42 protein-coding genes, 1 pseudogene and 1 riboswitch are annotated in these 47,350 nt (G+C 66.5%); of the genes and pseudogenes, 16 read left to right on the top strand and 27 right to left on the bottom strand.

Going from position 1 to position 47,350, the window contains the following annotated elements; all coding sequences use genetic code 11:
- Positions 1–118: 118 nt before the first annotated feature.
- Both CSC64_RS08690 and CSC64_RS08695 read left to right on the top strand, forming a co-directional pair.
- Positions 119–1,705: an electron transfer flavoprotein-ubiquinone oxidoreductase gene (locus tag CSC64_RS08690; RefSeq protein WP_162434965.1), complete on the top strand. Its 1,587-nt coding sequence runs from the start codon at positions 119–121 to the stop codon at positions 1,703–1,705.
- Positions 1,706–1,761: 56 nt separating this feature from the next.
- The gene (locus CSC64_RS08695) at positions 1,762–3,831 is read left to right on the top strand and encodes a glycoside hydrolase family 99-like domain-containing protein (protein WP_162434928.1); all 2,070 of its coding nucleotides are present in this window, start codon (positions 1,762–1,764) and stop codon (positions 3,829–3,831) included.
- A 24-nt stretch (positions 3,832–3,855) separates the two neighbouring features.
- Here the strand turns inward: CSC64_RS08695 and CSC64_RS08700 are convergent, their stop codons facing one another.
- The 6 genes from CSC64_RS08700 to rfbB all read right to left on the bottom strand — a co-directional run bounded on the left by CSC64_RS08700 (position 3,856) and on the right by rfbB (position 8,786).
- Positions 3,856–4,485: a CoA transferase subunit B gene (locus CSC64_RS08700; RefSeq protein ID WP_162434929.1), complete on the bottom strand. Its 630-nt coding sequence runs from the start codon at positions 4,483–4,485 to the stop codon at positions 3,856–3,858.
- Positions 4,485–5,195: a CoA transferase subunit A gene (locus CSC64_RS08705; protein WP_162434930.1), complete on the bottom strand. Its 711-nt coding sequence runs from the start codon at positions 5,193–5,195 to the stop codon at positions 4,485–4,487. Before CSC64_RS08705 ends, CSC64_RS08700 begins: the two co-directional genes overlap by 1 nt.
- 129 nt (positions 5,196–5,324) lie before the next feature.
- The gene (rfbD, locus tag CSC64_RS08710; RefSeq protein WP_162434931.1) at positions 5,325–6,248 is read right to left on the bottom strand and encodes a dTDP-4-dehydrorhamnose reductase; all 924 of its coding nucleotides are present in this window, start codon (positions 6,246–6,248) and stop codon (positions 5,325–5,327) included.
- Positions 6,245–6,802: a dTDP-4-dehydrorhamnose 3,5-epimerase gene (gene rfbC, locus CSC64_RS08715; RefSeq protein WP_162434932.1), complete on the bottom strand. Its 558-nt coding sequence runs from the start codon at positions 6,800–6,802 to the stop codon at positions 6,245–6,247. The genes rfbD and rfbC overlap by 4 nt, the downstream gene beginning before the upstream one ends.
- A complete protein-coding gene (rfbA, locus tag CSC64_RS08720; protein ID WP_162434933.1) occupies positions 6,799–7,707 on the bottom strand; it encodes a glucose-1-phosphate thymidylyltransferase RfbA in 909 nt (302 codons plus the stop codon). The genes rfbC and rfbA overlap by 4 nt, the downstream gene beginning before the upstream one ends.
- Positions 7,708–7,730: 23 nt before the next feature.
- Positions 7,731–8,786, bottom strand: a complete 1,056-nt coding sequence (rfbB, locus tag CSC64_RS08725; protein ID WP_162434934.1) for a dTDP-glucose 4,6-dehydratase — start codon at positions 8,784–8,786, stop codon at positions 7,731–7,733.
- Between the two features lie 212 nt (positions 8,787–8,998).
- Between rfbB and CSC64_RS08730 the strand changes: the two genes are divergently transcribed.
- Both CSC64_RS08730 and CSC64_RS08735 read left to right on the top strand, forming a co-directional pair.
- Positions 8,999–9,745: an electron transfer flavoprotein subunit beta/FixA family protein gene (locus tag CSC64_RS08730; RefSeq protein WP_162434935.1), complete on the top strand. Its 747-nt coding sequence runs from the start codon at positions 8,999–9,001 to the stop codon at positions 9,743–9,745.
- 106 nt (positions 9,746–9,851) lie between these two features.
- Entirely contained in the window at positions 9,852–10,793 is a 942-nt protein-coding gene (locus tag CSC64_RS08735; protein ID WP_162434936.1) for an electron transfer flavoprotein subunit alpha/FixB family protein, read from the top strand.
- Positions 10,794–10,972: 179 nt separating this feature from the next.
- On the opposite strand, the gene CSC64_RS08740 is transcribed toward CSC64_RS08735, so the two are convergent.
- The 9 genes from CSC64_RS08740 to CSC64_RS08780 form a co-directional block, all read right to left on the bottom strand.
- Positions 10,973–13,333, bottom strand: coding sequence for an LTA synthase family protein (locus CSC64_RS08740; protein WP_162434937.1), 2,361 nt, complete (start codon positions 13,331–13,333; stop codon positions 10,973–10,975).
- Between the two features lie 146 nt (positions 13,334–13,479).
- On the bottom strand, positions 13,480–14,004 hold the full coding sequence (locus CSC64_RS08745) for a hypothetical protein (protein ID WP_162434938.1): 525 nt from the start codon (positions 14,002–14,004) through the stop codon (positions 13,480–13,482).
- Positions 14,005–14,047: 43 nt separating this feature from the next.
- The gene (locus CSC64_RS08750) at positions 14,048–15,958 is read right to left on the bottom strand and encodes a methyltransferase domain-containing protein (protein WP_238389864.1); all 1,911 of its coding nucleotides are present in this window, start codon (positions 15,956–15,958) and stop codon (positions 14,048–14,050) included.
- Between the two features lie 5 nt (positions 15,959–15,963).
- Entirely contained in the window at positions 15,964–16,884 is a 921-nt protein-coding gene (locus CSC64_RS08755) for a glycosyltransferase family 2 protein (protein WP_202922342.1), read from the bottom strand.
- Positions 16,881–17,942 (bottom strand): NAD-dependent epimerase/dehydratase family protein, encoded by a 1,062-nt coding sequence (locus tag CSC64_RS08760; protein ID WP_162434940.1) that lies wholly within the window; start codon positions 17,940–17,942, stop codon positions 16,881–16,883. Before CSC64_RS08760 ends, CSC64_RS08755 begins: the two co-directional genes overlap by 4 nt.
- A gap of 30 nt (positions 17,943–17,972) precedes the next feature.
- Positions 17,973–19,016, bottom strand: coding sequence for an acyltransferase family protein (locus CSC64_RS08765; RefSeq protein ID WP_162434941.1), 1,044 nt, complete (start codon positions 19,014–19,016; stop codon positions 17,973–17,975).
- Positions 19,013–20,377 carry an ABC transporter ATP-binding protein gene (locus CSC64_RS08770; protein ID WP_162434942.1) on the bottom strand — a complete coding sequence of 455 codons (1,365 nt, stop codon included), beginning with the start codon at positions 20,375–20,377 and terminating at the stop codon, positions 19,013–19,015. The genes CSC64_RS08765 and CSC64_RS08770 overlap by 4 nt, the downstream gene beginning before the upstream one ends.
- On the bottom strand, positions 20,367–21,149 hold the full coding sequence (locus CSC64_RS08775) for an ABC transporter permease (protein ID WP_162434943.1): 783 nt from the start codon (positions 21,147–21,149) through the stop codon (positions 20,367–20,369). Before CSC64_RS08775 ends, CSC64_RS08770 begins: the two co-directional genes overlap by 11 nt.
- Entirely contained in the window at positions 21,146–22,357 is a 1,212-nt protein-coding gene (locus tag CSC64_RS08780) for a cystathionine gamma-synthase (RefSeq protein WP_162434944.1), read from the bottom strand. Before CSC64_RS08780 ends, CSC64_RS08775 begins: the two co-directional genes overlap by 4 nt.
- Positions 22,358–22,573: 216 nt before the next feature.
- Here CSC64_RS08780 and CSC64_RS08785 point away from each other — a divergent pair, with 216 nt between their 5' ends.
- A complete protein-coding gene (locus CSC64_RS08785; RefSeq protein ID WP_162434945.1) occupies positions 22,574–22,801 on the top strand; it encodes a CopG family antitoxin in 228 nt (75 codons plus the stop codon).
- A gap of 4 nt (positions 22,802–22,805) precedes the next feature.
- On the opposite strand, the gene CSC64_RS08790 is transcribed toward CSC64_RS08785, so the two are convergent.
- From CSC64_RS08790 to CSC64_RS08815, 6 genes are all read right to left on the bottom strand, one after another.
- Positions 22,806–23,165, bottom strand: a complete 360-nt coding sequence (locus tag CSC64_RS08790) for an HVO_A0114 family putative DNA-binding protein (protein ID WP_162434946.1) — start codon at positions 23,163–23,165, stop codon at positions 22,806–22,808.
- A 3-nt stretch (positions 23,166–23,168) separates the two neighbouring features.
- The gene (locus CSC64_RS08795; RefSeq protein ID WP_202922343.1) at positions 23,169–23,462 is read right to left on the bottom strand and encodes a toxin-antitoxin system TumE family protein; all 294 of its coding nucleotides are present in this window, start codon (positions 23,460–23,462) and stop codon (positions 23,169–23,171) included.
- A gap of 35 nt (positions 23,463–23,497) precedes the next feature.
- Positions 23,498–24,874 carry a pyridoxal-phosphate dependent enzyme gene (locus CSC64_RS08800; RefSeq protein WP_162434947.1) on the bottom strand — a complete coding sequence of 459 codons (1,377 nt, stop codon included), beginning with the start codon at positions 24,872–24,874 and terminating at the stop codon, positions 23,498–23,500.
- Between the two features lie 257 nt (positions 24,875–25,131).
- Complete coding sequence (locus tag CSC64_RS08805) at positions 25,132–25,347, bottom strand: HP1242/YdcH family protein (protein WP_162434948.1); 216 nt, start codon at positions 25,345–25,347, stop codon at positions 25,132–25,134.
- Positions 25,348–25,814: 467 nt separating this feature from the next.
- On the bottom strand, positions 25,815–26,702 hold the full coding sequence (locus tag CSC64_RS08810) for a hypothetical protein (RefSeq protein ID WP_162434949.1): 888 nt from the start codon (positions 26,700–26,702) through the stop codon (positions 25,815–25,817).
- On the bottom strand, positions 26,699–27,097 hold the full coding sequence (locus CSC64_RS08815; protein WP_162434950.1) for a DUF4398 domain-containing protein: 399 nt from the start codon (positions 27,095–27,097) through the stop codon (positions 26,699–26,701). Before CSC64_RS08815 ends, CSC64_RS08810 begins: the two co-directional genes overlap by 4 nt.
- A gap of 114 nt (positions 27,098–27,211) precedes the next feature.
- Here CSC64_RS08815 and CSC64_RS08820 point away from each other — a divergent pair, with 114 nt between their 5' ends.
- A complete protein-coding gene (locus CSC64_RS08820) occupies positions 27,212–28,348 on the top strand; it encodes a PilT/PilU family type 4a pilus ATPase (protein WP_162434951.1) in 1,137 nt (378 codons plus the stop codon).
- An 81-nt stretch (positions 28,349–28,429) separates the two neighbouring features.
- On the opposite strand, the gene maiA is transcribed toward CSC64_RS08820, so the two are convergent.
- Both maiA and CSC64_RS08830 read right to left on the bottom strand, forming a co-directional pair.
- Positions 28,430–29,095 (bottom strand): maleylacetoacetate isomerase, encoded by a 666-nt coding sequence (maiA, locus tag CSC64_RS08825; protein WP_162434952.1) that lies wholly within the window; start codon positions 29,093–29,095, stop codon positions 28,430–28,432.
- Between the two features lie 101 nt (positions 29,096–29,196).
- Positions 29,197–30,194: pseudogene (locus tag CSC64_RS08830) on the bottom strand (fumarylacetoacetate hydrolase family protein).
- A 768-nt stretch (positions 30,195–30,962) separates the two neighbouring features.
- Between CSC64_RS08830 and CSC64_RS08835 the strand changes: the two are divergent.
- The 3 genes from CSC64_RS08835 to CSC64_RS08845 all read left to right on the top strand — a co-directional run bounded on the left by CSC64_RS08835 (position 30,963) and on the right by CSC64_RS08845 (position 33,321).
- On the top strand, positions 30,963–32,339 hold the full coding sequence (locus CSC64_RS08835; RefSeq protein WP_162434953.1) for a DEAD/DEAH box helicase: 1,377 nt from the start codon (positions 30,963–30,965) through the stop codon (positions 32,337–32,339).
- Positions 32,340–32,396: 57 nt separating this feature from the next.
- Positions 32,397–32,750 (top strand): 6-carboxytetrahydropterin synthase QueD, encoded by a 354-nt coding sequence (gene queD / locus CSC64_RS08840; protein WP_162434954.1) that lies wholly within the window; start codon positions 32,397–32,399, stop codon positions 32,748–32,750.
- A 178-nt stretch (positions 32,751–32,928) separates the two neighbouring features.
- Complete coding sequence (locus CSC64_RS08845) at positions 32,929–33,321, top strand: phasin family protein (RefSeq protein WP_162434955.1); 393 nt, start codon at positions 32,929–32,931, stop codon at positions 33,319–33,321.
- A gap of 254 nt (positions 33,322–33,575) precedes the next feature.
- Here CSC64_RS08845 and bioD read toward each other — a convergent pair whose 3' ends face one another.
- Positions 33,576–34,280, bottom strand: coding sequence for a dethiobiotin synthase (bioD, locus tag CSC64_RS08850; RefSeq protein ID WP_162434956.1), 705 nt, complete (start codon positions 34,278–34,280; stop codon positions 33,576–33,578).
- A gap of 103 nt (positions 34,281–34,383) precedes the next feature.
- Between bioD and CSC64_RS08855 the strand changes: the two genes are divergently transcribed.
- From CSC64_RS08855 to CSC64_RS08870, 4 genes are all read left to right on the top strand, one after another.
- Positions 34,384–34,869 carry a GAF domain-containing protein gene (locus tag CSC64_RS08855; protein WP_162434957.1) on the top strand — a complete coding sequence of 162 codons (486 nt, stop codon included), beginning with the start codon at positions 34,384–34,386 and terminating at the stop codon, positions 34,867–34,869.
- A complete protein-coding gene (locus tag CSC64_RS08860) occupies positions 34,866–35,297 on the top strand; it encodes a TfoX/Sxy family protein (RefSeq protein WP_162434958.1) in 432 nt (143 codons plus the stop codon). Before CSC64_RS08855 ends, CSC64_RS08860 begins: the two co-directional genes overlap by 4 nt.
- Before the next feature lie 82 nt (positions 35,298–35,379).
- Positions 35,380–35,614: riboswitch (cobalamin riboswitch) on the top strand.
- Between the two features lie 119 nt (positions 35,615–35,733).
- The gene (gene btuB, locus CSC64_RS08865) at positions 35,734–37,587 is read left to right on the top strand and encodes a TonB-dependent vitamin B12 receptor (protein ID WP_162434959.1); all 1,854 of its coding nucleotides are present in this window, start codon (positions 35,734–35,736) and stop codon (positions 37,585–37,587) included.
- Positions 37,588–37,757: 170 nt separating this feature from the next.
- Complete coding sequence (locus tag CSC64_RS08870; RefSeq protein ID WP_162434968.1) at positions 37,758–38,465, top strand: AraC family transcriptional regulator; 708 nt, start codon at positions 37,758–37,760, stop codon at positions 38,463–38,465.
- Between the two features lie 28 nt (positions 38,466–38,493).
- On the opposite strand, the gene dinB is transcribed toward CSC64_RS08870, so the two are convergent.
- Entirely contained in the window at positions 38,494–39,606 is a 1,113-nt protein-coding gene (dinB, locus tag CSC64_RS08875) for a DNA polymerase IV (protein ID WP_238389887.1), read from the bottom strand.
- A 180-nt stretch (positions 39,607–39,786) separates the two neighbouring features.
- Here dinB and fabA point away from each other — a divergent pair, with 180 nt between their 5' ends.
- The gene (gene fabA / locus CSC64_RS08880; RefSeq protein ID WP_162434960.1) at positions 39,787–40,302 is read left to right on the top strand and encodes a 3-hydroxyacyl-[acyl-carrier-protein] dehydratase FabA; all 516 of its coding nucleotides are present in this window, start codon (positions 39,787–39,789) and stop codon (positions 40,300–40,302) included.
- 1 nt (position 40,303) lies between these two features.
- A complete protein-coding gene (fabB, locus tag CSC64_RS08885; RefSeq protein WP_162434961.1) occupies positions 40,304–41,518 on the top strand; it encodes a beta-ketoacyl-ACP synthase I in 1,215 nt (404 codons plus the stop codon).
- A 54-nt stretch (positions 41,519–41,572) separates the two neighbouring features.
- Here fabB and CSC64_RS08890 read toward each other — a convergent pair whose 3' ends face one another.
- Together CSC64_RS08890 and CSC64_RS08895 are read right to left on the bottom strand one after the other, a co-directional pair.
- On the bottom strand, positions 41,573–43,615 hold the full coding sequence (locus CSC64_RS08890; protein ID WP_162434962.1) for a M3 family metallopeptidase: 2,043 nt from the start codon (positions 43,613–43,615) through the stop codon (positions 41,573–41,575).
- A gap of 513 nt (positions 43,616–44,128) precedes the next feature.
- The gene (locus tag CSC64_RS08895) at positions 44,129–45,229 is read right to left on the bottom strand and encodes a PLP-dependent cysteine synthase family protein (protein WP_162434963.1); all 1,101 of its coding nucleotides are present in this window, start codon (positions 45,227–45,229) and stop codon (positions 44,129–44,131) included.
- A 135-nt stretch (positions 45,230–45,364) separates the two neighbouring features.
- On the opposite strand from CSC64_RS08895, the gene CSC64_RS08900 reads away from it, so the two are divergent.
- Entirely contained in the window at positions 45,365–47,107 is a 1,743-nt protein-coding gene (locus tag CSC64_RS08900) for an alpha/beta hydrolase (RefSeq protein ID WP_162434964.1), read from the top strand.
- Positions 47,108–47,350: the final 243 nt, after the last annotated feature.

A 47,350-nucleotide genomic window follows, 5' to 3' on the forward strand; every position in this document is an offset into this window, starting at 1 on the left:
CGCGCAGCCCCATTTCCTGGTGTTTGTATGTCTTCAAGCAGTAGACGGCATACGCTCTGCCCAAGGGTCTCCTGGGCTCGGAGATGTGGAGAAGAGACAGTCCGGCGAGCGCGACGTGATGGAGTACGACGTGGTCGTCGTCGGTGCCGGCCCGGCCGGCCTGGCCTTCGCCATCCGCCTCAAGCAGCTCGATCCGGCCGTCTCGGTCTGCGTGATCGAAAAGGCCAGCGCCATCGGCGCGCACATCCTCTCCGGTGCGGTGATCGAGCCCGGCCCGCTGGACGCGCTGCTCCCCGGCTGGCGCGACAACCCGCCTCCGGTGTGCGTGCCCGCCGGCGAGGACGAGTTCTGGATGCTGTCGAAGGATGGCGGCTGGAAGTTCCCGGTGGTGCCGCCAGGCATGCGCAACCACGGCAACTTCATCGTCTCCCTCGGCGCGATGTGCGCTTGGCTGGCACCGCAGGCCGAAGCGCTGGGCGTGGAGATCTACCCCGGCTTCGCCGCCGCCGAGACCCTGCATGCCGACGACGGCACCGTGCTGGGCGTACGCATCGGCGACATGGGCGTGGCCCGCGACGGCACGCACAAGCCCGGTTACACCGCTGGCATCGACATCAAGGCGAAAACCACCGTGCTGGCCGAAGGCGCGCGCGGCCACCTGACCAAGCGCCTGGTCAAGCGCTTCGCCCTGGACGCCGACAGCGACCCGCAGGCCTACTCGATCGGGATCAAGGAGCTGTGGCAGTTGCCGCCGGGGCGGACCACGCCCGGCAAGATCGTGCACAGCCTCGGCTGGCCAGCCGACAGCCACACCTACGGCGGCAGCTTCCTCTACCACCTGGACGACGACCAGGTCGCGCTGGGCTATGTCAGCGGCCTGGACTACCGCGATCCGGAGTACAAGCCGTGGGAGGCCTTCCAGCAATGGAAGAACCATCCGACGGTAAAGCCGCTGCTGGAAGGCGGCAGCATCCTCTCGGCCGGCGCGCGCGCCATTGTCACTGGCGGTTTCCAGTCGCTGCCCAAGGTCGAGATGCCCGGCGCGCTGCTGATCGGCGACACCGCCGGCCTGCTCAACGTGCCCAAGATCAAGGGCACCCACCAGGCGATCCGCAGCGGCATGCTCGCCGCCGAGCACCTGGCCGGCAACGCGCTGGACCCGGCCGGCTTCGACGCCAAGCTGCGCGACTCGGCCGCGGTGGCCGAGCTGAAGCAGGTGCGCAACGTCAAACCCGGCTTCAAGAAGGGCCTGTGGTTCGGCCTGGCCAACGCCGCCTGGGAAACCCTGCTCAAGGGCGCCTCGCCGTGGACCCTGAAAATGCGCGCGGACTGGTCCTCGCTGGACAAGGTCGGCGCGCACGAGCAACCCAAGCGCGACTACGTCGAGCGCAGCCTGGCCCCGCGCGACCGCCTGCAGGGCGTGTACTTCGCCGCCACCGAGCACGACGAGGACCAGCCGGTGCACCTGAAGGTGGCCGACACCTCGATCTGCGTGGACCGCTGCACCGCCGAGTACGCCAACCCCTGCACCCGCTTCTGCCCGGCCGGCGTGTACGAGATGGTCGAGGACGACGCGGGCCGCCGCCTGCAGATCAACGCCGCCAACTGCGTGCACTGCAAGACCTGCGACATCAAGGACCCGTACGAGATCATCACCTGGGTGACGCCGGAGGGTGGTTCGGGGCCGAATTACCAGAACCTGTGAGGCATGACCTGTGAGGCGAGCCTTGTGAGACCTGCCCCCGTGAAAGCCGCGACCGGATGAGCGTGCCGATGGGCGAGCGGTTCCGCAACGCGCTGTTCGACGGCCTGCGCTTCGGCTTCCGCCTGTTGCCGCTGAGCGAGGGCACGCGCGACCGCTGGCGGCAGCGGTTCCTGGGCCGTTTCCCCGACCTGCAGCCGGCGCCCGTGCGCGGCCAGGTCGGCACACACGCATCGACCCGGCGCGCGCGCATGCGCGCGGACCAGCCCGCGATCGGCCACGTCCCCTGGCGCCGTGAAGCGCTGCCCTCGCCGCTGCCCGCCACCCTGGTGGCGTTCTATCTGCCGCAGTTCCACCCCATCCCCGAGAACGACGCCTGGTGGGGCAAGGGCTTCACCGAATGGCGCAACGTCGCCCGCGCCCTGCCCCAGTTCGAGGGCCATGCCCAGCCGCGACTGCCCGCCGATCTGGGCTGGTACGACCTGCGCAATCCGGACACGATGCGCGAGCAGGCACGACTGGCGCGCGAATACGGCATCGGCGCGTTCTGCTTCTACTTCTATTGGTTCGGCGGCAAGACCCTGCTGGAATCGCCGCTGGAACAGTGGCTCGCCGATCCCACGATCGACATGCCGTTGTGCCTGTGCTGGGCCAACGAGAACTGGTCGCGGCGCTGGGACGGGCGCGAGCAGGACATCCTGATCGGCCAGCGGCACGATGCCGGCGACGATCTGGCCTTCATCGCCCACGTCGCCCGCTACCTGCGCGACCCGCGCTACCTGCGCGTGGACGGCAAGCCGTTGCTGCTGGTCTATCGCCCTGGCCTGCTGCCGGATGCCAAAGCCACCGCCTTGCGATGGCGCCACTGGTGCCACGAGAACGGGGTCGGCGAGATCGTCCTGGCCTATGTGCAGGGCTTCGAACGGCCCGATCCACGCGGCATCGGCTTCGATGCGGCAGTGGAGTTTCCACCGAACATGGGCGCTCCGGCCGACATCACCGGCGAACAACAACTGCTCAACAAGGACTTTCGCGGCAGCGTGCTCGACTGGCGGATGCTGGCCGACGACTACAGACAACGGCCGCTGCCGGACTACCGCCTGTTCCCCGGCGTCGACTGCGGCTGGGACAACGAGCCGCGCCGCCCCGGCCTGGGTCGCGTTTACCTGCATGCATCGCCGCGCCGCTACCGCGATTGGCTGCGCGACACCGTTCACCAGCGGCTGGCGCAGGCGCCGGCCAGCGACCGTCTGGTGTTCGTCAACGCCTGGAACGAATGGGCCGAAGGCGCGGTGCTGGAGCCCGATGCGCGGCTGGGACATGCCTGGCTGCAGGCCACCCGCGACGCGCTGCGGGATCCGGACGCGTCGCCCGTACCCGTCGCCCGGCCATGCCTGGTGGTGCATGCGTGGTATCCGGAGGTGCTCGGGGAAATCCTGGCGGCCATGCGCGACAGCGGGCAGGAATTCAGGTTGCTGGCGACGACCTCGCCGGACAAGGTGGCCGCAGTGCGCGCGGTGTTGCAGCAGCATGGCGTCCACGGCGAAGTGGTCGAGTGCGAGAACCGCGGCCGCGACATCCTGCCGTTCCTGCATCTGGCCTCGCACCTGCTGGATGAAGGCGAAAGCATCGTGCTGAAGCTGCACACCAAGCAGTCGCTGCATCGCCGCGACGGCGAGACCTGGCGGCGCGAACTGCTCGATCTGCTGCTTCCGCAGGGACGTGCCGCAGACCTGGCCGCCGCCTTCGCCAACGATCCGACCCTGGGCCTGCTCGCACCCGAGGGCCACGTGCAGCCGATGCACTATTACTGGGGCGCCAACGAAGACAACGTGCGCTACCTGGCCACCCGGACCGGGATCGGGCAGCCGCAAACCGACCGCGACCGCTTCATCGCCGGCAGCATGTTCTGGGCGCGGCTGGAGGCGCTGCGCCCGTTGCTGGACGCGCACCTGGACGACTGGGAGTTCGAGCCGGAGCAGGGCCAGGTGGACGGCACCTTCGCCCACGCGCTGGAGCGCATGTTCGTGCTCGCCGCCGACAATGCCGGCTACCGCACCATCACCACCGCCGAACTCGACGGCCGACCCGGCGCCGACCGTCGCTATCCCTACGCCGACCGCGGTTGAACCGCACGGCCGGGCCGGACCCGGTCAGGCCGCGAACGGCACTCCGGTCTTTTCCTTCAGCTCGTCGATGCCCACGCCCGGCGCGGCTTCGACCAAGGTCAGGCCGCCGTCGGTCACGTCGAACACCGCCAGCTCGGTGATGATCCGGTCGACCACGCCTACGCCGGTCAGCGGCAGAGTGCATTCGGGCAGGATCTTGTGCTCGCCGCTCTTGGCGGTGTGCTCCATCAGCACGACCACGCGCTTGACTCCTGCGACCAGGTCCATCGCCCCGCCCATGCCCTTGACCATCTTGCCGGGCACCATCCAGTTGGCCAGGTCGCCCTTGTCGGTGACCTGCATCGCACCCAGGATCGCCAGGTCGATGTGGCCGCCGCGGATCATGGCGAACGAGTCGTGGCTGCCGAAGTAGCTGGCGCCTTCGCGCGCGGTCACGGTCTGCTTGCCGGCGTTGATCAGGTCGGCGTCGACCTCGTCCTCGGCCGGGAACGGGCCGATGCCGAGCAGGCCGTTCTCCGACTGCAGCCACACGTCCACGCCTTCGGGAATGTGGTTGGCCACCAGGGTCGGCAGGCCGATGCCCAGGTTCACGTAGGCGCCATCGGTCAGCTCGCGGGCGGCGCGTTGCGCCATCTCGTCGCGGGTCCAGGCCATCACTTGTTCTCCTGACGGACGGTGCGCTGTTCGATGCGCTTCTCGGGAGTCGGGTTGAGCACGATGCGGTCGACGTAGATGCCGGGCAGGTGCACCTGGTCCGGGTCGAAGGTACCGACCTCGACCACTTCCTCGACCTCGGCCACGCACACCTTGCCGGCCATCGCGCAGGCCGGGTTGAAGTTGCGCGCGGTCTTGCGGAACACCAGGTTGCCGGCCTTGTCGGCCTTCCATGCCTTGACCAGCGACACATCGGCCACCAGCGCGGTCTCCAGCACGTAGTGCTTGCCGTCGAACTCGCGGGTCTCCTTGCCCTCGGCCACCACCGTGCCGTAGCCGGTGGCGGTGAAGAACGCGGGGATGCCTGCGCCGCCGGCACGCAGGCGCTCGGCCAGGGTGCCCTGCGGGTTGAACTCCAGCTCCAGTTCGCCGCCCAGGTACTGGCGCTCGAACTCCTTGTTCTCGCCCACGTAGGAAGAAATCATCTTGCGGATCTGGCGGGTGGTCAGCAGCTGGCCCAGGCCGAAGCCGTCGACGCCGGCGTTGTTGGAGATCGCGGTCAGGGCCTTGACGCCGGAGTCGCGCAGCGCGGCGATCAGCGCCTCGGGGATGCCGCACAGGCCGAAGCCGCCCACCGCCAGGGTCTGGCCGTCGGCGACCAGGTCGGCGAGTGCGGACCTGGCGTCCGGATACAGTTTGGAAGCAGTCATGCCTGCCCTCTCAGATGGCCCAAGTCGCTGATTCTACCGGCCCAGGGCACGGGCAGGTACGTACCTTCGGGCAATGGGCCACGTGCCGCCAGAATCCGCCTGGTTTCCCCAAGGGCGGAAGGGAGTGGGTCATGTTGCCTGCTGCGCGGCCAGGTCAGCGATAACCCCGGCCAGCCCCTGTTCCCAGGCAGGGAGACCGATTCCGAAGTCGTGACGCAGGCGCGAAGTATCCAGGCACGAGTAAGCCGGCCGTTTCGCCGGAGTAGCATAGTCGGCCGTGCCGATCGGCAACACCCGTGGCACGCGCGGCAATAGGCCAGTGGCCGCAGCCTCGGCGAAAATCGCCTCGGCGAAACCGTGCCAAGTGGTCTGACCATCGGCTACCAGGTGCCAGGTGCCGGCCGCAGGGGTATTACCGGCCAACGCCTTCGACAGCACCGTGGCGGTGACATCGGCGATGAGTGCGGCTGATGTGGGCGTGCCGGTCTGGTCGGCGACCACGCGCAGTTCGTCCCGCTCGGCACCCAGGCGCAACATCGTGCGCAGGAAGTTGTGGCCATGAGCGGCATAGACCCAGGCGGTGCGAAAGATGAAATGTCGTCCACCGGCGGCACGCACCGCCTGCTCGCCGGCCAGCTTGCTGGCCCCGTACACGCCCAGCGGCGCGACCGCATCGTCTTCCCGGTACGGGCGCGTGCCCTGCCCGTCGAACACGTAGTCGGTCGAATAATGGACGAAGGGAATGCCCAGTTCGGCACAGGCGCGCGCCATCGCACCCGGCGCCTCGGCATTGACCTGGAGGGCGACTTCGCGCTCGCTCTCGGCCTTGTCCACTGCGGTGTAGGCGGCCGCGTTGATCACCGCTGACGGTGCGATGTCGTGGACCAGATGGACCAGTGCCTGGGGATCGGTCAGATCGGCCACCGTACAGGTGTCGCCGTCACCGGACTTGCCGTCGCGGGTGGCGGCAATCGCTTCTCCCAACGGGGCCAGACTGCGCCGCAACTCACGGCCGACCTGTCCGTTGGCGCCAACCACCAGCAACCGGGTCATGGCGTGTAGACCGGCAACCTGTCTGGAGCGACATCGGCCAGGAACGGCGCCTTCCCGTCCTTGCCCGAGAGCACCGGATCGGAAATCGGCCAGTCCACGCCGATGTCTCCGTCGTTCCAGCGCACGCCGGCATCGGCTTCCCTCACATAGACGTCGGTGCACAGATAGCTGAAGACCACGTGCTCGGACAACGTCAGAAACCCGTGGGCGAAACCTTCCGGGATCCAGAATTGGCGCCGGTTCTCCGCACTGAGTACGACCGCCTCCCAGCGACCGAAAGTCGGTGAGCCGCGACGGATGTCCACCGCCACATCGTAGACCTCACCCTCCAGTACGCCGACCAGCTTGCCTTGCGGGCGAGGCCACTGGTAGTGCAGGCCACGCAGCACGCCCTTGACCGAAGTGGAAACATTGCTCTGCACGAACTTCGTCGGCAGGCCATGCTCGCCGAAGCGCTCCGCGTTCCAGGTCTCGAAGAACACGCCGCGCTCATCGCCGAATACGGCCGGCTCCAACACCACGCAGCCCGGCAGGGACGTTTCGATGATCTTCAACGCACGATCCCTCGCTTCAACAGTGTCAGCAGATACTGGCCATACCCATTCTTCGCCAGCGGCGTGGCCAGCTTCTCCAACTGTCCCGCATCGATCCAACCGTTACCGTAGGCGATTTCCTCGGGGCAACTGACCTGCAAGCCCTGCCGGTCCTGGATGGTCTGGATGAAATTGGCCGCCTCGTGCAGCGACTGGTGGGTACCGGTATCCAGCCAGGCGAAACCGCGGCCGAGTTGCTCAAGGTACAGCGCATCATCATCGAGGTAGCACTTGTTGAGATCGGTGATCTCCAGCTCGCCACGCGGTGAAGGCTTGAGCTCGGCCGCGTAATCGCTGGCTTTACCATCGTAAAAGTACAGGCCGGTAACCGCGTAGTTCGAGCGCGGCTGCGCCGGCTTTTCCTCGAGCCCCACCACGCGGCCGGCAACGTCGAACTCGGCCACACCGTAGCGCTCCGGATCGTTGACCCAATAACCGAACACGGTGGCGCCCGCATCACGCGCGTCGGCGCGCTTGAGCGTGTCGGTCAGGCCATGACCATGGAAGATGTTGTCGCCCAGCACCAGGCAACTAGGCTGGCCGGCGACGAAATCGCGACCGATCAGGTAGGCCTGGGCCAGGCCGTCCGGGCTGGGTTGCACCGCGTAACGGATGTCCATGCCCCATTGCGAGCCATCGCCCAGCAGGTTCTGGAACATCGCCTGCTCGTGTGGGGTATTGATGATCAGCACCTCGCGGATCCCCGCCAGCATCAGCACGCTGAGCGGGTAATAGATCATCGGCTTGTCATAGACCGGCAGCAGCTGCTTGCTGACGCCCTTGGTGATCGGATACAGCCGGGTGCCGGAACCTCCAGCCAAAATGATGCCTTTGCGCGAGTCCCTCGCAACAGCCCGCACATCCATGTGCGGATTCTCCAATGGCCGGCTCATGCCACGCCCCCGATCCGCTCCAATCGGTAGCTGCCGTCGAGCACCCGCTTCACCCAGTCCTGGTTGTCCAGGTACCAGTCGATGGTGAAGGCGATGCCCTGCTCGAAGGTGTACTTCGGCTCCCAGCCCAGCTCGTCCTTCAGCTTGGAGGCATCGATCGCATAACGGCGGTCGTGGCCGGGACGATCGGCGACATACGTGATCTGGCTTTCGCGCGGCTGGCCGTCTTCCCGCGGGCGACGCTGGTCCAACAGCGCGCAGATCGCCCGCACCACCTCGATGTTCTGCTTCTCCGAGTTGCCGCCCACGTTGTAGGTCTCGCCCACCCTGCCCTTGGCCAGCACGGTGCGGATCGCCTCGCAGTGGTCGGCCACGAACAGCCAGTCGCGCACCTGCCTGCCATCGCCATAGACCGGCAACGGCTCGCCGGCCAGCGCCTTGGCGATCACCAGCGGGATCAGCTTCTCGGGAAAGTGGTATGGCCCGTAGTTGTTGGAACAGTTGGTGGTCAGCACCGGCAGCCCGTAGGTGTGGTGGAAGGCACGGACCAGGTGATCGGAGGCGGCCTTCGATGCCGAATACGGGGAATTGGGCGCATAGGGCGTGGTCTCGGTGAACTGGCCGGTCTCGCCCAAGGTGCCGTAGACCTCGTCGGTGGACACGTGCAGCAAGCGGAAAGCGTCCTTGGCCTCGACCTCCAGGCCCTTCCAGTAATCGCGCACCGCTTCCAGCAGGCTCAGGGTGCCGACCACGTTGGTCTGGACGAAGGCGGCCGGACCGTCGATCGAGCGGTCCACGTGGCTCTCGGCGGCGAAATTGAGCACCGCGTCGGGACGGTGTTCGGCCAGCAATCGCGCTACCAACGCGCGGTCGCCGATGTCGCCGTGCACGAACACGTGGTCCGGGTTGCCCTTCAGCGAGGCCAGGGTGTCCAGATTGCCCGCATAGGTCAGGGCGTCCAGATTGACCACCCGGACGCCACGGGCGACGGCCTCCAGCACGAAATTGCCGCCAATGAAGCCGGCGCCGCCGGTCACAAGCCAGGTTGCCAAGCAAAAACTCCAGTCCGTACGCAGCACGACACATCACAGGCCGCCAAGGATACCGGTTCCCGCCCGGCCAAGTCCGGCACGGGCCTGAAGACAGGGCTGCGGCAACCCATACCGGATCGCATGGAAGCCCCTGGCCCGTTAGAATCGGGATCCGCCCCGGCGCCCTGCAGCGACCGGGCCGCCCCCGCACCCACGAAGGACTCCGTACAACGATGAAGATCCTCGTCGCCTACAAGCGCGTGGTGGACTTCAATGTCCGCATCCAGGTCAAGCCGGACGGTTCCGGCGTGGTCACCGAGGGCGTGAAGCTCTCGCCCAACCCGTTCGACGAGATCGCCCTGGAACAGGCCCTGCGCCTGCGCGATGCGGGCATCGCCACCGAAGTGGTGGTCGCCACGATCGCCCCGGCCGACGCCCAGGCGCACCTGCGCAACGGCCTGGCCATGGGCGCCAACCGCGCCCTCCACGTGGTCACCGACCAGCCGGTGCAGCCGCTGGCCGCCGCCCGCACCCTGCTCAAGCTGGTCGAGAAGGAGCAGCCGGACCTGGTGATCCTGGGCAAGCAGGCCATCGACGACGACGCCAACCAGACCGGGCAGATGCTGGCCACCCTGTGGGGCCGACCGCAGGCGACCTTCGCTTCAAAACTCGAAATTGCCGACGGCAAGGCCACCGTGACCCGCGAGATCGATGCCGGCCTGGAGACCCTGGAAGTCGACCTGCCCGCCGTGGTCACCACCGACCTGCGCCTGAACGAGCCGCGCTTCATCAAGCTGCCCGACATCATGAAGGCCAAGAGCAAGCCGCTGGAGACGATCCCGCTGGTCGAGCTGGGGGTGGAGGCCGGTCCGGAACTGAAGACCACCGGCTACGCCCCACCGGCCAAGCGCAGCAAGGGGGTGATGGTCAAGGATGCGGCCGAACTGGTGGCCGCGTTGAAGGCCAAGGGCCTGCTCTGACCGCTCGTCGCTCCCGTGCAGACGGGAGCCCAGCGACTTTCGTCGCACCCAACCAAAGACACTGGGTTCCCGCCTACGCGGGAACGACGGAACAAGGAACCCCGACATGTCCAAAGTCCTCGTCATCGCCGAACACCTGGACGGCAAGCTCAACGCCGCCACCGCCCGCACCGTCAGCGCCGCGCAGGCGCTGTCGCCGGCCTCCATCGACATCGTGGTGCTGGCCGCCGATCCGGCCGCCGTGGCTGCCGAAGCCGCGCAGATCGCCGGCGTGGCCCGCGTGCTCACCGTGGCCAATCCGGCCAATGCCCATGCCATCGCCCAGGTGCTCGGCCCGCAGGTCGCGCAACTGGCCGACGGCTACAGCCACGTGTTCGGCCCCTCGACCACCTTCGGCAAGGACCTGATGCCGGTGGTGGCCGCGCTGCTGGGCGTGAACCAGGTCTCGGACCTGATGGCGGTCGAGGGCAGCCACACCTTCAAGCGGCCGATCTACGCCGGCAACGCCATCGTCACGGTCGAGACCCCGGCCGGAAGCCCGGTGGTCGCCACCGTGCGCACCGCCTCGTGGCCGGAAGCGGCCAGCGGCGGCAGCGCCGCCGTGGAGGCCGTATCGGTCGACGCCGCGCTGCCCGCGCACACCCGCCATCTGGGCCTGGCCGCAGGCAAGTCCGACCGTCCCGACCTGCAGAGCGCACGCCGGGTGGTGTCCGGTGGCCGCGGGGTCGGTTCGGAGGAGAACTTCCGCATCGTCTACTCGCTGGCCGACAAGCTCGGCGCGGCGGTGGGCGCCTCGCGCGCGGCGGTCGATGCCGGCTACTGCCCCAACGAGATGCAGGTCGGCCAGACTGGCAAGATCATCGCTCCGGAGCTGTACGTGGCCATCGGCATCTCCGGTGCGATCCAGCACCTGACCGGGATCAAGGATGCCGGCACGATTGTGGCGATCAACAAGGATGCCGAAGCGCCGATCTTCGAGGTGGCCGACATCGGACTGGTCGGCGACCTGTTCGCACTATTGCCGGAGCTGGAGGCACAGCTCGGCTAAGTGAGCCAGCCGTCGTCGTTCTTCGCTGTCTTCGGTCTTCGGTCTTACTCAGGTAACGATATCCATCTGCTCCAGCTGCTCGTGCAACACATCACCTGTACGTGTTGCCCGGGAAGCTCACGCGGCTACTAGCAAAAGAGCCATCCAATATTGCCTGGGTATCGTCCCGGCGCCCGCTCTCATTGTGGCATGACGTTAATCGATTCCAGTGAAAACATGATCGGCCAGGCATCTGCCGGCGCTTCCTCCTTGGAATCATCCACGTCTCTCTCCGATTGGAAAACGAATTTCATCAAGCAGTTCCCCGCTTCATCAAGCTCGCCATCCACGTCTACGGCAACGGTGGCTGCTGCAGGCTTCGCGTACTCGAACCTGGCAGAGGCCGCCTTCTCCGGCTGTCCGAGCGGATAGACCAAAACGCGAAGCCCCGGCCGCGCCGCCGATACATAAGGAGTCATCTTGAACTTCGCCACATTGCGCCCGCATGCTTCGCTTGGCGCTGCGAATGTCAATCTGGATTCCTGCCCGACAGCCCATACCCCACCTGCAGTTGGCTCACTCCAGCCGGCAATGAACCAGTCCTTTGGTGCGCTCTCCGATATCCGGAAAGGCCCGGCGGCCGAGAGGGGAAGCATCGAGACGTCGGCGACCACGGAAATATCGCCACTCTTGTCCAGATCGCCCCTGGTCGTGCGCATGGCCCTCTCGATCGCCTCGCATTGCTTGCTGAGCAAAGACAGGGACTTGAGCGAATCGATGCCGTCTGCCAGTTTCACGGTCCCACCATGCCGGTTATGCGCAACCACAGTGTATCGACCAGCCCCTTCATCACCTTGGCTCCTGATCACAAAGGCGATCTCGCCATCGTTGAGTTGGGGAACTACAGGATTGGGGTCGGCAACGGTATACGTCACCATCTTGCGGAACAGGATCGCAATCGCCGACGCACCTTCAGGCATGGATGCGATGGGGTATCCATTCTCTCGAAGCGAGACACGCTGCCCCCCGATCTCTATCCGTCCATCCGACGCCCATGACAACATCTCGTCGCCGCCGCACAGCTGAACGTCTGGCTGCTCTCCATACAGCATGTCTGCAAGCACGATGCGTTCGCTGGTGCTTCCACCAAGTGCCGGGCCGTTGCGTTGACTCGGGTCAGCCTGAACCCATCCGGCCACGAATTGCGCATTCGACTCCACCCCCATCAGTGAAAGCAAAGTCGGGGCTATATCCATGTGATAGAACTCTGCCGCATGTTCCCCCGCCTGACCGGAATTGACGATCATGAAGACCGGCGTCCGAACGTAGTCATCTGGATGGAGATCATGGGCCTCGTTCCGCATGGAGGCATGATCTCCCATCACCACAAGAACCGTATCCTTGAACTTCGGGTTCTTGCTGATCCGGTCGATAAATGCCCCAACCAGTGCATCCGTACAATGCACCGCCTGTAAAATGCTGTTTTCGCTCCCGGGATAAGAAGGACATGACGGCGAGGCGATACCTCCCGGACCATGCGTGTCCAGCGTAAGGACTGTCAGATTGAATGGATCTGATCCCGATGCAAGCTCCTCGTATTTTGAAGCTGCGAGGTCGAAAAGCTTGTCGTCGAACAGGCCCCACTGATTCGTGTTTCCAGAGTCTTCTCCGCTCTTCTGCCAATCCGACAAACCATATATTTCGTCATAGCCGTGCAACGAGAAGAAATTCGATTTTCCGGCAAATTTAGCGTCCGCTCCACCAAGGAACGCCTGCTTGTATCCAGATGAACGAAGTACATCGCCCAAGCACACGTGCGACGGAGCGTACTGGGAACGAGTGATGTTGTTGCTGATGTCGTCAACGCGCTTGCCGCGACCGATGGAGAACGGAATGCCGCATTGGCTCGAGAAGATCCCAGCCATCGTGAATCCGATCCCGGGATAATCCCGCATGCCCGTGAAAAGCATGTTTTCGCGCGCATATCTGGACAGGTTCGGCGTCAAATCCGAAAAGACATCGTTGTCGAGATAAATGCTGTCGAATGACTCGAGGTACAGGATTACCACGTTCTTTCCTGCCGCAGAGATCAATTGCTCCTTGGCAACCTCGGGCCGGACGAACGCGCTCGATGAAGTACTTCCTGTGCCCACGACCAATTCCCTGAATTTCAGATACCCCTGGACGAACCTGGGCAAGGGCGACAGGGAAAGACCGATGCACAAAAGAACAAATGCGGAAAATGCCACGCGACGGCGGGACCATCCTGTGACGGGGCGCAGGCGTAATGCCAGGAGATGCAGCAGCAGCACCAGACACAGTGTAAACAGCGCCAGAGCCAACTCACCCGGGTATGCGATAGCGCCTCGATGGCCTCCGGGAAGCAGGATGTGATTGAAGAACCCTTCGCTAAAGCTCTCCCCCTGTATGTAATAGCCACCAGCCTCGGCCGCTATCACCAAAAGGACGACAACGAGGACGGGCGTCGTCGCAAGCGCGACCCATCTCCCACCGCTCTCTCCCGCGAGCAGTAGCGCCCAGGAGGTGAAATAGATCGACAAGACGCTACCCAGCACGAATAGCGCTGGATACCCACCCCAAAGAAGCGCAAGGAATATGGAAACCAACGCGGGCAACGCTACGACGCACGCCCTCAACGCAAGAGTCATTGAGCTGAACCGTCCTGCCATATCCATCAAATCAATATTCAGCGGACAACGCTGAACCTGACCTCCCAGCTGGGGACACCATTCAGCACGACTTTTGCGGTGTAATCTCCCGGAGGGAAGCTGCCATCGATCGGCTCAAGTTTGACGACGAGCCGGTCCATGGACGAGGCCGTTGCTGACCCGGCCGCAACCTCGTTTCCCGTCTCATTCAATACTTCATACCGCACCTGAATCGGCGTCGAAACCACCGAATCCAATAGCGCTCCAAGATAGATCTGATCGGATACCTCGAACTCAGTCGCCGCCACATTGAGCTCGCCGCTTGGGGTCAATTCAGGCCCGACATACGCGCGACGCAACGAAACCGCTTCACTGGCGAACCCGCCTGCAGGAGCAGGATGCGCACTCGTCCCCTCCCCCGAAGGAATATTCCCGGCACCTGGAACCTTCGCTTCTTCGTCCCCGCACGAAGCAAGGAGGCCAAGCATTCCGACTGCCACCGTCAATTTGGCAATCAGCCTCCAGGCAGAATGAGTAGCCACAGAATCCTCCATATCAGGCATTGTCAACCCAGTCTCAAAGTAACATTTCAACGATGGCTCGGGGCTACCTGCCTCGCGTGCGCATGGCCCCACGCAGAGACCGAAGCGGCGCCGTCATTCTCCAAGAAGCAGAGCCCTCGATGTTCGCAATCAGATGCTCCAGGTCTTTTGCGCTCAACCTCCAGAGCATATGCGCCCCGCCATGGCTCTTGTTCCCTCGGAACAGCGCCTTCGCATAGCGCAACGGGCTGGTAACCTTCCAGCTCAACGAGTTCGTCAGTTCGTGATAACGCCAACGAAGCGCCTCCAGGTATCGCTCCTGCTCTATCCCTTCGGAGAACTCATCGGGATTGTTGTACGGCATGCTCGCCGTAGCCGGGGCGCTTCGTAGGCGCTCCAGCTCATAATACATGTCCCTGAGCTTGCGGGTGGCCCCTGCAGGAAGCAGCAAAGGCAAAGCATCCAGCTTGCGCAACGTGTAATAGTAGTTCCCACGCCATTCGTCCTGGTCATGGACCGAGAACGAATTCTCCGAATTCACCCAACGCCTGTAGATACAGGTGACGTTCTGGCTGCATGCAACACCGGCAACGGGTGCAACCCGGATAATGAAGTCCCAGTCTTCCGCGGTAGACAAGTGCGAATCGAACCGGAAGCCGAGATCGGAATACAGGCTGCGCGGGAATGCCAGGCTATGCAAAGGCGACCTGTTCTCGACCAGATGGTCAAACAGGTCGAATTCATCGGGGTAAATCGACTGGAAGCCACCCACGGACCGGGCTACGGACATCCCATCAAACGAAATCTTGTCCCAGGATTGAGCCACCGCGACGGATCGCAAGAGCCTGCCCCCATTCTGTTCCGCCAGCACCTTGAAGGTCTCGACCCAGTTGCCGAAAACCAGGTCATCGTCGTCCAGCATCGCTACATAGCGTCCTCTGGCGACCTCGAATCCGTCATTGAGCGGCTTCGCACGGCTTCCTCCATCGATACGGAGCAAGCGGACACGCTCGCGCATACCGTCCTTCAGGTCCGCGATTACTCGCTCCACTGCAAGTTGGGACTCGACATCAAGGTCGTGTCCGACAACGACAACCTCGAAATCCTGGCAAGTCTGTGCCGATAGACACAACAGCGTTTCACGAAGTGTGTCTATCCTCCGTCCCTGCGTTCTTGTCAGAACCGTGAGGAAACAGTCTTCGCTTCCTTCGCATTCCTTGACGCTGTCCAAAGTCCCCCTGGGCTTGATCGCATGGCCGGGGAGACACATGCGGACGAACTGGTTGACGACCCCGCTTTCATTGACCTGACTGCGCAAGCCTGCCAGCAGGCGATGCAATGGAGTCGTCGGTGCAAGGGCTGCGTGATCCCGGGGGAAAGCCTGGTCGCTGCGGCGGATCTTTACATCATTCTTTGATATCTCGTGCCAGCCGGACTCACCAAGAAGTCTGGAAAGGCTTTCTTCCGTGAAGTACTGCAAATGGGTGTGATCAAGCAACCCGGCCTTGGTGTAGTCGAAACGCCCGAATGCAGCCTTGAATCCGATATCCCTATGGGTGAAGTTCGGCACCGAAATGATGGCTGGGCAGGCAAACTCGAGTGCCAGCTCACGCATCAACCCCAGGGCCTTCCTCGGCTCCTCCATATGCTCAAGGGTATCGATGATGGACATCGAGAAGATCGGCTCATCCTTTGGCAGGAAATTCCGGATCTGCGCCAGCGCAGCAGCCGGATCGCGCAAATCGATGAACATGGCCTCAAAGCCACGCGACTTCAGGGAAAGAAGGCCGCCTTCGTCAACGTCCACACCTATGTAACGCAGGCCAAGGCCGCGAACCGCCTCTGCCATGCGGCCGTAGCCACAGCCGAAGTCCAGGTGGATGCCGCGCCTGTCAACCTGTATCGAATCGATCAGCTTTACCGCATGTCCATAGACGTTATCTTCTGCGAATGCGTTGTCGTAAGTTTCATTCATGTCGATCACATCGAGAACCTGTGCTTGGCATACGCATCATTCACGAAAACACCCACCTTGTGGTCCAGGTCGATGGGCTGGGGAAGCGTCCCACTATTCTCTCGACTCTCGTAGCTCTCCACCGCCTTCTGAAAGTGCGGTTCCGGGCTGTTTCTGAAGAAGCCAATTATCCTCCGCACGATATCTTCCCTGGAGTACTTGTGGGCCAGCAGCAATGCCGCTTCCGCAGAGTAGTATTTCTCCGCTTCACCAGGCACCCAGGCCCCCTTGGCGCCAAGCCGTTTGTCGTGATAAACCACCGCCGAAGCCCGATAGATCACCTTTTTCCCAGAGAGGCGTACGCGCCAGGAGAAATCAACGTCGTCGCAATACAGGAAGAATGTATCGCTGTCGAAACCGTTTAGCTCCTTGATCACCTCACCAGGGATCAGGGCGCAGGCTGTGGCTGCCCATGATGTTTCGCCGGTCTTCGGATCGTACTCTTTGGGGTGCTCAATCGGCAGCTGTCGCGCTTCCACCATCCCGACGCCCTTGGATCCATAGGCCTTCGCCAATTCCACGAGGGTATTCGGGGCAAGCATGATGTCCGGATTCATGATGAGGACATAGTCCTCCTCGAAATCCTTCAGCAATCGATTATGGCCCTGTGCGGAGCCGAGGTTTTCATTGAAGTAGACATGCCTGAAGCCATCTATGGCCTGGCAGGATTCCTCAATGGATCGCACGAACTCGGGATCCAGTACCGGGCTCGGAGAACAATCGCCATATACAAGCGAGATCTTCGAAAATACTCTCTGGGCTATGCAGAAGTCGGCAGCGCGATTCAGGTGTTCAATCGCCTGCTTGATACGCTCGATCTCATTTCCATAGAGGATGGAGTGGACTCGCAAGGTGGGCAATTCCGATGTATCTCCTGTCTGCTTCATCCCTCCATCTCCTTGTCGATCCACGTGCACAACTGCCCGACCCCATTGCTCATGGATATGCGCGACTCCCAATCCAGCGCCACTCTCGCGCTCTCTGTGTTGCAGGAAGCGTGCCGCACGTCGCCATTCCGGTACTTGCCACAGACATGCGGCGATGGCGCACCGTAGTGATCGGCGATCGTTGCCGCCAAATCGCCGATGGTCGTACCCAAGCCCGTTCCGATGTCGAAGGTACCGCCGGAAGCGCCTGGAACGCTCAATGCCTGCAGCACGGCAGAAGCCACGTCATCGATGAAGATGAAATCCCTGCGCATAAGGCCGTCTTCATACAACGGGATGCTCTGACCAGCCTTTGCCATCCGGGTGAACAGTGACGCAATGCCTGTATATGGGTTGTTGAGCGACTGGCCTGGTCCATAGACGTTCTGCAAGCGGACGACGACCACTTCGGACCCAAAACTCAACGCCCATGCGCTGAGCAGGTGTTCCTGCGCAAGCTTGGTAGCCCCATATACGCTCGTTGGACGCGGCTGGGTTCGCCGCGCGTCGAAAGGCAGCGCATGGGCGCCCTCGAAATCCCACTGACCCGCATCGAGCATCGTCATCGAACGTTGACCCGGGTAGTAACGGCCACCATCTCCACGCTCCCACTCGCCTTCGCCATAAACCGCACGGCTGCTTGTGAGGACGAATCGCTCAGGCGCGATCTGTCTTGCGGCGAAGGCGTCCAGCATGCGCGTAGTGCCGATTACATTGACCAGGCCGTGCCTGCTGGCCTCGGTCAACGATTGGCCGGTACCCGTTTCAGCGGCCAAGTGGACGACCTTGCGCGGCGACCACTCATCAAGAACGCATCCCCAGACAGACTCATCGCAGACATCGCCTTCGATGAAGTGGACATGCCTGGACAATGCCTCCGGTCTCTGCCTGGTTGCATGGACCTGTGGGTGCAGATTATCGACAACAACCACCGGCAACTCGCCCGCAGTCAAGTCATGCGATATCGCACAGCCTATGAATCCAGCGCCCCCAGTCACCAATATGCAATCTCTGGCCATCTCAGATCTTCCTTGCAAAATAGATATTCTTCACCTGCTTCCGCCCCTGGGCTTCAGTCTCAGGGCCCGCTTCTCCACAAAGTGCCAAGACGCATAGGCCAGCACCACTGCTATGGGGATCGATATGAATGTGTTCGTGAATGGAGACATGCCCGGCGCCCCGAAATGATAGACCGTCTGCTGCACCACAAAACCGTATAGGTAGATGCCATATGAAGGGTCGCCCCAACGGCCGGCCCTGTAGATGACCGGAGAGGCGATTGTGGCCAGCGAAAGAACGCAGTACGGAACGATCACGTAGAGCAGGAGCTCGGTCGAAACCGCCCCGATTGGCTGCAAGAGCGCAGCCACCACAGCCAGGAAGAGTGCAATTCCGGGGTCAAGAATCGATCCCACGCGCGTAACCCCGACAATGCTCCCGAGGAAGAAGTACGGCGCGACATCGAGCACCGGGGAGAGCGCCGTCCCGTGGAAAACCATGTGGCGCAGCTCGCCACCGCCTCTCAGTAGATAAAGGCTCGAAACGCACAAGCAGATCGTGAAGGCAACCAGCAGTCGATTCGTTCGGTCCAGTCGGGAACAGACGTAGACCAATGGGAAAACAAGATACATCAGGAACTCTACAGGCAGGCTCCACAGGGAGCCGTTCACCGCGTTCGGATATACATTGTTTTCAAAAACTCCAGGAAGAGAGTAGATCGGGTACAGGATCAGGTTGTAGAACAGATATCGCCAGGTATTCGAATTTGAGAAGTACTTGTCCAGGGGCAAAGTCGTAAGCAACGGCCCAAGTATCAATACCGTCAGCAACAGCAGCAGGAGCAGGCCAGGGAAAATACGCAATCCGCGCTTTGCCAGATAGCGAAATGGACTGGGATCGGCAACCCAGCTCTTCGCTACAAGGTAGCCGCTTATCACGAAGAATATCTTCACCGCCAGCGCCTGAATGGAATTCCCGAAGAATCCGATATCAGGAACTCCTCCAAGAGGACGGGCATGCCCGTAGATGACCGCCATGGCGGCAACGATACGCAGGGCGTCGAAATTGTTTTCCCGGTGGTTCGGCGTATTCATGGCTTTTCCAAGGTCCCGGCCTTGTCCGACATCTTGACTACACCGATCCTGCGCATTGGAATCCCGACCAACCCTGTGGCAATGCTGCTTGCCGTGCTGGTCAGCAGGATAGCCTCATGGACCCACTGATGGACTGTATGGCTCTTCTGCGTGCCTTCCGAAACAGCCAGGCTGATGGCATAGACACCGGATGGAAGGATAGGCATCTGGAATTCGAACTCGACCCTGGCCCTGTCGCCTGCAGCCACTCGCATGGGAGAGTCCAGCATGGACAGATACGTATTGTCGCCGAACAGCGGTTGGCCGTTCTTGTCCTTGACCACAAATCCGACGATCAGCTCTAGAATCTCCTGGCTTGCGACGACGTCAACCGAGAGAACCACCAACTCTCCTCCAACCACCCATGACAGGATCGCACCCGATTGATCTCTAAGGGCGGAATCAACGATCTGGGCTCCACCCGCCCCAAAATCATGCAATGCCGCGAACTCGCGGATCTCCAGGTCGTTGCGCAAGTTCGAATTGACAACAAGTTCGCGCCTGGGATCCAGCCTGATCTCTTCGGAAGAAGCGCCCCTGGCCTCGCTTGCACTCCCGATAATGGCCTCGACCACTTGTTGCTGCCTGTAAAGATCCGCCAGATAGGCCTCCGCAATCCTCTTGGGGTCCGAGTCCAGATTGACGCGACCATCGACGAGCCAAATGGCCCGGTCGCAAAGCGCGGTAATGGCACCCATGTCGTGGCTTACGAAGAGCAGCGTGCCTCCACCATCACGGAACGCGCGCAGGTATCGCATGCATTTCTGGACGAAATAGGCATCGCCGACCGCCAGGGCTTCGTCGATTACCAGTATGTCCGCGTCGACATGGGCGATCACGGCAAACGCCAAACGGGTGAACATGCCACTCGAGTACGTCTTGACTGGCTGATCGATATGATCGCCGATGTCTGCGAAAGCGATGATGGAATCCCTCCTGTTATCCAGATCATCGGCATCCAGCCCATATATCTGCGCGCAGAGATCTATGTTCTCCCTTCCATTCAGCTCCGGATTGAATCCGGCGCCCAGTTCCAGCAGGGCAGCAACCCGGCCACTGACCGCAACGGTACCGGAACTCGGCAACAGCGTTCCGCATATCACGCTCAATAGAGTCGATTTTCCGGAGCCATTTCGCCCCACTACGCCAACCGTCTCCCCGCGCGAAACCTTGAAACTCACGTCGTCCAGCGCGACATGTTCCCGATAGAACCGCTGATGCCCCCGGAAGAGCATGTGCCACAACCGGCTCGAAGGCTTGTCGAATATCCGGTACGCCTTCCGAAGATTCGATATTTCAATCGTGGAGTCCTCACAAGACATCGGCAAATCCCTGTTTTGTCCGCATGAACCACCACCTTCCCGCCAGCATGCAGGCGATGGATACAACCGAATAAGCCAGCACCATGCCCCAATCCGGTCCAATTCCTGAAACCACGATCGCCCTGGCCTGCTCGATTGGGACCGTCAGTGGATTCAAATAGAGAAAGGGGCGGTAACGCTCCGGGACCATCGTCAACGGATAGAAAACAGGACTGAGAAACATCATCAACGTCAGAACAAGCGGAACGACTTGCTGCACATCTCGCAGATAAACGGCAATCGATGAAACGAACCAGGAAATCCCCAGCATGCACGGGATCATTGCCCCAAGAACCAACGGCATATATATCCAGGTACCTGGTACTCCGCCCGTCATGATCAGCTGGCCAAAGAAAAGCACCGCCAACGCGATTGCCAGATGAAACAGCGCTGTGGCAACTGTGACCGCAGACAGCACTTCCAGCGGAAATACCACCTTCTTCACGTAAGTTCCGTTCGCGAGCACAAGCCCGGGAGCCCGTCCCATTACTTCGGAAAAAAAGAGATACACCACCAGGCCGATGAACAGGACTACCGGCAACTGTCCCACGGAGACCCCCTCCCAGCGCGCACCCAGGACCTTGCCCAGCACGAACCAGTAGGCGCCCAGCAACGAAAGGGGGGTGGCGATAGCCCAGACGATGCCGAACACCGATCCCTCATAACGTGCCCGAATATCGCGCTGAACCAGTTTCCCAAGGAGTACCTTGTTTCTCCAAAGCCCCGAGTTCATTCGCCGCGGTCCCTCGATCCAGCACGTGCGAACGCAGCCTGGAGATCTCTCCTCAGATCCCCCACATCCTCCACCCCCACACTCAACCGTACCAACGCATCGGACAACCCCAACCGCTCCCGCCTCTCCACCGGCACCGACGCATGCGTCATCACCGCCGGATGGTTGACCAGGCTCTCCACCCCGCCCAGCGACTCGGCCAGGGTGAACAGTTCGGTCCTCTCGCAGAACCGCTTCGCCGCCTCGAACCCGCCCTTGAGCACGACCGAGACGATGCCGCCGAAGCCGTGCATCTGCCGCGCCGCCAATGCATGCTGCGGGTGCGAGGCCAGGCCGGGGTAGATCGCCTTCTCCACCGCCGGCTGGGTTTCCAGCCACTGCGCCAGCGCCAGCGCGTTCTCGTTGTGCGCGCGCATCCGCAGCGGCAGGGTCTTGGCCCCGCGCAACGCCAGGAAACTGTCGAACGGCCCCTGCACCGCGCCGACCGAGTTCTGCAGGAACGCCATCTTCTCGGCCAGTTCCGCGTCCTCGCCAACCACCACGATCCCGCCGACCATGTCCGAATGGCCGTTGAGGTACTTGGTCGCCGAATGCATCACCAGGTGCGCGCCCAGCTCCAGCGGGCGCTGCACGACCGGCGAGGCGAAGGTGTTGTCGACCACCACCCGCAGGCCGCGCTTGCGCGCGATCTCCGCCACCGCGGCGATGTCGACGATCTTGAGCATCGGGTTGGTCGGGGTCTCGATCCAGACCATCTTCGTCTTCGGCCCGATCGCGGCCTCGAACGCGGCCAGGTCGCTCAGGTCGACGAAACTGAAACCCAGCCCGGCGCTGCGCCGGCGCACGCGCTCGAACAGGCGGTAGCTGCCGCCGTACAGGTCGTCCATGGCGATCACGTGATCGCCGCTGTCCAGCAGTTCCAGCACGGTGGAGGTGGCGGCCAGGCCTGAGGCGAAGGCGAAGCCGCGGCTGCCGCCCTCGAGCGTGGCCACGCAGCGCTCCCAGGCGAAGCGGGTCGGGTTGTGGGTGCGCGAGTACTCGAAGCCCTGGTGCACGCCGGGGCTGGACTGGGCGTAGGTCGAGGTGGCGTAGATCGGCTGCATCACCGCCCCGGTGCTCGGGTCGGGCGCCTGGCCGCCATGGATCGCCAGGGTGGCCAGCGCCAGGCGGCGGCCGGGCTGGCCGGCTGGGGGGGTGTGATCCGACATCTCGGCGCTCTCCGGGGGACCGCGAATTCTACCAATCCGGGCCGGGGAGCGCCCTGAACAGCCCGGTCACTACCAGGGAGCCGAACCCTGGAAGGGGCGATGCCGGGCTTTGGCGGATCGCACGAATCGTCCATACAATGTATGGACAGTTGGGACAATGTATGGACAGTTGGGCCAAAAAAGGGGGAACTCTCCTTACTACGGGCACTGACCGACATGAAAGCCGAGTACGACCTCTCCAGCATGAAGTCCCGCAGGAACCCCTATGCGGCCAAGCTCAAGAAACCCGTCTCCATGCGTCTTTCCGAAGACGTGGTGGAGTACTTCAAGGGCATGGCCAGCGAGGCGGGCGTTCCGTATCAGAACCTGATCAACCTGTATCTGCGCGACTGCGTCATGAAGCACCGCAAGGTGCGGATCGACTGGCCGAGCGGAAAGACCTGACGATTTACGCCGCCCGCGCACCCAGCGGCACGTGGATTTCCAGTTCGTCGAACGGTGCGAACACCTTTTCGCCGTCACGCTCCACCAGTCCCAGCGCCATCAGCCGCTGCACGTCGCCATGCACGTTGCTGTAGTTCCTTCCCAGTGCCTTGGCGAGCGCATAGATGCTCTGCGCTCCCTCGCGCCGCAGCGTTTCCAACGTACGCAGGCGTTCGGCTGTGAGTTCGGCGAACACCTGTGCGGCGCTCTCGAAGCCGATACGGAAATCCGCCGTCTCGACCTTTCCGGTCGCCAGCGAGCGGGCGGCCGCCACGGCGCGGCGGTGCATGTCGGCATTGCTTGCGATTTCGATGATGGCTTTCATGGCTCACTCCTGCGTCAATCGGACGATGTCGGCCTGGAAATCCTCGAGCAGCGCTTCCAGCGTGGTGAAGACGTACGGTTCTTCACGTTCGCCATAGTGGCGGTGGTCGCCCTTGCCGGCCTCGTTGTCGTAGCGCACCAGGCATTGCGCCGCATCGCCGCAGAACAGGCTGTATTTCAGTCCATGTGGACGCTCCGCGCTGGCTTCTGGCAAAACCCAGACCTTGCGCTGGACTATCCAGCGACCCGTCAGCACCTTGGAATGGATGATGAGCGTTGCGCCTCCCATATATTGCATTGTATGCAATATATGGTTCTACACGCAACACCCCCTCACGCCACCCGCCGCCGCAGGTAATTCAACAGGTCGATCCGGGTAATCAGCCCCAGGAACTTCTCCCCGTCCATCACGATCGCCACCTGGCCGCGGTCGAACACCGGCAGCAGCGCCTCGATCGGTGACTTCACGTCCAGCTTCTCCAGCTTGCTGACCATCGCCACCGAGACCGGGTCGCGGAAGCGGGCCTCGTCGCCGTAGACGTGCAGCAGCACGTCGCTCTCGTCGATGATGCCGGCCAGGTGTTCGCCGTCCATCACCGGCAGCTGGGAGACGTCGTACAGCTTCATCCGCTGGTAGGCGGTGGTCAGCAGGTCGTTCGGCCCGACCACCACGGTGTCGCGCTGGCTGTAGGGGCGCAGGATCAGGTCGCGCAGGTCGCCGTGCTGCGGGCGCTCGAGGAAGCCGTTGTCGAGCATCCAGTAGTCGTTGTACATCTTCGACAGGTACTTGTTGCCGGTGTCCGGCACCAGCACCACGACCTTCTTCGGCTCGGTCTGCTCGCGGCAGTACTTCAGCGCCGCGGCCAGCAGGGTGCCGGTCGAGGAGCCGCCGAGGACGCCCTCCCTGGCCAGCAGCTCGCGCGCGGTGTGGAAGCTCTCCGCATCGCTGATCGCGTAGGCCTTCTTGACCCGGCTGAAATCCGAGATCGACGGCAGGAAGTCCTCGCCGATGCCCTCCACCAGCCAGCTGCCCGACTTGTCGTCGAGCACGCCCTCGTTGATGTAGCGGGCCAGGATCGAGCCGACCGGATCGGCGAGCACCAGTTCCACCTGCGGTGCGCGTTCGGCGAAGCAGCGCGACAGGCCGGTCATGGTCCCCGAGCTGCCGCAGCCGAACACGATCGCGTCGAATCCGCCGGCTCCGGCCATCTGTTCGATGATCTCCGGGCCGGTGCCGGTCTCGTGCGCGACCGGGTTGTCGGGGTTGCCGAACTGGTTGATGAAGTACGCGCCGGGGGTATCGGCGGCGATCTTCGCGGCCAGGTCCTGGTAGTACTCCGGATGGCCCTTGGCCACGTCCGAGCGGGTCAGCACCACCTCGGCGCCCATCGCCTTGAGGTTGAAGATCTTCTCCCGGCTCATCTTGTCCGGGACCACCAGGACCAGCTTGTAGCCCTTCTGCTGGGCGACCAGGGCCAGGCCGATGCCGGTGTTGCCGGCGGTGCCCTCGACCAGGGTGGCGCCGGGCTTCAGTTCGCCGCGACGCTCGGCCGCCTCGATCATCGACAGGCCGATGCGGTCCTTGATCGAACCACCGGGGTTGGCGCTCTCCAGCTTCAGGTACAGCTCGCACACGCCGGTATCCAGGCGGCGCGCCTTGATCATGGGGGTGCGCCCGATCAGTTCGAGCACGGAATCGTGCAGGGCCATCGTCGATCCGGTGACAGGCCGCGTTGCGCGGCGGAACCGGGATTATCGGCCGGAAACGTCCCGTTCGAAACCGCCCGGGGCATCGCCGGGGAGGTGGCCAGGCACGTGCCCTGGCCCGGGTACCGGAAACCATCCGGTTGCCGCGATGCGCGGCCAGGCGGCGTGGACGGCCAGGCGGCGTGGACGGCGAAGTGACGTGGGCGGTGGCGACCGACGAGGATGGCCGCCACCGCCCACGGCATGAACCGTGGACCGGGTCAGTGCGCCCGGTCGTACATGCGCAGCAGCTTCTCCTTGGCGTGCAGTTTCTCGCGCTTCATCTGGCCGAGGGTGACGTCATCGATCGGCAGCACCCCGAGTTCGGCATCCATCACTTTCTTGTCCAGCGTACGGTGTCGCTGGTAGAGCTGCCTGAATTCGGGGTCGCGCTTCATCAGCGCATCGATCTCGGCCTGCGGTTGCCCTTCGAACATGTCTGCACCTCTCTGGGGTCTGCGCGCGTCCCTGCGGGGGATGCCGGCCGCCCGGCCGGCCCTGGAATGCAAACGCCCCGGGCCTTGCGGTCCGGGGCGTCGCTTGTTCGGAGCATCGTGGTGCGCGGGGGCCGTCGTGCCACCGGAGTCCTCCGCGCGGGCCGGCCGTGGCCCGTCGGCGATCTCCTGTGGAACGGAAAACGGCTGCATCGGCAGGGTGCTCCGGTCAGCCAGATGGAACAAGCACCACCTGGGTATCCGACCCTACTCCCCTCCCCAGGGGCCGGCAAGCGACCGGGCAAGCCCTTGATCCACAAGGGATGCTGCAGCGCGGCAAGTGGCCGGCAGGGACCGGTGGAGACCCTTGGAATGTCGTGTAACTTATTGATGTAACTCGATTTTTGGCGGCGCAAAACCGCTGCATGGAGCGGGACTCTCGCCGCAGGGGCGCCGCAGGGGCGCCGCGGCTACGGCGCCACCACCACTTCGGCGGCCTTCTTCGCGCTCCCGGCAGCGGCCTTGCCGTTCGCCTGCACCTGCGCGGCCGGCACGCCACCGGCCACCAACGCCGCCTTCAGCGCGTTGGCGCGAGCCTGGGCGAGCTTGACGTCCTTCGCGAACGCTTCCACCCGGATCCTGCCGCGCTTGCCGATCTGCAGGTAGGCGGCCAGTGCGCTGGCGGCGGCCTTGCCGTCGCCGCTGAGCGCGCCCTGCACGAACGCGGTGGCCGGCAGGGCGAAGGCTTCGCCGCGCGCGTCGAAGGTCGATGCCGGCAGCTTCGCGCCCGACACCAGTTCGGCCTCCTGCCGTGCCAGCGCGGCCTCCTTGCGCCGCGCCGCGCTCAGTTGCGTGGCCTGCCTGCCGGTGGCCGACGTCAGCGCCTGCTCGACGTCGCTGCGCGCGGCGGCCTCGGCCTCGGCGGCCAGGCGCAGGCGCTCGGTTTCCTCGGCCTGGATCTGCGACTGGATGCGCAGCAGTTCGGCTTCCTGCCGCGCACGCTCGGCCTCGCGGCGGCTGGCCTGCAGCAGCAGGTCGCTGCGCTGCAGGTCCAGGCCCGCCAGCTCGCGCTTCGCCGATTCGGCAGCCGCCGCGGTCTCGGCGATCTCCACCCGGCGCTCGGCCACGTACAGTGCGCCGGGCCTTTCGCTGCGCCGGGCATCGTCCAGGCTGGTGATGGCCTGGCGCGCCTCGAGCTGCTCGTAAGCGGCGAGGCGGCCGAGGGTCGGGTCGGCCTGCAGCGCATCCAGCCGCGCCTGCAGGCGCAGCACGTCGGGATCGTCGGCGGCCAGGACCAGAGCCGGCGCGATGGCCAGCAGCAATGCGGCAAGGGCGAAGCCACGTGGGCGCAGGCTCATGGCGTGCCCTCCTGCGGCAGGCCCAGGGTCTGGCGCAGGCCGGCGATCTCGTCGCGGCGCTGCTGCAGGGCCGCGTCGGCCTGCGCGCGGTCGCTGCGGACCCGGGCCAGGTCGGCGTCGGCGGCGGCCTGGCGGGCCAGCACGTCGGCTTCGCGGCGCTCGGACCGGCTGCGCGACAGCGCCCCGGCCTGGGCCTGGATCAATGCCCGCTGGGCCGAATCGAGCAGGTCCGGGGCGTAGTGGTCGGCGTCGGCCTCCTGCGCCTTCTGCACCGCCGCCTGCGCACGAAGCAGGTCCGGCGAGGCGACCTGCGCCTGGGCTGTGACGGCCAGCCCGGATGCGATGGCCAGCGCATACAGGCGTCGGCGGAAGTGTGCGAAGCTAGGCTCGTTCATCGGGGGAACGCCGTGTCGAAAGGCCCGGCCATTGTCTGAAGCCTGCGGCGCGCGCGCAACGGCGCCGGACCGCGGGCCGGATTTCGTAAAGCTCGCAGTGGGGATCTTCGCGCAATGGATATCGGCTACTTCCTCAAGCTCATGACCGAGAAGAACGCCTCGGACATGTTCCTGACCACCGGCGCGCCGGTCTACATCAAGATCGAAGGCAAGCTCTACCCGCTGGGCAACACCGGGTTGCCGCCCGGCATGGTCAAGAAGATCGCCTACTCGCTGATGGACGAGGGCCAGGTGCCGCAGTTCGAGCGGGAACTCGAGCTCAACATGGCCATCGCCCTGGCCGACGCCGGCCGCTTCCGCGTCAACGTGTTCAAGCAGCGCGGCGAGGTGGGCATGGTGATCCGCGCGATCCGCAGCGTGATCCCGGGCATCGAGGAACTGAACCTGCCCGACGTGCTCAAGGACATCATCATGACCCCGCGCGGGCTGGTGCTGCTGGTCGGCTCCACCGGCTCGGGCAAGTCGACTTCGCTGGCGTCGATGATCGACTACCGCAACAGCAACATGACCGGGCATATCCTCACCATCGAGGACCCGATCGAGTACCTGCACAAGCACAAGAAGTCGATCGTCAACCAGCGCGAGGTCGGCCTGGACACGCACGCCTTCCACAACGCGCTGAAGAACGCCATGCGCGAGGCGCCGGACGTGATCCTGATCGGCGAGATCCTGGACGCGACCACGATGGAAGCAGCGATCGCCTTCGCCGAGACCGGCCACCTGTGCCTGGCCACGCTGCACTCCAACAACGCCGACCAGACCATCGAGCGCATCCTCAACTTCTTCCCCGAGAGCGCGCACAAGAACGTGCTGATGAACCTGGCGCTGAACCTGCGCGCGGTGGTTTCGCTGCGCCTGGTCAAGGGCGTGGACGAGCGCCGCCTGCCGGCCACCGAGGTGCTGATCAACACGCCGATGATCCGCGACCTGCTGCGCCGCGGCCAGGTGCACGAGATCAAGGCGGCGATGGAAGGCTCGCTGGAGGAAGGCATGCAGAGCTTCGACCAGTGCCTGTTCCGGATGGTCAAGCAGGGCCGGATCGAGCAGGAGGAAGCGCTGCGCGCGGCCGACTCGCGCGACGGCCTGGCGCTGAAGTTCCGCCTGTCCGAGGGCGCCAGCGAAGAGCACGACCCCTACGCCGACGTGAACGCGGTGCCGGCCTCGCCGACGATCAGCCACGGCTTCATCTGACCAGCAAAAAAGGAGCAAAAAGGGGACGGAGGCAATTAAGCGCAGAGCGCTTAATTGCCTCCGTCCCCTTTTTTTACTTCTTTAGCGCGGCGCGTCCGGCTGGGCTTCGGGGGCGGCGATGCGGAAAGCCGGCAGAGCCAGGCAGGCCTGTTCGATCCGGGCCAGGGTCGGCCACTGCGCCACGTCCAGGCCGAAGCGGCGCGCGTTGAACAGCTGCGGCACCAGGCAGCAGTCGGCCAGCCCGGGCACGTTGCCGTGGCAGAACGTGCCGGTGGCCGGGTCCTCGGCCACCAGCGCCTCGAATGCGGCCAGGCCGTCGACGATCCAGTGCCGCACCCATTCGTCGCGCTCGGCCTGCGGCACATTCCACTGGCCTTCGAAGAACTGCAGCACGCGCAGGTTGTTGAGCGGGTGGATGTCGCAGGCCACCAGCAGCGCCAGCGAGCGCACCCGGCCGCGTTCGCGGGCGGTGTCCGGCAGCAGCGGCGTGCCCGCTTCCGGCCACACCTCCTCCAGGTACTCCATGATCGCCAGCGACTGGCGCACCGCGCGGCGCCCGTGCAGCAGCAGCGGCACCAGCTGCTGCGGGTTGAGCGCGATGTAGTCGGCGGCATGCTGCCGGCCGCCGTCCTTGAGCAGGTGCACCGGCACGGTCTCGTAGGCGAGCCCCTTCAGCGCCAGGGCAATACGCACGCGGTAGGCGGCGCTCGAGCGCCAGTAGGAATACAGGTGCAGACCTTCGTCCATGCCACGCCTCCGCCCGGCGTCCGGTTCCCCAGCGCGCACGATAGCGCGCCGCGCCGGTATCGCCACTCCCGCCGGTCGCGCGGCGGGCGCCGCCCGCCGGCTCAGTCCTGCCCGGGCAGGGGCTGGCGCTCGATCCGCTGCTCGATCGCCCCGAACAGGCTGCGTCCGTCGCGGTCCAGCATCTCGATCCGGACCCGGTCGCCGAACTTCATGAACGGGGTGCTCGGCCGGCCGTCACGCAGCGCCTCGACGGTGCGCTTCTCGGCGAAACACGAGGCGCCGCGGGACACGTCCTGGTTGGCGATGGTGCCCGAGCCGACGATGGTTCCGGCCGCCAGCGGCCGGGTCTTCGCCGCGTGCGCGACCAGTTGGGCGAAGTCGAACTGCATGTCCTCGCCGGCTTCCGGCGCGCCGAACCATTCGCCATTGATGTGGGTCAGCAGCGGCAGGTGCAGCTTGTTGCCGCGCCAGGCATCGCCCAGCTCGTCGGGTGTCACAAACACCGGCGACAGCGCCGAGCGCGGCTTGGACTGCAGGAAGCCGAAGCCCTTGGCCAGCTCGGCCGGGATCAGGTTGCGCAGCGAGACATCGTTGACCAGGCCGACCAGCTGGATGTGCGCGGCGGCCAGCTCCGGGGTGGCCGCCATCGGCACGTCGTCGGTGACCACCACGATCTCCGCTTCCAGGTCGATGCCGTGGTCCTCGCTGGTCACCCGCACCGGATCGCGCGGACCCAGGAAGCCGGCGCTGGTGGCCTGGTACATCAGCGGGTCGCTGTAGAAGCTCTCCGGCACTTCGGCGCCGCGGCGCGGCGCCCGCGCTCGACGTGCGGCAGGTAGGCGCTGCCGTCGACGAACTCGTAGGCGCGCGGCAGCGGCGCGGCCAGGGCTTCGGCCTCGAGGTCGAACGCGCCGGCGGCGCTGCCGGCCTCGAGCGCTTCGGCCAGTGCCACCAGCCGCGGCGCGGCGTGCTGCCAGTCGTCCAGGGCCTGCTGCAGGGTCGCGGCGATGCCGGTCGCGCGCACGGCGCGGGCAAGGTCGCGCGACACCACCACCAGGGTGCCGTCGCGGCCGCCTTCCTTGAGGGATCCGAGCTTCATCCGGCTGACTCCTGCTGCTGGGGAGCGCGGATTGTAACGGCTCCGGGGCAATCGTTTCACTGGAAACATTCAAGAGGCCGGGCCGGGGATGGGGATGGCGAAAGCCAGGGGCGAAGGGAAGGCGGCGGTGAGGTGGCGAAGTGGGTCCGCCGTGAGGCCCCCTGCCGCTCATGTCCCCCGGCGCCGGCCTGCGGCCGGCACCTCCTCCTTTACTTCCCGTCAGGGGGCCTCACGGCGAACCCTGCCGGGCGCGCTGGCGCCTCCCTCTGTAGGAGCCCACTTCAGGGGGCGACCCGAGGCGGCTGGATCGCAGGCACGTTCAACGCGAGGGCTTCGGAGGATCCGGTGGTACAAACAGGCACCTTCCAACGTCATCGGGTCGCCCCCTGAAGTGGGCTCCTACAGTCAAGGCAGGCGGCGGGCGGGCGGGGATCGGAGCCCGCGCCCGGCCCGCAACGACGCGAACCGCCAGCGACCTCTCGCACTCCGGATGAACGCCAGCCGTAGCCCCGGAAAGCGCAAACCCCCGCCTTCGCGTAGAATCTGCGCCCTGATTGCCAGCGGCCGTCCGTTTCCCTTCTGGGCCGGCGGCACCGGACACCCTCCGGCGCCCCACCCAATCCGACGCCATTCGCTCCAATCGGGCCGGCAGCACGCCGGCCGTCCCTCCCCTCGCAGCGCGGTTCACGGGAACGCTCCGAGTTCATGGTCCTCACCGACCCGCCCGCCGGCACCCTGCCCGCGGGGCGATGCTATGGAGCTGTCCCGATGTCGTTCGAATCCCTGGGCCTTGCGCCCTTCCTGCTGCGTGCGCTGGCCGAGCAGGGCTACGAAACCCCCACCCCGATCCAGCAGCAGGCCATCCCGCTGGCGCTGGACGGCCACGACCTGCTGGCCGGCGCGCAGACCGGCACCGGCAAGACCGCCGCGTTCGGCCTGCCGCTGCTGCAGCACCTGGGCACCTCGCCGCAGGCCGTCGGCCACGGTCCGCGCAAGCCGCGCGCACTGGTGCTGGCGCCGACCCGCGAGCTGGCCACCCAGGTACATGAAAGCCTGCGCGACTACAGCAAGTACCTGCGCATTCCCAGCGCGGTGATCTACGGCGGCGTGGGCATGGGCAACCAGCTCGACGCGCTGCGCCGCGGCGTGGACCTGGTGATCGCCTGCCCGGGCCGGCTGATCGACCACATCGAGCGCCGCAGCATCGACCTGTCCGGGATCGAGATCCTGGTGCTCGACGAGGCCGACCGCATGCTCGACATGGGCTTCCTGCCCTCGATCAAGCGCATCCTGGCCAAGCTGCCGAAGCAGAACCGCCAGACCCTGCTGTTCTCCGCAACCTTCCCCGAGAGCATCAAGCAGCTGGCCATGGAATTCATGCGCCACCCGCGCGAAGTGCAGGTGACCCCGCAGAACACCGTGGCCGAGACCATCGCCCACCGCGTGCACCCGGTCGACGCCGGCCGCAAGCGCGAGCTGCTGCTGCACCTGCTGGGCCAGGACACGCGGGTGCAGACCCTGGTGTTCGCCAAGACCAAGCACGGCAGCGACAAGCTCACCACGTTCCTGGAGAAGTCCGGGATCCAGGCCGCGGCGATCCACGGCAACAAGAGCCAGGGCCAGCGCCTGCGCGCGCTGGGCGACTTCAAGGCCGGCAAGGTCAAGGTGCTCGTGGCGACCGATATCGCAGCGCGCGGCATCGACATCGACCAGCTGCCGCGGGTGATCAACTTCGACCTGCCGATGGTGGCCGAGGACTACGTGCACCGCATCGGCCGCACCGGCCGCAACGGTTCCAGCGGCGAAGCGCTGTCGCTGGTGTCGCAGGAAGACGCCAAGTACCTGCGCCAGATCGTGCGCCTGCTCGACCGCGACATGGAGATCCGCGACCTGCCCGGCTTCGAGCCGCAGGTGCCGATCCGCTGGGGCAACAGCGCCCCGGGCAAGGCCGAGGTGCCCGGCGGGCAGCGTCCGCCGCGCAAGTCCAGCCACGGCCGCCGGCCGCATGGCGGCGAGGGCCAGCGCCACGCGCACGCCGGCGCCAAGGCGCACGGTGCGCAGCGCGACGGCGCACGCCAGCCCGCGGCCGACGCCGGCCGCGGTCGCCGCAACAACGGCGGGCCGCGCCGCAGCGGCACCCGCTGAGGCGATCCGCCGGCGCGCACGATTGCCGCCGGCACGACGCATGCCGAGAATGCACGCATGGACATCTTCAAGGTCTTCACCCTGGAAGCGGCACACCGCCTGCCCAACGTGCCCGAGGGGCACAAGTGCGCGCGCCTGCACGGGCACTCGTTCCGGGTGGAGATCCACGTGTCCGGCGAGGTCGAGCCGCACAGCGGCTGGGTGATGGATTTCGCCGATATCAAGGCGGCGTTCAAGCCGCTGTACGAGCAGCTCGACCACCACTGCCTCAACGACATCGAAGGCCTGGACAACCCGACCAGCGAACGGCTGGCGCAATGGATCTGGGTGCGGCTCAAGCCGGCACTGCCGTTGCTGAGCGAGGTGGTGGTGCACGAGACCTGCACCTCCGGCTGCCGCTACCGCGGCTGAGGCCGGGGCCGGGGCGGCGTTGGCCGAGGCCGTGCACCCCGGAAGCCAATCGCAAGTGGTTGATTTGTAAACCCCCGATAAATCCCCGGAAAATTCTTTCCGAAAGTTGTTGCAATGCAACATCGCCCCTTGTATGCTGCATCGCACCATCAAGGTAAACCCGAAAACGGAGTCCGCCATGTCCTACCAGTTCAACGACCAGTTCAACGCCTACACCCAGCAGTTCGCTGCCGTGGCCGCACGCGTCAACCGCCTGGCCCTGGAGAACGCCGAGACCGTGTTCGGCGTGCAGCTGCGCACGTTCGAGAAGAACGTCGAGGCCACCACCGCCTACCTGAGCGAGCTCACCGAAGCCCGTGACGTCGAGTCGTACAAGAGCCTGCTGCCGAAGGGCCTGCAGGTTGCCCGCGACAACGCCGAGCGCGTCGCCGCCGCCGGCCAGGAAGTGTTCGGCGTGACCCTCAAGACCTCCGAAGCCCTGGGCGCGCTGGCCAAGAGCCAGTTCGAGGCCGCCACCGACCAGGCCCAGGCCACCGTGGCCAAGGTCGCCAAGGCCGCCACCAAGCGCTGATCCATCGCGCTGTAACGCTTCAATGCTCCAATGGAATTGCGCGGCTCCCTCCCGCCGCGCAGACCCGGACCCGGCAGCCCCCTCCCGCTGCCGGGTCTTTTTTATTTCCGCGTCCCGCTGCCCCTGTAGGAGCCCACTTCAGGGGGCGACCCGGAGGCGTCCGGACGCAGCTTCGTTCAACGCGGCCCGTCCCATAGCTCCGCGTTGAGAACCGCACCTTCAGGCGGGATCGGGTCGCCCCCTGAAGTGGGCTCCTACAGGGGGGCTGGACGGGTTGGCGTTGGCAACGACAGCTGGTGCGCGAGCGCTTCGGGCCGCGGCGCGGCGCTCCAGCGCAGCCAGCCCAGGCACGGTGCCTGCAGTCGCGTGCGCAGCAACTCGACGTTTTCCTCGCGGCAGGCCATCGCCGGATCGACTTCGCTGGCGATCCAGCCCACCAGTGCGCAGCCGTCGGCGCGGATCGCCGCCGCAGCCAGGCGCGCGTGGTTGAGGCAGCCCAGCCGCATCCCCACCACCAGCACCACCGGCAACCGCAGCGCACGTACCAGGTCGGCCTGGTCCAGCGTGGCCGACAGCGGCGCGGCCCAGCCGCCGACACCCTCCATCACCACCACGTCGGCCTGAGCGCGCAGGCGTGCGAACGCATCCAGCAGCGGCGGCAGCGACACGTCCACGCCGGCCGCGCGCGCGGCCAGTTCCGGCGCCAGCGGCGCGGGCAGCGCGAACGGATTGAGGTCTTCATACACCGGTGCCGGATCGCTGGCCGCCTGCAGCGCCAGCGCGTCGGCGTTGCGCAAGCCTGCCACGGTGGATTCGCAGCCACTGGCCACCGGCTTCATCCCGACCGCGCGCAGGCCGCGCCCGCGCAGCGCGTGCAGCAGCGCGGTACTGGCCACGGTCTTGCCGGCGCCGGTGTCGGTGCCGGTGACATAGAGGCGGTCGAAGGGAAAGCTGTCCATCGGGTTTCCGGCAGGGCGACCGGCGGCATCATAGAACGGCGCATCGCCGCGGCCTGCGGCACCAGGCCTGAACCCTCGCGCCGCGACGCGCTACCATGCGGCCATGTCCTTTACCGCCATTCCCCTGTCCGGCAGCAAGCCGGAGCAGTACGCGCAACTGCTGGCCCAGGCCCGCGGCCTGCTGCACGGCGAGCGCGATCGCATCGCCAATGCCGCCAACCTGTCGGCGCTGGTCTATCACGCGCTGCCGGCATTGAACTGGGTCGGTTTCTATTTCTTCGACGGCACCGAACTGGTGGTCGGGCCGTTCCAGGGCCTGCCGGCCTGCGTGCGCATCCCGCTGGACAAGGGCGTGTGCGGCGCGGCCGCCTCGACCCGCCGGACCCAGCGCGTGGCCGACGTGCACGCTTTCCCCGGCCACATCGCCTGCGATTCGGCCTCGCGCTCGGAGCTGGTGGTGCCGCTGGTGCTGGACGGCGCACTGGTCGGCGTGTTCGACCTCGACAGCCCGGAGCCTGAGCGCTTCGATGCCGACGACCAGCGCGGCCTGGAAGCGATCGCCGCGGCCTTCCTGGAGTCGCTGCGGTGAGCACGGCGGAGCTGCGCAACATCGGACCGAAGAGCGCGGCGTGGCTGCGCCAGGTCGGCCTGCGCAGCGCGGCGGACCTGGTCGCGGCCGGTTCGGTGCAGGCTTTCCTCAAGGTCAAGCGCGCCGGCTTCAAGCCCAGCCTCAACCTGCTCTACGCGCTGGAAGGCGCGCTGCTGGACTGCCACTGGCACGACGTGCCGGATGAGCGCCGCCGCCAACTGCTGGCCGAACTGGAAACCGCGAGCGCGGCGCTGCCGCCGCCGCGCGGCCGCCCGGTGGGTGGCCCGGTGACCACCGCGTTCTACGGCGCCGATGGCGAAGTGCAGGCTGACGGCGGCAGCGGCTCCGGAATGGACGACACGGGAACGGACGACGCCGGACCTGGCAGCGCCGGCAACGACGACAGCGGCGGCAACCGCTTCACCTGAGCGGCACGTCCGTCCTGCGGCTTCCGCAGGCGCATCCTTCGCGGCGACCACGCGGTTCCGCCGCGACGCCGCGCCTTCGCTTACAATCCCGGCCCTGCAAGGTGACCCGGCCGGCTTTCGCCATCCGGGTTGAAACGGGAAGCCGGTGCGTCCGCAGGGACAAGGCCGGCGCTGCCCCCGCAACGGTAAGCGACCGCAATGCCGCGACATCCGCCACTGTGCCCCGCACGGGAAGGCGTCGCCGCAGGATCCCGCGCCCATCCGGGGCAAGGCTCCCGATCGCAAGCCCGGAGACCGGCCCTGCGGATCCGAGGTTGCGATGCGGAGGGCGTCGCGGCGTGCCGGCGCCGCGTCGCGTCCGTCCGCTCCCCGCCTTCCCTTCGTGACTCCCCGAACTGGCGCCGGGTGCGGCGCCACGCACGCATGGAGTTGCACGATGACGTTCCGCCCGCTCACCGCCGCCGTCGCCCTGGCGCTGGCACTGCCTTCCACCGCCTTCGCCACCGCCCCCGCCGATGGCGCCACCGACCTCGATGAAATCCTGGTCACCGCGACACGCACGCAGATCGACCTGCGCGACAGCCTGTCGCCAGCGCAGGTGATCGGCCGCGCCGAGATCGAGCGCAGCCAGGCCACTTCCTTGCAGCAGCTGCTCGCCGGCCGCGCCGGCATCAACCTCACCAACACCGGCGGGCTGGGCAAGCAGACTTCGCTGTTCCTGCGCGGCGCCGGCTCCAACCAGTTGCTGGTGCTGATCGATGGCGTGCGCATTGGCTCGGCCACCGCCGGCCTGCCGGCGTTGCAGGACCTGCCGGTCGAGCAGATCGAACGGATCGAGATCGTGCGCGGCCCGCATTCGAGCCTGTACGGCGCCGACGCGATCGGCGGCGTGATCCAGATCTTCACCCGCCGCGACAAGGGCGGCCTGCAGCCGCGGGCGATGGCCGGGGTCGGCAGCGACAACCTGCGCGAGGCCAGCGCGGGACTTGGCATGGGCGGTGAGCGCGGCTGGTTCGGCGCCGACTTCGCCTTCCTGCGCACCGACGGCATCAACGCCTGCGACGGCACCGCCGCCGGCTGGGGCGCGGGCTGCTACGCCGACGAGCCGGACCGCGACGGCTATCGCAACCGTTCGGCCAGCGTGCGCGGTGGTGGCAAGCCCGGCGAGGCATGGACGCTGGAAGGCAGCGCGCTGCGCGCCGAGGGCTACAACCACTACGACGGCAGCTGGGCCAACTATTCGGAGACCGTGCAGCAGGTGCTCTCGGGCAAGGTGCGCTTCGTGCCGTCGACGACCATGGCCCTGCAGGCCACGGTCGGCCGCAGCTACGACGAGACCGACGACTACGCCCCGACCGGCTTCGTCGGCGGGCTGGAAACCCGCCGCGACCAGGCTGCGCTGCAGGGCGACTTCGTCCTGCGCGAAGGGCAGACACTGACCGCCGGCCTGGACTGGCTGGGCGACCGCATCACCGGCGACACCGCCTACGACGTCGACAGCCGCGACAACACCGGTGTGTTCGCCGAGTACCAGGGTCGCTTCGGCGCGCAGCAGCTGCAGGCCGGCCTGCGCGGCGACGACAACGAGCAGTTCGGCAGCCATGCCACCGGCAACCTCGGCTGGGGCTGGCACTTCGATGGCGGCGTGCTGCTGTCGGCGCGCTACTCGACCGGTTTCCGCGCGCCGAGCTTCAACGACCTGTACTACCCCTACTACGGCAATCCCGACCTGCGGCCGGAGGAGTCGGAGAACCTCAACCTCGGCCTGTCAGGCGGCGGCGAGGGCTGGCGCTGGACCGCGGACGTGTTCGAGAACCGGGTCGACGACCTGATCAGCTTCGACTCGGCCACCTTCCTGCCCGGCAACATCGACACCGCGCGCCTGCGTGGCGGCGAGCTGACCGTGGCCACCGCGTTCGCCGGCTGGGACCTGTCCGCGCAGTACAGCCACGTCGACCCGCGCAACCGCTCCGCGGGCGCCAACCACGGCAAGCTGCTGCCGCGGCGCGCGCGCGATACCGGCCGCATCGACCTGGACCGCCGCTTCGATGCGTTCGCGTTCGGCGCCAGCGTCAACGCCGCCGGCAGCCGCTACGACGATGCCGCCAACCTCGTGCGCGTGGCCGGCCATGCGACCGTGGACCTGCGCTTCGAGTACGCGCTGCATGCCGACTGGACCCTGCAGGCACGCGTCACCAACCTGTTCGACCGCGATTACCAGCTGGTGGACTGGTACAACCAGCCCGGCCGCGGCTACGGCCTCAACCTGCTCTGGCAACCGCAGCGCTGAGCACGCCATCGTGATGGCGACGGGTGGCGAGCCCGCCCCGTCGTCCCGGCTTCGACCGGGACGACGGGGCGGCTGCTTTCGCCGCGATCAACGGTTCATGCGGAAATTGGCATAAACTGCGCCCCTCGCGTCCGCGTCCCCACCGCGGCCCCCGCCCGGAAAGCGCCGCCATCGACGTCACCCTGTCACCGAACGAACTGCTGCGGCTGTTCGACCTGCTGCCCGACGTGGTGTTCTTCATCAAGGACACCGAGTGCCGCTACACCCACGTCAACCAGACCCTGACCCAGCGGCTCAACATCAAGCGCCGCGAGGACATCCTCGGCAAGAGCGTGCTGGAGCTGTACCCGCCCACGCTGGCGGCGCGCTACATCCTCCAGGACCGGCGCGTGCTGCGCGGCGAGGTGATCGAGAACGTGCTGGAAGTGCAGCTGTACCCGAATCGGACCACCGGCTGGTGCCTGACCCTGAAGCAGCCGGTGATCGATGACGACGGGAAGATCGTCGGCCTGATCGGCATCTCCCGCGACCTGGGCCAGCCCGACAGCCGGCATTCCTCGTTCGAACGGCTGCGCGAGACGGTGGCCTACATGCAGGACCACTTCCACGAGCCGCTGCGGGTGCAGCTGCTGGCGCAGAAGTCGGGGGTTTCGGTGGCGCAGCTGGAGCGGCTGTTCAAGCGCGTGTTCCAGCTCACCCCGCAGCAGCTGCTGACCAAGCTGCGGATCGATGCGGCCATGCGCCTGCTGCAGACCGATGCCAGCATCGCCTACATCGGCCAGGCTTGCGGCTTCTCCGACCAGAGCGCGTTCGCGCGCCAGTTCAAGGCCACCGTCGGCATGGCGCCGCGCGACTACCGGGCGATGGGCCGGCGCTGAGCGCGTCCGCCTGCGCGGCACGTTGCGGTCAGCCCGCGGGCGGTTCGAACAGTTCGCCTTGCGCCAGCGCCGCCTCTTCTCCTTCGCGGAAACCGGCCAGGCCAACGCCGACCAGGCGATAGCGCGTGTCCGCCGGCAACGCCACGCGCTCGCGCAGCGACGAGGCGATGGCGGCCAGTTCCGCCGCCGATGCCGGCGGGCGATCGAGGGTGAGGCTGCGGGTCAGGATCCGGAATTGGCCGGTCTTGAGCTTGAGCACCACCGTATGCCCCGCGCGGCCGGCGCGGCGCGCGGCGTCCCAGGTCTTTTCCGCCAGCTGCCGGATCGCCGGTTCCAGCGCATCCAGCGGCAGGTCCTCACTGAACGTGTCTTCCGACGACACCGAGCGCACCGGCTGGTCCGGTTCGACCGGGCGCTCGTCGATGCCGCGAGCGCGCCGGTACAGGGCGGCGCCGAAGCTGCCGAACCGCTGCCGCAGTTCCTCCAGCGGCCAGCCGCGCAGCTCGCCCACGGTGGCGATGCCCAGAGCTGCCAGCCTGCCTTCCATCACCCTGCCCACGCCGGGGATGCGGCCGACCGGCAGCGGGGTGAGGAAGGCCTCGACCTGGCGCGGGCGCAGCACGAACAGGCCATCGGGCTTGTTCCAGTCCGAGGCGATCTTGGCCAGGAACTTGTTCGGCGCGACCCCGGCCGAGGCGGTGAGCGAGGTCTCTTCGCGGATCCGGGCCCGGATCGCCTCGGCCACCGCGGTGGCGCTGGGCAGGCCGGACTTCGGCGCAGTCACGTCCAGGTAGGCCTCGTCCAGCGACAGCGGCTCGACCAGGTCGGTATGGGCGAGCATGATCGCCCGGATCTGGCGCGAGGCCGCCTTGTAACGCACGAAGTCCGGCGGCACGAACACCGCGTCCGGGCACAGGCGCTCGGCGCGCAGCGCCGGCATCGCCGAGCGCACCCCGAACCGGCGCGCCTCGTAGGAGGCCGCGCACACCACCGAACGCGCGCCGCGCCAGGCCACCACCACCGGCCGGCCGCGCAGGGACGGGTCGTCGCGCTGCTCCACCGACGCATAGAACGCGTCCATGTCGACGTGGATGATCTTGCGTTGCGGTGGCGCGGCCTGCGGGTCCATGGTGGCGCCCATTCTGCGCGGTACGCCGTGGCGGTGCCCGGGAGGGTGGGCCCGGCCAGGGCCCGCCGCGGCCGCCGCGGCGCGTGGTGCGCGGGCTGGCGGGGCGCCAGCACACGCCCGCGTATGTCCAAGCATTTGATTGAAACGGGGTGCGTCGGGCACGATTTACCGCTTTTCCCCTCCGGACCCGACATGACCCGCGCCTCCTCGTTCACCCGCGAACAGCTGCTCGCCAGCGGCCGCGGTGAACTGTTCGCCTCCGGCGATGCCCGCCTGCCCGCCGACCCGATGCTGATGTTCGACCGCATCGTCGAGATCAACGACGACGGCGGCGCGCACGGCAAGGGCTTCATCCGCGCCGAACTCGACATCCGCCCGGACCTGTGGTTCTTCCAGTGCCACTTCATCGGCGACCCGGTGATGCCCGGCTGCCTGGGCCTGGACGCGATGTGGCAGCTGGTCGGCTTCTACCTGACCTGGCTGGGCGCGCCCGGCCGCGGCCGCGCGCTGGGCTGCGGCGAGGTCAAGTTCACCGGCCAGGTGCTGCCGAACGCGAAGCTGGTCACCTACGAAATCGACATCAGCCGGGTGATCAACCGCAAGCTGGTGATGGCCCAGGGCGACGCGCGCATGCTGGTCGACGGCCGCGAGATCTATACCGCCAAGGACCTGCGCGTGGGCCTGTTCACTTCCACCGAGGATTTCTGAGATGGGCCGCCGCATCGCCATCACCGGCATGGGCATCGCCTCGTGCCTGGGCAACGACCTGGATACCGTATCGGCCGCGCTGCGCGCCGGGCGCTCCGGGATCCGCTTCCTGCCCGACCACGCCGAACACGGCCTGCGCAGCCAGGTCGGCGGCGCGGTGGAGCTGGACATGGAAGCGGCGATCGACCGCAAGCTGCGGCGCTTCATGAGCGACGCGGCCGCCTACAGCTACGTGTCGATGCGCGACGCGATCGCCGACGCCGGACTGGACGAGGCGCAGGTGAGCCATCCGCGCACCGGCCTGATCGCCGGTTCCGGCGGCGGTTCCAGCCACTGGCAGGTGGAAGCGGCCGACCTGCTGCGCGAGCGCGGCGTGCGCAAGGTCGGTCCGTACATGGTGCCGAAGACCATGTGCTCGACGGTGTCGGCCAACCTGGCCACGGCGTTCAGCATCAAGGGCCTGTCGTATTCGATCGGCGCGGCCTGCGCGACTTCGGCGCACTGCATCGGTGCCGCGGCCGACCTGATCCGCCACGGCGCGCAGGACATCGTCTTCGCCGGCGGCGGCGAGGACCTGGACTGGACCATGAGCGTGATGTTCGACGCGATGGGCGCGCTGTCGTCCTCGTTCAACGACACGCCGGAAAAGGCCTCGCGTCCGTACGACGCCGACCGCGACGGCTTCGTCATCGCCGGCGGCGGCGGCATGCTGGTGCTGGAGGACTGGGACCACGCGGTGGCGCGCGGCGCCCGCATCCATGCCGAGCTGGTCGGCTACGGCGTGACCTCCGACGGCGCCGACATGGTCGCGCCGTCGGGCGAAGGCGCGGTGCGCTGCATGCGCATGGCGCTGGAAGGGCTGGACGGGCGCAAGGTCGACTACCTCAACACCCACGGCACCTCGACCCCGCTGGGCGACGTGACCGAACTGCAGGCGGTGCGCGAGGTGTTCGGCGAAAGCGTGCCGCCGATCTCCTCGACCAAGGCGCTGTCCGGCCACTCGCTCGGCGCGGCCAGCGTGCACGAGGCGATCTACTGCCTGCTGATGATGCGCGACGGCTTCATCGCCGGCTCGGCCAACATCGAAAAGCTGGACGAACGCGCCGAAGGCTTCCCGATCGTGCGCGAAAGCCGCGACGCGAAGCTGGACCTGGTGGCGTCGAACAGCTTCGGCTTCGGCGGCACCAACGCGACGCTGGTGTTCGCGCGGGCGTGAGTCCCGGGCGCCGCGAATTCTGCGGCGCATCTTCCGCGGCACCCCTGCAGGAGCTCAGGCCGCCATGCCGCTGTGGCGCAGCAGCGCGTCGATACTCGGCGCGCGACCACGGAAAGCGGTGAAGTTCTCCAGCGCGCTGCGGCTGCCGCCGCGGGACAGCACTTCGGCCAGGAAGCGCGCGCCGGTCTCGGCAAGCCGCTCCGGCGCCTCTTCGAATGCGGCGTAGGCATCGGCGCTGAGCACCTCGGCCCACTTGTAGCTGTAGTAGCCGGCCGCGTAGCCGCCGGCGAAGATGTGGCTGAACTGGTGCGGGAAGCGGTGCCAGGCCGGGGCACGGTTGACCGCGACCTCGTCGCGCACCCGCTCCAGCAGCTGCATGACGCTGTCCTGCTGCGGGTCGAAGCGGCTGTGCAGCTCCATGTCGAACAGCGCAAACTCGAGCTGGCGCACGGTGAACATGCCGCTCTGGAAGTTCTTCGCCGCCAGCATCCTGTCGAACAGCGTGCGCGGCAGCGGTTCGCCGCTATCCACGTGCGCGGTCATCGCCTGCACGCGCTCCCATTCCCAGCAGAAGTTCTCCATGAACTGGCTCGGCAGCTCCACCGCGTCCCACTCCACGCCGTTGATGCCGGCCACCGGCAGTTCGCCGACCGCGGTCAGCAGCTGGTGCAGGCCGTGGCCCATTTCGTGGAACAGGGTGGTGACTTCGTCGTGGCTGAAGGTGGCCGGCTTGCCGCCGACCCCCTTGCCGAAGTTGCACACCAGGTAGACGATCGGCGTCTGCGAGGCGGTCGTGCCGACGCGCCGGTTGCGGCAGTCGTCCATCCAGGCGCCGCCGCGCTTGCCCTCGCGGGCGTACAGGTCCAGGTAGAACTGGCCGAGCAGGCGGCCTTCGCGGTCTTCCACGCGGAAGAAGCGCACGTCCGGGTGCCAGGCCGGCGCGCTGTCCGGCTTCACCTTCACGCCGTACAGCGACTCGATCACGCCGAACAGCCCGGCCAGTACCCCGGGCTCGGTGAAGTAACGCTTCACCTCCTGCCCGGAATAGCTGTAGCGGGCCTGCTTGAGTTTCTCGCTGGCGTAACCCAGGTCCCAGGGCTGCAGTCCGTCCAGGCCCAGCTCGTCGCGGGCGAAGGCTTCCAGCTCAGCGCGATCGCGGCGCGCAAACGGCAGCGCGCGGCCGGCCAGGTCGCGCAGGAACGCCAGCACTTCATCCGGCGACTGCGCCATCTTGGTCGCCAGCGAGTAGCCGGCGTAGCTGTCGAAGCCGAGCAGTGCGGCCAGCTCGGCACGCAGCTCCAGGATGCGGTCGATGTTGCCGCTGTTGTCCAGTTCGGGCGGGCCACTTTCGGAAGCACGCAGGCCGTTGGCGCGGTACAGCGCCTCGCGCAGTGCGCGGTCGTCGGCGTAGGCCTGCACCGGCAGGTAGCTGGGCATCTGCAGGGTCAGTTTCCAGCCCCGGCTCTTGCCAGGCACGTCCCCGTCCTTTTCCGCCGCGGCGCGCGCGGCGGCGACCACCTCGGCCGGCAGGCCGGACAGGCGCGCTTCGTCGTCCACGTACAGGGCGAAGGCGTCGGTGGCATCGAGCACGTTCTGCGAGAACTTCGCCGACAATGCCGCAAGCTCCTCCTGCACCGCGGAGAAGCGGGCCTTGGCGTCGTCGGCAAGCTCGGCACCGCCGAGGCGGAAATCGCGCAGCGCGTTCTCCACCACCTTGCGCCGCGTGGCGTCGTAGCCGGCGTACTCCGGCGATGCGGCCAGTGCCTTGTACTGCGCGAACAGCGCCAGGTTCTGGCCCAGTGCGCTGCCGAAGCGGGTCACCTTGGGCAGGTTGGCGTTGTAGGCCTCGCGCAGTTCGGGGGTGTTGACCACCGCCTGCAGGTGGCCGACCTGGCCCCAGGCGCGCCACAGGCGTTCGGTGGCGTCTTCCAGCGGGGTGACGAAGGTGTCCCAGGTCGGCGGTGCCACGGTTTCGGCCGTCTTCACCGCCGCTTCGGCCTGTGCCAGCAACGCGTCGATCGCGGGGCCGATGTGGTCGGGCCGGATTTCGTCGAAACGGGGCAGGCCGGTGAAGTCGAGCAGCGGGTTGTCGTGCATGGGGAGGTTGGGATGATCGGGAGTCCAAGGATAGATGCCGCCAGTGGAGTCGGAAATCAAGGCGTTTCTCCCGGCTGCGGGGGCGTCTGGAAGGCTGGAAGGCAAGAGCGCTGTCTCCGGTGGGGGCCGCCGCACCTTGGGTATATGGCCCACCCTTCGGGACGACATCCTGTCTTTACGAAGGGCCGTGGCACATCCATGTGCCACTTGGGCCATATACCCAAGGTACGGCGTCCTACGCGATCTCTTGGGGCGTGGCTTCTATTGGCCTGCCGAAGCCACGCCATCAACGTCGCGACAGGACGTCGTTCTGTCGCATTGGGGGTCGAGCGGCACAGGGATGTGCCGCGCTCGCGAACTGGGCAGGGACGCCGAGTGAGCGACGACCCCCAGTGCGGCAGAACGGCGGCCCCCACCGGAGCTGAAGCAACTGGGTGCTTCTGACCTGATTTTTGGAGCCCGACCACAGCGAGAAGAGCCGGAATCAAGCGAGGCAGCGGGGCGAGCCCCGCTCTACAGGTTGCAGGTGGGGAGTTGCTGCAGGGGGGCGCCGGCGACGGCTTCGGCGATGGCGCGGTCGGCGCCTTCCACGTCGATGTCGTGCCGCGCGTACCACGCCGGGTCGTAGTAGCTGTGCGCGTAGCGCTCGCCGCTGTCGCACAGGATGCTCACGATCGAGCCCTCCTGCCCGGCCTCGTGCATCGCCTGCGCTGCGCGCAGCACACCGACGAAGTTGGTGCCGGTGGAGCCGCCCACGCGGCGACCCAGCACCGCACTGACATGGCGCATCGCCGCCAGGCTCAGCGCATCGGGCACCTTCACCATCGCGTCAACGCACGAGGCGATGAAGCTGCGCTCCACCCGCGGCCGGCCGATGCCTTCGATCCGCGAACCGCCCGGCAATGCGAGTGACGGATCGGCGCGGCCCTGGCATGCATCGCGGTAGTAGTCGAAGAACACCGAGGTTTCCGGGTCCGCGCACAGCACCCGGGTGTCGTGGCGGCGGTAGCGCACGTAGCGGCCCAGGGTCGCGCTGGTGCCGCCGGTGCCCGGGCCGCACACGATCCATGCCGGCACCGGGTGCGGCTCCTCGGCCATCTGCTTGAAGATCGACTCGGCGATGTTGTTGTTCGCGCGCCAGTCGGTGGCGCGCTCGGCGTAGGTGAACTGGTCCATGAAGTGGCCGCCGGTCTCGCGCGCCACCCGTTCGGATTCGTCGTTGAGCGAGCAGGCGCTCTCGACCAGGTGGCAGCGCCCGCCGTGGAATTCGATCGCCGCGATCTTCTCCGGCGAGGTCGAGCGCGGGATCACCGCCACGAACGGCAGGCCCAGCAGCCGCGCGAAGTACGCCTCCGACACCGCGGTCGAACCGCTGGAGGCCTCCACCACCGTGCTGCCTTCGCGCAACCAGCCGTTGGCCAGCGAATACAGGAACAGCGAGCGCGCCAGGCGGTGCTTGAGGCTGCCGGTCGGATGGCTGGATTCGTCCTTGAGGTACGCATCGATCCCCGCGTAGCCGGGCAGCGGCAGCGGGATCAGGTGGGTATCGGCGGAACGGTTGAAGTCCGCTTCGATCTTGTGGATGGCCGCGGCCACCCATTCGCGCTGGGACATGGACGTGCCGAGGGACGGGATGCGGTGATTCTAGACCGTGTCGCCGGCACCGGCCCGGCCCGGAAGTCCCGGACGGCGCAGGCGCCGGCGCACCGCTTATAGTGGCCGCCACGGACCGGGGACGAGGGATCGGGCATGGCCGGCAATGCACCATCGCGTACCACGCTCCGCCAGCACGGCCGCGATGCCGCCGGCCGGATCTTCCGGCGCCTGTCCGCCGCACCGGGCAATACCGGGCTGGTGCTCGGCGCGCTGTTCTTCGCCGCCTCGCTCACGCCCAGCCTGACCCCGCGCATCACCGTCGCCCAGGCCGTGCTGTCGGGCCTGTGCCTGGCCGCCGGCTATGGCGTGGGGGTGTTGCTGCGCTGGCTGTGGGGCTACCTGGAGCTGCCGGTGGCGAAGGACGGAGGCAGGCCGCGCCTGCGCCGGATCGTGTCCGTCGCCTGTGCGGCCATCGCCGCCCTCGCCCTGTGGCGCAGCCAGCACTGGGAAAACATCGTCCGCGAACTGATGCACCTGGACCCCGCCGGTCCGTCGCGGATCGTCGGCGTGGCGCTGGGCGCGGCGGTCGTCGCGCTGCTGGCCGTGATCCTGGGCCGCGGCGCGCTGCTGGGCGTGGAGGCGATGATGCGCCTGGTCGCGCGCAAGGTGCCGCGGCGGATCGCGAACGTGGTCGGCGCCATCGCCGGCGTGCTGCTGCTGGTCGGCCTGGTCAACGGCGTGATCGTCAGTTCGATCCTGGACATGCTCGATGCCTCCTACCGCCAGGCCGACGCGCTGATCCCGCCGGACATGCCGCCGCCGAGCGCGTGGGACAGCCCCGGCAGCGCGCAGTCGCTGGTGGCCTGGGACCAGCTCGGACGGATGGGCCGGCGCTACGTCGAAGCGCGGCCCACGGCCGAAGAACTGGCGGCCTTCGCCGGACCGGCGACCAGGGCGCCGCTGCGCGTGTACGCCGGCCTGCCCACCGGCGACACGCCGGAGCAGCGGGCGAAGCTGGCGCTGGAAGAACTCAAGCGCGTCGGCGGTTTCGAGCGCAAGGCCTTGATCGTCATCACCCCGACCGGCACCGGCTGGGTCGATCCTTCCGGCATCGACGGCATCGAGTACCTGTACCGCGGCGACGTCGCCAGCATCGCCGTGCAGTACTCGTACCTGTCCAGCCCGCTGACCCTGTTCCTGGACCCGGAAACCGGCAGCGTCACCGCGCGCGCGCTGTTCCGCGAGGTCTACGGCCACTGGCGCACCCTGCCCGCCGCGACCCGGCCGAAGCTGTACCTGCACGGGCTGAGCCTGGGCGCGCTCAATTCCGAGCGCTCGTTCGAGATGTACGAACTGCTGGGCGATCCGTTCGACGGCGCGGTGTGGAGCGGGCCGCCTTTCGCCGCCAGCAAGTGGGCCGGCCTGACCCGCTCGCGCAATCCCGGCACGCCGGTGTGGCTGCCGCAGTTCCGCGACGGCTCGTTCGCGCGTTTCAGGAACCAGCACGGCAGCTCCACCCCGGCCGGCACGCCGTGGGGTCCGATGCGCGTGGTCTACCTGCAGTACGGCAGCGACGCGGTGACTTTCTTCGACCGCCACGGCTTCTTCCGCCAGCCCGGGCTGCTGCAGGCGCCGCGCCCGCCGGACGTCTCGCCGGCGATGCGCTGGTACCCGCTGGTCACCAACCTGCAGATGGCCATGGACACCTCGCTGTCGATGAGCGCGCCGATGGGCTTCGGCCACGTCTATGCGCCCTCGCACTACATCGATGCATGGCTGGAGGCGACCGGCATCGACGACTGGCCGGCGGAGGAGGTGGAACGCCTCAAGCGCTTCCTGGACGAGCGCCGCCGCGCGGAGCTGGCGAAGGACAGCGACGAGACGGTGGACGGGTGAGGCGGAGCGGCGCCCCCCGCTCCCTGTAGGAGCCCACTTCAGGGGGCGACCCGACGTGGCCCGATCGCAGCCACGTCCAGCGCGGCGGGTCGGACATTACGCGTTGAGCGCGGCCTGTTCTGGCGCCACCGGGTCGCCCCCTGAAGTGGGCTCCTACAGGGGTGGCGTCGGGGGGGGCCGGGCCTGCATCTGGGGGCTGATTGATCCAGGTCAGGGGATGGCGTCGCGGCCCGGCCTAGGCTG

This window comes from Pseudoxanthomonas koreensis (assembly GCF_010093225.1).
Lineage (GTDB): Bacteria > Pseudomonadota > Gammaproteobacteria > Xanthomonadales > Xanthomonadaceae > Pseudoxanthomonas > Pseudoxanthomonas koreensis.

Bases quoted from the DNA above. Each gene is read 5' to 3' on its own strand.
- CSC64_RS08745 (WP_162434938.1), bottom strand. From the start codon at position 14,004: ATGCCTGATATGGAGGATTCTGTGGCTACTCATTCTGCCTGGAGGCTG.
- CSC64_RS08690 (WP_162434965.1), top strand. From the start codon at position 119: ATGGAGTACGACGTGGTCGTCGTCGGTGCCGGCCCGGCCGGCCTGGCC.
- CSC64_RS08810 (WP_162434949.1), bottom strand. From the start codon at position 26,702: ATGAGCCTGCGCCCACGTGGCTTCGCCCTTGCCGCATTGCTGCTGGCC.
- CSC64_RS08780 (WP_162434944.1), bottom strand. From the start codon at position 22,357: ATGTCGGATCACACCCCCCCAGCCGGCCAGCCCGGCCGCCGCCTGGCG.
- CSC64_RS08795 (WP_202922343.1), bottom strand. From the start codon at position 23,462: ATGCAATATATGGGAGGCGCAACGCTCATCATCCATTCCAAGGTGCTG.
- maiA (WP_162434952.1), bottom strand. From the start codon at position 29,095: ATGGACGAAGGTCTGCACCTGTATTCCTACTGGCGCTCGAGCGCCGCC.
- CSC64_RS08900 (WP_162434964.1), top strand. From the start codon at position 45,365: ATGGCCGGCAATGCACCATCGCGTACCACGCTCCGCCAGCACGGCCGC.
- rfbD (WP_162434931.1), bottom strand. From the start codon at position 6,248: ATGACCCGGTTGCTGGTGGTTGGCGCCAACGGACAGGTCGGCCGTGAG.
- CSC64_RS08700 (WP_162434929.1), bottom strand. From the start codon at position 4,485: ATGGCCTGGACCCGCGACGAGATGGCGCAACGCGCCGCCCGCGAGCTG.
- CSC64_RS08805 (WP_162434948.1), bottom strand. From the start codon at position 25,347: ATGTTCGAAGGGCAACCGCAGGCCGAGATCGATGCGCTGATGAAGCGC.
- CSC64_RS08750 (WP_238389864.1), bottom strand. From the start codon at position 15,958: ATGAATGAAACTTACGACAACGCATTCGCAGAAGATAACGTCTATGGA.
- CSC64_RS08835 (WP_162434953.1), top strand. From the start codon at position 30,963: ATGTCGTTCGAATCCCTGGGCCTTGCGCCCTTCCTGCTGCGTGCGCTG.
- CSC64_RS08890 (WP_162434962.1), bottom strand. From the start codon at position 43,615: ATGCACGACAACCCGCTGCTCGACTTCACCGGCCTGCCCCGTTTCGAC.
- btuB (WP_162434959.1), top strand. From the start codon at position 35,734: ATGACGTTCCGCCCGCTCACCGCCGCCGTCGCCCTGGCGCTGGCACTG.
- CSC64_RS08800 (WP_162434947.1), bottom strand. From the start codon at position 24,874: ATGGCCCTGCACGATTCCGTGCTCGAACTGATCGGGCGCACCCCCATG.
- fabA (WP_162434960.1), top strand. From the start codon at position 39,787: ATGACCCGCGCCTCCTCGTTCACCCGCGAACAGCTGCTCGCCAGCGGC.
- bioD (WP_162434956.1), bottom strand. From the start codon at position 34,280: ATGGACAGCTTTCCCTTCGACCGCCTCTATGTCACCGGCACCGACACC.
- CSC64_RS08695 (WP_162434928.1), top strand. From the start codon at position 1,762: ATGAGCGTGCCGATGGGCGAGCGGTTCCGCAACGCGCTGTTCGACGGC.
- CSC64_RS08790 (WP_162434946.1), bottom strand. From the start codon at position 23,165: ATGAAAGCCATCATCGAAATCGCAAGCAATGCCGACATGCACCGCCGC.
- CSC64_RS08895 (WP_162434963.1), bottom strand. From the start codon at position 45,229: ATGTCCCAGCGCGAATGGGTGGCCGCGGCCATCCACAAGATCGAAGCG.
- CSC64_RS08755 (WP_202922342.1), bottom strand. From the start codon at position 16,884: ATGAAGCAGACAGGAGATACATCGGAATTGCCCACCTTGCGAGTCCAC.
- CSC64_RS08820 (WP_162434951.1), top strand. From the start codon at position 27,212: ATGGATATCGGCTACTTCCTCAAGCTCATGACCGAGAAGAACGCCTCG.
- CSC64_RS08770 (WP_162434942.1), bottom strand. From the start codon at position 20,377: ATGTCTTGTGAGGACTCCACGATTGAAATATCGAATCTTCGGAAGGCG.
- CSC64_RS08775 (WP_162434943.1), bottom strand. From the start codon at position 21,149: ATGAACTCGGGGCTTTGGAGAAACAAGGTACTCCTTGGGAAACTGGTT.
- rfbA (WP_162434933.1), bottom strand. From the start codon at position 7,707: ATGGATGTGCGGGCTGTTGCGAGGGACTCGCGCAAAGGCATCATTTTG.
- CSC64_RS08765 (WP_162434941.1), bottom strand. From the start codon at position 19,016: ATGAATACGCCGAACCACCGGGAAAACAATTTCGACGCCCTGCGTATC.
- CSC64_RS08785 (WP_162434945.1), top strand. From the start codon at position 22,574: ATGAAAGCCGAGTACGACCTCTCCAGCATGAAGTCCCGCAGGAACCCC.
- CSC64_RS08730 (WP_162434935.1), top strand. From the start codon at position 8,999: ATGAAGATCCTCGTCGCCTACAAGCGCGTGGTGGACTTCAATGTCCGC.
- CSC64_RS08760 (WP_162434940.1), bottom strand. From the start codon at position 17,942: ATGGCCAGAGATTGCATATTGGTGACTGGGGGCGCTGGATTCATAGGC.
- fabB (WP_162434961.1), top strand. From the start codon at position 40,304: ATGGGCCGCCGCATCGCCATCACCGGCATGGGCATCGCCTCGTGCCTG.
- CSC64_RS08815 (WP_162434950.1), bottom strand. From the start codon at position 27,097: ATGAACGAGCCTAGCTTCGCACACTTCCGCCGACGCCTGTATGCGCTG.
- CSC64_RS08705 (WP_162434930.1), bottom strand. From the start codon at position 5,195: ATGACTGCTTCCAAACTGTATCCGGACGCCAGGTCCGCACTCGCCGAC.
- CSC64_RS08735 (WP_162434936.1), top strand. From the start codon at position 9,852: ATGTCCAAAGTCCTCGTCATCGCCGAACACCTGGACGGCAAGCTCAAC.
- CSC64_RS08845 (WP_162434955.1), top strand. From the start codon at position 32,929: ATGTCCTACCAGTTCAACGACCAGTTCAACGCCTACACCCAGCAGTTC.
- CSC64_RS08855 (WP_162434957.1), top strand. From the start codon at position 34,384: ATGTCCTTTACCGCCATTCCCCTGTCCGGCAGCAAGCCGGAGCAGTAC.
- dinB (WP_238389887.1), bottom strand. From the start codon at position 39,606: ATGGGCGCCACCATGGACCCGCAGGCCGCGCCACCGCAACGCAAGATC.
- queD (WP_162434954.1), top strand. From the start codon at position 32,397: ATGGACATCTTCAAGGTCTTCACCCTGGAAGCGGCACACCGCCTGCCC.